The sequence below is a fragment of the Edaphobacter sp. FHG110511_03 genome, from assembly GCF_059115365.1.
In genome coordinates this window covers 115,344-173,014 of record NZ_JBZYWL010000004.1, presented here as the reverse complement: position 1 = coordinate 173,014, position 57,671 = coordinate 115,344, and the positions used below count along the sequence as shown (strand labels likewise).

Below are 57,671 nucleotides of genomic sequence, written 5' to 3'. Positions count from 1 at the left end.
CAGCGCATCCTCGATCAGACCCACACATAGTTCAGGTTCAGCCGAAGCTCAAACCCACCCATCTATCCCCGAGCCTTCGCCCGTCGCATTACATCGTCCATCGCGCTCACCGCAACTTCCAGCACATGCCTTCCACTCTGCGTCCAGCTCTGCGCCTCCAGCACCGGCATTCGCAGCGTTACCTTCGTTCCCCGTCCTGGCCTGCTGTTCGTCTCCACGCTTGCCGTGCTGCCGTACTGAACCTCCATGCGCTCGCGCACATTCTTCATTCCGATCCCGGCTCCCTGATGCACCATCGACTCCGCCCCCGAAACCTCGTTGCGCTCGATCGACATCCCTACCCCGTCGTCCTCTACTTCGATCACCATCATTCCGTCATCGTCGATGCGACTCCGCACCGTGACCGTCCCTCCGCTGATCCGCGGCTCCAGGCCATGCTTGATGCTGTTCTCGATCAGCGGCTGCAGCAGCATACCCGGCACCACCACATCCAGCGTCTCCGGAGCGATCTCCTTCACCACCCTCAGCTTCGCGCCAAACCGCACCACCTCGATATCCAGGTAATCATCCGTAAACGCCAGCTCTTCGTGGAACGGGACAAAGGCATCGCGATCCTTCAGCAGCACGCGCAGAATATTCGCGAGCTTCACGATCATCTCCCGCGCCAGCTCCGGCTGCGACCGCACCAGTGAAGTAATCGAGTTCAAAGTATTGAACAGAAAATGCGGATTGATCTGCCGTTGCAACGCATCCAGCCGCGCCTCCAGCAACAGCCTTCCCTGCTCCTCCAGCTTCCTCTCCACCCGGATCGCATTCCAGATCTTCAGCGGAATCCCCACCACAATCGGTGCATTCGCGCAGATCAGCAGCTCCACCCACCACTCTCCCGAGTGCAGGCTGAAATATCGTCGCGGGTTGAACCACGAGAGCAGGCTCGCGCAGAACTGCATCCCTGCAATCACCACCAGCAGCAACACCTGCCGGTCCAGGTGCGGACGCTTCAGGTTTCTCCTGATCCAGCGATAGATGCTGAGGTCGATCATCGGCGAGAACGACCACACGTCCTCGGGATCGGCGAATCTCGCAAACGTTCCTGCCACCGCCGCCACAATCAGGTTCACCGGCAGCGCCCAGTACTCGTGATGCATCAGCGCCGGAATCGCCAGCGCCGTCCCTCCTGCCATCGCCGTCACCGGCCCCAGCAGGATTCCCAGAAGAAAGGTAGTCTCGAACGAAAGATCTGCCGCAAGAAAGTTTGGTACCTTTACCCGGACCAGAACGCCCAGCACCAGCGGAGCGCAGATCATCGCCGCAAGCTCAGCCTTCTGAAGCGGTGTCTTCCGTGGAGCCAGCAGCGCATCCTTGAACTTCTTCGATCGCGCCAGCGAGCTCGACATCGCCGCCGCCACGCCCAGCTCCACCAGCAGCGTAATCAGAATCAGGGACTGTGAAATATGCACCACGTCCTTACTTTACGCCGCCTTGGGACGGGCAAAGTCGTCAGAAGACTAAGGTGACTATTCGAGCGAAGCTCGAACCGTCTTCCAATATGCATCGCTGCCCCACCCACAGGAATCTAATTGAAGTGAGCGCCAAAACGTATAATCCAAAAGAGATGCCTTTTACTGCCGTAAACAAGGTCGCCAACGCTGACTTTCCTACCCGATGGGGATCCTTCCGGATCCTCGGCTTTGAAGGTATTATCGACAACCCCGAGTCCTGTAACGACGCCCTGCCCGCCCCGACGCGCCGCGTCGAAGGGGCCGTCGCACTCGTCATGGGCGACATCCACACTGCTCCCCCCATTGTCCGCATCCATTCCCAATGCCTCACCGGGGATGTCTTCCACTCCCTGCGCTGCGACTGCCGTCAGCAGCTTGAGCTTGCCCTGGCCATGATCGCCGACGCCGGCTCCGGAATCCTGCTTTACGAGCAGCAGGAAGGCCGTGGAATCGGTCTGATGGCCAAGCTACGCGCCTATGAGCTGCAGGATCAGGGCCTCGACACCATCGAAGCCAATCTAGAGCTCGGCTACAAGGCCGACTGCCGCGAATACGAGCTTCCCGCCGAAGTCCTCAAGCTCCTCAAAGTTCCGGCCGTCCGCCTCATTACCAACAACCCCGCCAAGGTCGAGGCTCTCGAGCTCGCAGGCATCCAGGTTGTCGAGCGCATCTCCGCCGAAGTTCCCCCCGAACCCACCAACCAGCGCTATCTGCAGACCAAACGCGAAAAGATGGGCCACCTCGTAGGCTAGCGCCTCGCACACCGATTCAGGCGTCGTCCTGGGCACGTCATCCTGGGTACATCGTCCTGGGCACGTCATCCTGGGTACATCGTCCTGGGACGTCATTCCGAGCGAAGCCGAGGAATCCCTGTATTCCGCTTGCGCCGCCACCCATGCCCCCAGAGGCACCCGTCTCAAACCTCCGACGACCAACCCCTCGAACCTTCCGCAAAACCTGTCAACCTCCGTTAGGGGCTAAACTACTCCCCATCAGGCAGATCCATCTGCCGATCAGTTTCACCCTTTTCGCTAAACTGGTAGAAAGAAAAAAACTGGGCTCCTTAGCAACCACGCTCCTCCCCTTTACGCGTCTAAGTTGGCAGGTCCGGGCCTAAATCGTGAAGAATGAAGACTTTGACACATTTAGTATGGGGGGGAGGGGGGCCGCCACTTCCATCCGCCTCATCTAAATTCGCATCGCAACGGAAAGCACCTTTAATCAGCAGTCAGCAGGAGGAAAGCTCATGGCCGCCCGTCACCGAACTCTTCTGATCATCCTCGGAAGCCTTCTCGCCCTCATTGTGATCGCCGTGGTCGCGATACCGCTCTTCCTCAACGCCGACACCTTCCGCACCCGCATCGAAAGCGAGCTCACCACTGCGCTTGGTCGCAAAGTCACCTTCGGCAAGCTCGACCTCTCCGTCTGGTCCGGCAGCCTCGTCGCCGAGAACAACACCGTCGCCGACGATCCCGCCTTCAGCAGCCAGCCCTTCCTCCAGGCCGCCTCGGTCAAAATCGACGTCGAGATGATTCCCCTCATCCTCAGCCGTCAGGTCCGCATCACCGGCTTCGCCATCGACTCCCCGAAGATCAACCTCATCCGTCACGCCAACGGCACCTGGAACTACTCCACAATCGGCGCAGCATCTTCAAAGGCCCCCTCCGCTGGCGATGGTTCCAGCTCCATGACCGGCGTTACCGTCGGCCATGTCAACGTCACCAACGGACAGCTCACCGTCTCCACCGAATCCGCCCCCGGAGCCCCTGCGACTCCCAAGCGGACCTATGACCAGGTCAATTTGCAGGCGAAGAACTTCGCCTTCTCCAAGGCCTTTCCCTTTACTGTCTCGGCTCATCTTCCGGGCGATGGAACCGTCGCCCTCAACGGCAACGCGGGGCCCATCAACGCTGCCGATGCCTCGCTTACTCCCTTCGGAGCCAAACTGACGGTCAAGCATATCGATCCCGTCGCCGCAGGCTTCCTCGAGCCCGCTGCCGGAATCACCGGCACCATCAATGCCATCGACGTCGAAGCCACCTGGAACGGCAAGCAGCTTCACGTAGCCAACCTCACCGTTGATACCCCCAACCTCAACGTCGTCCGCAAAGGAACCCCCAAGGCTGCGCCCACTCCGCAGAAGGCTCCCGACAGTAACGACATGCTCAGTACTCTCACTGCGGATCATCTTCAGGTGAAGAACGGCACCCTCTCGCTCAGTACCGCGGGCCAATCCAAGCCAGCCGTCTACCAACAGCTCAACGCGGAGGTCACCAACCTCTCGCCCACTGCGTCCTCGCCCTTCAAACTCACCGCCCAGGTTCCCGGTGGAGGCTCTCTGACCGCAGACGGAAACGCCGGTCCCATCAACTACGACGACGCCGACTCCACGCCTCTCAATACCCACGCTGTCCTCAACCATATCGATCTTGCTTCGAGTGGCCTGGTTGCGCCCGAGACCGGAATTAAAGGCATCGCCAACGTCGATCTCAAGGCCACCTCCGACGGCAAGGCCCTTAACGCGAATATCTCGGCCAACGCCCAGAACCTGCAACTGGCACGCAACGGCTCCCCCTCTACCCTGCCCGTCAATCTTCAGATGGCGCTCGTGCAGAACATGCAGGCTCTCACCGGACAGATCTCAAGCGCAACCGTCACCATCGGCCGCGTCGCAATCAATATCAACGGGACCTACCAAACCAGCGGGCCTACCACGGCGATTAACCTCAAGGTCAACGGCCAGTCTCTCTCGATCGATGAGCTCCAGGCCTTTCTTCCCGCTGTCGGAGTGCACCTGCCCACGGGCTCACGCCTGCAGGGAGGAACCCTCACCGCGAACCTCAACGTCACGGGGTCCACCGCCAATCCCATCATCAACGGCCCAATCAGTCTCAATAACACCAACCTCGCTGGGTTCGATCTCGGCTCCAAGCTCTCCAGCATCACCGCACTCACCGGAGGCAAGCCCAATACCGGCTCCGGCACCGCCGTCCGCTCCCTCAGCACCAACATCCGCGTCGACGGCGGCAACGTCCGCACCGACAACCTCGCCCTCGATGTTCCCGCTCTCGGAACCGCAACTGGGGCAGGAACTGTTGCCGCATCCGGAGCGCTTAACTACAACGTCATCCTCAAGCTCACGGGTCTCCTGGGTGGAGGCAAAGCAGGCAGCAGCGCTGCCGGAATCGGCGGCATCGCCGGCTCACTCATGGGCATGATCCCCAACAGCGGAGCCGCGGGCGCAATTGGCGGCGTCGCGACCAGCGCACTCCGCAACGGCGTCCCCGTCGCCATCGGAGGCACCACCTCGAACCCGACCTTCACTCCGAATCTCAGCGGAGCCATGAAGAGCGGAGCCTCCGCCTTTACAGGAGGGGCGAAGAACGCTCCCGCGCAGAAGCCGGCCGACCCTCTTGGCGATGTCCTCGGCGGCCTTCTCAACAAGAAGCGCTGAAGAAGCACTCGTCTGGCGGCACAGCTTCAGCCGCGCCGCCAGACTTTGATATGGGAATGGGCTTCGGCCTCTGGATTTACTTCCTGCTTTTCTTGTTGATCAGCTATTTTCTCGCGTGGCCATTACGACCTTCGCAGTCGTGATGGCCTGTCCCACATGGCGCTGCGTATGATCCGCGCAATGCACCAGCAAACCGCCCACGGTGGTGGGGAGCTTCTTTCTTCCCACCGAGCGTGGTTGCTCATAACTCTTATCGGAGAACGCGAGAACCCGTGTGGTCGAAACCTCGATCGCCTCCGCGAACTCCATCAGAGTCGCTTCACGATCGACAAACTCGTCTTCTGTCTTCAACAGCTTCAGCTGCCGCTCCGTGAGCTGCTGGCCGTCCGCATAGGTCAGCAGCCGATCGAGCGAGCGAGCGATGTGCCGCAGCTGAAATCCCACGGAAGGAAGCCCAAACGGACGAGCCTCCATCTCTTCGCCATTCAAGCGATCGCACCATAGCGCAAGATCCTCAGCCGCAAGTTCAAGCGCATGCAGCACTCCGCGTCGAACCGCATCCACCTCGCCCCGCGTGCCCCTCAACCACGGCTCAACCCTCTCATCCGTCATCAGGCCACCTCCATCCTCTCCACGCGGAAGTCGAAGCAGCCCGCCTCGCCATCCCGCACCAACACATACTGCACCGAAACATCTTCAAAGATCTTGGCGATCTCTGCCTCCTGATCGCCTGCTGCCGCACGCCGTTCCGTCAACAGCCTCTGCTCTCCATCGTATCCATCGAGCACCACTGGATAAGGTACAAGCTCGCTCGGATAGCCTGCTTCCTCGTCGAACCGCTCGCACAGATCCGAATGAATAAACACCGGTCCAGGGGCTGGCACTGGAGCCAGCCCGTAAAACGGATTGCAGGTAAACAGCGTCCTGCTCTCTTCTCCGATGCGGAACGGACGCAGACAGTGCCTGCAAGGCCCGTGCCCCTTCGCTACTTCCGTATGAGCCGGATGCCCATAGCCGGGCGAGCTCTTCGTCTCCAACATCTTCTTCGCGGTCTCGGTCGGCAATGCAATCACTCGAATCTCAGTCATCTCACACTCTCCTCATCAGGTCTGTTGACCCTGAGAAAAGTCTGAACCTTGCTGGCTGCAGCTACACTCCGATCTGTTCACCCAAACTCAAAGGCCCTTGCTCTTACGGAACTCGCGGACCACTTCTGCGACATCCCTGTGCTGACCATCCACGGCATCGTTCATCCCGCGAACCTCATCGGCGGTCAACTTTCCCGCCAGCCTGTCCATTGCGGTCTGGATCTTTGGATGCCGCCTCAGAGAGTCCTCCCGGATCAATGGGACTGCTTCATAGGGCGGGAAGTAATGCTTATCGTCCTCGAGCGCAACCAGTCTCAGTGCCCGGATCGGTCCATCAGTCGAATTTCCGGCAACCATATCGACCTGATCTGCCGAGAGCGCCCGGTAGAGCAGTCCCAGATCCATCGTCCGCGGATCGTCGTTGAACTTCAGCCCATAGGCGGCTTCCAGCCCATGCAGGCCATCGGGCCGCTCCTGAAACTCGTACCCTACACCGAGCCGCATCTCTCGTGCGTGTGGCACGGCATCCGAGATGGTCGTGAGGTTCATCCGCTTCGCCTCGTCTCCGCGCACTACCATGGCGAAGGTGTTCTCGAAGCCCAACCCCGGCTCGACGCGAATCTGATAGCGCTGCTCGTACAGACGCCGCACTGTCTCAAAGACCTGGGTTCGCTCGCGCTGCCCAATCGGCGGCAGAGGCTGCTTGAGGATCGCGGTCAGCGCCGTCCCCGTGTACTCCACGTAGCCGTCGATTCGTCCGCTCACCAGCGCCTGCTGGCAGAGGTAGCTTCCGGCCAGGTAAAAGCGCCGTTCCACCGGCTGGCCGGTGACGGCCTCGATCTCCTGCGCCAGCAGCTCGCCCAGCACAACCTGTTCGGTAAAGTTCTTCGCCCCAATGGTCACTCGCGAAGATCGCGGTGGAGCACATGCAACGCACCACAGCAGCAGGCAGATTGCGGCGCCGCTCACAAAAAGACCCGGCCGCAAGATACGCGATTCGACTCCCCGCCTGGCGGATCCGCTCCTCATGACCGCCGCACCGCCAGTCTCTTTTCCACCCATCCCAGCATTGCGTCTGCGATAAGCGCCAGCAGGGCGGCTGGAATCGCCCCGGCCAGTACCAAGCCGTTATCCACGCTCGCCACCCCGCGGAAGATCAACTCGCCGAGACCTCCTGCCCCAATCGCCGCCGCGATCGTCGCCACACCCACACAGATCACTGTCGCGGTACGCACACCTGCCAGAATCACGCTCGCCGCCAACGGCAGTTCAACTTTCCTGAGCCGCTGCCAACCTGTCATCCCCATGGCGTTGGCGACATCGGTCAACTGCACATCGACGCTGCCGATTCCCGCGTACGTGTTGCGCAGGATTGGCAGCAGAGCGTAGCCGGTGAGCGCCACAATCGCTAGACGAGCCGCATTTTCTCCCAGCCAGGGCACCGGTAATAGTAGGCCGAAGAGCGCGAGGCTCGGCACAGTCTGCACCACATTCGCAAACCCGATAACGGGATTCGCCCAGCGACGTTTTCGAGTCAGCAGAATCCCAAGCGGCAGCCCGATCGCGACCGCAAACAGCATGGCGCTCAACGTTAGCCACAGATGCTCGAAGGTCAACCGCCCGATCTCCCACCCATGCTGCCTGATGAATTGCATCATGTTCTCACCATGCGATGTACGGCAGAAACATAATGTTTTACATGAGAGTTATCGGAGCCCTCCACATCAGCTGGAGGCAGATCGGCAACGACGACTCCGTCTGCCAGTATGAGAACGCGGTCGGCCAGGTAAAGCGCCTCGTCCAGATCATGCGTTACCAGCAGAACGGTCTTGCTCATCCGGCTCAACAGCGCCTTGAGCATCGTTTGCATCTCTGCCCGGGTCAGCGGGTCCAGCGCCCCAAACGGTTCGTCCATGAGGAGCACAGGGGGATTGAGCGCGAGGGCCCGTGCCAACCCCACTCTCTGACGCTGGCCACCGGAAAGCTGCCAGGGAAACCGTTCATGCAGTGAATCGAAGTCCAGACCTACCTGCAGGATTACCTCTTGCGCACGTGTCGCTATCTCAGTCTTCGACTTTCCCGCAAGCTCAAGACCAAGCCCGGCGTTGCGTTCCACCGTCATGTGGGGAAAGAGACCGGTTTCCTGGATCACGTAGCCGATGCCGCGCCTCAGGGCTGCCAGTTCGTCGGTGCCGTGAATCGCATTTACCGTCTGGCCGTTCACCGTGACTTGGCCCGAGGTCGGCCTAACCAGACCATTCACGGTCCGCAGCAAGGTGGTCTTGCCCGATCCACTGCGCCCCAGCAGCGCCGTCGTGGTGCCGGCGGCGAGCGAGAGGGAGATCTCACGCAAAACAAGAGGCCCACCTGCCGGCGTATAGCTCACCTTCGCGAACTCAACGCCAGCCGTGGGCATGTGGTCTACTTTACCGCGCCTTGCAGATTACTGCGCGGCGTCGGGGTCCGACTCGGCACTGGCCGGCGAACCAACCGCGGCAGGCTCGCTGCCGTTTCCGGGTTGCCCTTTCACCCGAACGATGGTGATCTTGTCGAAGCCTTCTTTGAAGTTCGGCGGCTTCAGACGCTCCGCCATCTTCTGCATTACCTCGTCTGAGACGGAGCGATCGCGTTTGCTGTTCCGCTCCATGCACACAGCCAGGGGAACGTCGAAGAAGACGGCCTGAACCTCATAGCCGAAGCTCTTCGCCATCCGGATCCACTGCCTGCGCTCATGCGGCGACAGGTTGGTCGCGTCGACGTAGTTCCAAGGCATCTTGGCGATCAAACGCGCGCGCAGGAGACTTCTCAGGGTGGAGAATACAAGGCCCTGATAGCGCTGTTCCGTAATGTCGTCGAACAGGATCGTCCGAAGCAGATCGCTCGACAGGGGTGTGACTCCGCGGCGTTTGTACCAGGTCGTCTTGCCCGATCCCGGGAGGCCGATCGTCAGCACGACGTATCCCTTCGGAGACTTTGCAGCAGGCTGCTCGGCTGGCGCTACCGCAACCGAATCCGGCTGGGTCTCCACGACGAGCTTCTGTTCCTGCTCTGCGGGGGAAAACGGCGGTGCCGGCTCATCGGGGACCTGGATCTCAGGCTCCGCCGCCAAGGGCCGTGGCTTTGGCTCGCGGGCTTCGACCGAAGTCTGATCCGGGTAAGAGGGCCGGAGGGGTGCCGGTTGATTTGCGGGCAGTTCCTGCCCGCTCTTGCCCGTGGACTCCGAATCATTCGGTCCACGTCTTGGGCGTCGTCTCATCTTTTCGCTTATCCATTCGCGCAGATCGCGCATACGTCGCTTGTAACACACGGCTAAACCCGCTCGCAAATCAGGGAACCCATGACGGCAACGCTTTCTCGATTTTTCTCGATATCAGTACATCGTCCATTCATCCTGCGCAGCTACCTTGCCCGGTACGAGGTGATGTATGCAAACAGAGACCGCGGAACTCGATCAGCTTCAGAATGCCTTCAAGGAAGCCGTCGAGGCTTGGATTACGACGATCCGTCAGGAGGAAGCCCTGGCTTCCTCAGAGCACTCCGTCGCTGACATCGATCAATGGGAGTCCGCTGCTGATCTTCAACAGCAGGCAGGCGAAAAGGTGAGCGCCGCAAAGCGTCTTTACGAGGACGCATTGCGGGAGAAGTTCTTCAGCTTCTAGGGCTTCGACCTTTGCGGCGGCCCGTACACCGGTGGTAGCATCCGGTGTTGATGATGTACGGGCCATTTTGGCCGTTCTACAATAGATAAAACGAATAACTACTCAGCACCACACGACAGGAGCAACGGTAAACATGGCTGTAAAGGTAGGTATCAACGGCTTCGGCCGCATCGGACGCAACGTCTTCCGCAGCGCTCTCGGAAACCCTGAAATCGAATTTGTCGCCGTCAATGACCTGACCACGCCGGCCACACTCGCGCACCTGCTGAAGTACGATTCGATCCTTGGCAACCTGCACCACGACATCAAGCATGGACCGGACTTCATCTCGGTCGATGGCAAGCAGATCAAGGTCTTCGCCGAGCGCGATCCGGCCAAGCTCGACTGGGCCTCAGTTGGAGCCCAGGTGGTTGTTGAGTCCACCGGCTTCTTCACGGACGCGGAGAAGGCCAAGGCCCATCTCGGTTCGACCGTGAAGAAGGTCATCATCTCCGCTCCGGCCAGCAACGAGGACATCACCATCGTGCTGGGCGTCAACGAAGGCAAATACGACGCCTCCAAGCACAACGTCATCTCGAACGCGAGCTGCACCACCAACTGCCTTGCCCCCATCGTGAAGGTGCTGCACGAGAACTTCGGCATCGTAAACGGCCTGATGAACACGATCCACAGCTACACCAACGATCAGGTCGTTCTGGATGCTCCGCATAAGGATCTTCGCCGAGCCCGCGCCGCCGCACTCTCCATGATCCCCACCAGCACCGGTGCCGCAAAGGCCCTCAAGCTCGTCATCCCCGAGATGGCCGGCAAGCTCGACGGCTTCTCCATTCGCGTCCCAACCCCGACGGTCTCGGTAGTTGATCTTACGTTCGTCTCCGAGAAGCCGATCACGGCTGAGAGCGTCAACGCCGCCATCAAGGCTGCCGCCGAAGGCCCGTTGAAAGGCATTCTCGGCTATACCGAGGAAGAGCTCGTCTCGAGCGACTTCCGTGGCAATCCCCTCTCCTCGATCTTCGATTCAAAGCTGACCAAGGTTATCGGGAATACCGGTAAGGTTATCGGCTGGTACGACAACGAGTGGGGTTATTCCAACCGCGTCAAGGACCTCATCCTCTTCCTCGTGAAGAAGGGCCTGTAATACAGCAACCAGAACCATCACTCCGGGAAAACGACCCGGGCTTTCGTGCCCGGGTCGTTCCGGAATCGCAACAGACAGTACTTCGCAACTTCTCTGTACCCCGTTATGGCTTCAAGCGATCTACGTTTCGACCTTTCCTTCTTTCGTTTGCTTAGGGACAGCTACCATCGTCTTACCGGGCTTTCTCTTACACCGGAGAAACTCGACGAATCCCAGGCATCCGAATGGCTCTACAAGAGCGCTCCCTTCGGTGTTCTTGCCCACAACACTGCGACGGATCCCGTCTTCGTCTACGGCAACCAGACCGCGCAATCTCTGTTTGGATACAGTTGGGACGAGCTGACGGCTCTGCCATCGCGTCTTTCCGCCGAAGCTCCCGAACGTGGCGAACGACAGCGTTTTCTCGAACAGGTCCAACATGACGGTTTCGTCTCGGGATACTCCGGCATTCGCATCACAAAAGACGGGCGACGCTTCCGCATAGAGAATGCAACCGTCTGGCAGCTGATCGACGATCACGGAACACATCATGGACAAGCGGCGATGCTTCCGACGGATGCGATGAAAAGCGTTCTGTAGAGCAGGAGATTGTTAACATCCAATCCCCTGCCCCTCCGCTTATATCGCTTCTAGGTACGAAAAAGGCCGGTGCTTTCCACTCCGCAGAAAGTAAACGCAGATGATGATGCTCGCCACAGCGGCATAAGCGCACCACACCGATGTAAACGCATAGCGCTTCACCGCCATCGTAATCAGCAGAATCCCAAGGTTTGCTCCGCCGAAGATCACCATGTCTCTCACCTTTGAGAAAAACAGGGATCCGCATGTAGCGATTACATAAAGGACGGCAAGAACCGTATTGTTCGTTCCGTCATTGATGTAGACGATGCTGTTGCCCTGAACGAAGATTCGCAATGGGTATGCCACCAGCCCCCAGAGCATATAGAGCGTTGTTCCTGTGCCGATAGCTAGAAACGGCAGCATCCGCCTTCGACTCTTCAGGTCCGGCTCAAACAGCAATACGCTGAGCGGCAGCAGAAATGGCAACAGACCCTGGGCGTATAGCACGAACGCCGCACCCATTTTGTGAGTCACCTCAGGGGACAAAACACCGTCCAGCCCGAGCCAGACAAACCCCTCGATGAACTGATGGATTGCAAACAAGGTCGGCAGCGATGCGAACAACAGCTCTCGTTTATGCTTCACCCGGGTGAATGTGGCCACTCCGATTGCACCCAACACAGCACTTCCAACAAAGTTCGCTGCCGCCGAAAAACACACTGATCTCTCCTCCTGGTGCCAATCCTGTCTCCGACCGCAGCAACAGCAGAAGCAGGCTTCGTTGGAATACTTTCTTGACCTTCCAATCCTCCCACACCCCGGAAACATCATGCCGGGAAAAGCCCCTAAACTCGGTTGGGATTTTCCAGGATGGGCACTGGGCGGATGCACGCCTATTGCTCCCAAGTGTATGAAAACTCGATGTAACAGCCCGTAACATAACTGATGGAAACGTGCCAAAAGCCCCTCTCGCATGTCAGCATCTTTCACCATGAGATCTTTGAGTTGCGTGGCCTCTGCTCTATTCCTCGCCTTTATTGCCGTTTCAGCTTCTGCCGCTGCACCCGCATCGTCAGACCTTGTCGTTTACGGAGGTACAGCTTCAGGCGTAATGACCGCCTATTCGGGTGCGCGTGAGGGATTGCACGTCATCCTGCTGGAGCCGGGCACCCATCTCGGCGGTATGGTTACAGGAGGCCTTTCGGCCACCGACCTCGGCCACTTTCAGATCATCGGCGGCTATGCCCATGATTTCTATCTGGAGGCGGCCTCTCATTACGGCGTCCGCGATCTGTTGAGAAGGTCGAACTGGCTCTCGGAGCCGCACCTCGACGAGGCGATCTTCGCTGAATGGTTAAAGAAGGCAGGCGTCGAAGTTCACTTCAAGGAACGACTGCGCGAATCAAACGGAGTGGTGAAAGCCGGTACACACATCACCGGCCTTACGACGGAAGATGGAAAGACCTGGCGAGCGAAGGTCTTCGCCGACTGCTCCTATGAAGGAGATTTGATGGCGCAGGCGAAGGTTGCTTACACCGTCGGGCGCGAGTCGACCACGGTGTATGGCGAGAACCTCGCAGGCGTACGCGTAGAGACGCCAAAACACCAGTTTCTGTGGAAGATCTCGCCTTACGACGATCAGCATCACCTGATGCCCTATGTTGACCCCGGTCCCATGGGAGCTGACGGCGAAGGCGACAAGAAGGTCCAAGCCTATAATTTCCGACTTATCCTCACCAACGATCCAGCCAACCGCCTTCCCTGGACGAAGCCAGCTGGCTACGATGCCTCTTTGTTCGCCCTGCTCGCCCGTTATTTGCAGCAATTTCAAGAGCACATGAACCGTCCGCCTGTGCTGCACGATGTGATGAATCCGGTAGCCATCCCTGCCCACAAAGCGGATTTCAATAACAATGGGCCTTTTTCGACCGACTATATCGGGAAGAGCTGGACGTACCCTGACGCCACGTATGCCATACGCAAACGGGTATGGGAGGAGCACCTGCTCTATACGCAATCCTTTTTATGGTTTCTATCGCAGGATTCCAAGGTACCCACCTCCCTACGCGCCGAGGTCAATACCTGGGGCCGGGCCAAAGACGAGTTCGCGGACACTGATCACTGGCCCAACCAACTTTATATCCGTGAGGGCCGACGCATGGTCGGCGAATACGTAATGCACCAGGCGGACCTGCAGACCGATCGTACCAAGCCGGACTCCATCGGGATGGGCTCCTACAACAGCGACTCGCACAACATCCAACGCGTTGCCATGCCCGATGGTTCGGTTCGTAACGAAGGCGACGTGCAAGTTTCGGTGCAGCCCTATGAGATCTCTTTCCGAGCCATTCTCCCCAAAACTTCAGAGACCGACAATCTGCTTGTTCCGGTATGCCTCTCCGCCTCCCACGTTGCCTATTCCTCGGTTCGCATGGAGCCGCAGTACATGATCATCGGACAGGCTGCCGGGGTAGCGGCCGCTATGGCGATCAAAACCCACGAGCCAGTCCAGAAGATCGATGTGGCAAAGCTGCAGAAACTCCTGCGCGACCACGGCGCCATTCTGCACGTGGATCAGGAGGAAAAGGCTGAACAAAGGTAGCTGAAAGACTAAGCCTCTTTCTGCAAAATCAAGGGAAAGATGGATGCGTAGCCACACAGAGCCGGACGGGACATTAGTGATGATCTAATAATTGCCGACCGAAATCCAAAAGACACGAACTTGGCGGTGCGAAAAAAGACGAAGCCTCTCGGAGTGGTTCGTGCCCCCGGGAGGATCTTCTCCCGTTCCGCATTTCAGAATGACGGCACACCTTCCCCAGCCATAAAATATTCCCCCATGCCGTACTCTCTGTTTCGATATGCCTGCTAACTTACGGATTTAATGAAGTTATAAGGCCGCTCGGCGTCTTCATTCCGCGTTTTGAAACAATCCAAGTTGCGGCACAGCTGAATGTTGCGGCACAGCTGAATGTTGATGACGCTTATACAAGAGCCTTGACAGCTCTCCAGCCCCTCAATAGCGTGACCACTCGAGCTCGCCAGTTTGAGTTTTTCTCGGCGAAAGAAGATTGATCAACGCTGAGAGGGAGTCCGATGATCCACCGGAGCAAGCTATGGTTTCTAACCATCGTCATGATGATGTTCAGTGAACTTCTGTATGCACAGAACACCTCAGGAACAATCACAGGTCGCGTTACCGACACGACTGGCGCGACTATCAGCGGGGCGCGGGTCTCGATTATCAACATCGGCAGCGGCGACAAGCGCGATATCACTACCGATGCTTCAGGCAACTTCACCGCCACGCTGCTGTTGCCTGGCTCCTACAACGTCACGGCCGAAAAAGAAGGCTTCAAGACACAGGTGCGGACCGGCATTACGCTGCAGGTCGACCAGACCGTTCGTGTGGATTCGTCACTTGAGGTTGGCAGTACCAGTGAGCGCGTAGAAGTCACGGCAAACGCGTTGAGCTTGGACACCGACTCCTCGACGATCGGGACTGTCGTCGATCGGCGCCAGGTAAGCGAGCTTCCTCTCAACGGACGCAGCTTCGTCAATCTCCTCTTCCTCGAGCCGGGCGCCGTGCAAACCGGTGGCGAACAGTCCTCGTTCCGCTATGGCGTCGGCGACGCCATCAGCATTGGCGGCGGCGTCAGCGCATCGAACAGCTTTACGCTCGACGGAACCACCATAACGGACACCAGCTACGTCACACCCGCCTTCACGATCTCCGTCGAGGCCATCCAGGAGTTCAAGGCGCAGACAAAGAACTACACTGCAGAGTTTGGATTCGGCGCCAACCAAGTCAACCTCAGCACCCGCTCCGGGACCAACCAGTTCCACGGAAGCGTCTTCGAGTTCATCCGCAACACCGCCGTCGACGCGCGCGATTGGTTCAACAAAATTCCGCAGTCCCGCGCGCCTCTAAGACAGAATCAGTTCGGGTACTCTCTGGGTGGCCCAATCTTCATTCCCAAGATCTATAACGACCGAGACAAGACGTTCTTCTTCGCCAATTATGAAGGTCAGCGCATCAGTTCTGAGAGGGTGCAAACCGGTTTCATGCCAACGACTGATCAGCTTAACGGCATCTTCCAGACTTCAACCTTGAGTTCCAACCCCAATAACCCCACCATCGTCGACCCCTATACGGGAGCGCCGTTCCCAAGAAACTCGGCTGGAGCCTTCGTCATCCCAGCAAGCAGAATCTCGCGCCTCGGCAAGCTGGCTGCAAGCAAGCTTTTCGCCGCACCCAATGTCGCCGGAGTTACGGCATACAACTACACGACGAACGCACCTTTTACCGTCAACGCAAACCAGCAGACCTATCGCATCGACCAGCTACTCAGCGCCAAAGACTCCTTCTTCGTACGCACAACGATGGCCGACGTCTACGTGCTCAATCCTGCGCTGACCCCCGCCAATGCGACGCAGCAGAACCAGGTCACCCGCAACTACCAGTTCACCGAGACACACATCTTCACACCAAATCTGCTCAACCAATTTCGAATCGGGTATCTCGAAGCCCAGGTGCTTCGTCTGGGAACACTTATCCCTGCCGACGACGCCACGACTCTCGGCTTCAACAATATCTTCCTTATGAATACGGCCAACTATCCTGTCATCGGCCTCGGCGCGGGACTCGCCCCTAATGCCCCTGGAAGCGCAACCCAAAATCTCAGTGGCGCCGGTGGTCCAGCGAACCTGCCTACCGGAAGCCTTCAGCCCGCATGGGATATCTCCGATTCTGTCTCTTATACCCACGGCAAACACACTCTCGGATTCGGCTTCGGGTGGAGAAACGTCGTCCTCGACCGTCAGAGCACAGTCAATCCCCAGGGCAACTTCTCCTTCAACGGCACTCTCAGTCATAACCAGATCGCCGACCTCTTGCTTGGCACGGCGTTCACGGCTCAGGCGGCTCAACCTACCCCTGTATCCAACGTCAGCACCGGCAACTCCGTGCATCTCCACTTCAAAGCCTGGGCTCCCTACGTCACCGATGATTGGAAGATCAGCTCGAAGCTCACTTTGAATCTCGGCCTACGCTACGACTTCTCAACCATTCCCTACGAGGAGCAGGATCACCTTGCATGGTTCAATCCTGCCGGCAACGGCAGCCTCTTTCAGGCAAACCAAGCCATCACTCAGCAGTACGGGGGCAGCCTCTACATCTACGATGGCCGCCGCGGTCCGGGGCCAGCACAGAAGAACGTTCTTGCCCCACGCATTGGCTTCTCTTTCCGTCTCTTCGATAATGCAGGTATGGTCGTTCGCGGTGGATACGGCATGTTCTATGACTCGTTCCAGACCAACGAGTGGGTCTCCTCAACGGCCCTCTATCCATATGCTCCCATTCAGGCCTATCAATCCTCCGCCGGCACAGGCGTCATCTACAACACGGACAATCTCTTCCCGCCGCTCACACTTGGTCCCGTCACCACCGCAACCTTTGCCAACTCGCTTGTTCAGGTCGCAGCCCCCCGGAAACTTAACCCTTACGCACAGGACTGGTCTTTCGGCATCGAGCAGCAACTTGGGCCGAAGACAATTGCTACCGCGGAATATGTCGGCAACAAGGGGACTCATCTCAATATCCGCACCAATGCCAACCAGCCGACTCAGTGCATCCTCGCCAACGGTTGCGATCCGAACAACGCTGCGAACGGACTGAAGGTGAATCAGGTGGCACGCCGCCCCTACAAAAACTTCGGCCAGATGATCATCGAGGACTGGAGCGGATACTCCAACTACAACGCCCTCAACCTCAAACTGCAACGCAGCGCGAAAGATGTCACGGCCACCATCGGCTATTCGTGGTCGAAGATGATGGACATCAAATCGGCCGCTGCCGCCGTCACCGGAGACGCGGGCGGCCCATTCGGATTTCAGAACTATCGCTGCCCAAGCTGTGACTATGCTCGTTCGTCCTACGATGTAGGACAGAGGATCGTCGCCGCCGTTCTCTACAATCTTCCCTTCGGCGAAGGACAGCACTTCGGAGGCGGCACCGGCGACTTCACCCGAAGAGTCATCGGCGGGTGGCAGGTTAATCTCCTGGGATCGGCGCAGAAAGGATTCCCATTCTCTGTCGCCGGCACGGATACCAACAACGTAAACGAGGCCACATCGCTGCGCGCAGACCTCCTCGGAAATGCTCAACCCAGCGGCTTCGTCCAGAACATCGACCATTGGTTCGATCCGGCGGCCTTCCGCAACCCTGCTTCTGGAAACTACGGAACAAGCTCAAGAAATCTCCTGCGCGGACCCGGCATCGGAACACTCGACGCCTCCGTCTTCAAGACCACACGCTTTGAATGGCTTGAATTGCAGCTTCGCTTCGAATCGTTCAACGTCCTCAACCACCCCGCCTTCTCAACGCCAAACACATCGGTCACCAGCACAGCCCTGGGGACCATCTCATCGACAAATGGCAAAGTTCCCGCCCGCCAGAACCAGGCGGCCATCCGCATCATTTTCTAATCACATCGCAGTTGCGGGCCTGTCATCTAGAAGCTCGCGTTATAAGGTATCTTTCATCGGCGTGTCATTTCCGGGAATGGTTGGGTTGAGCCATGTTCCACTTACAAAAAGGAGATCCTGTGCCTCAGACTCTTGCCCTGATTCATACCAGCCCCACCCTCACCCCTCTCTTCTCCGATCTTTGCGCCCGGCAAATGCCTCACGTCAAACTCTTCCATATGGTTGACGAAAGCCTTATCAAAGAGACCGTAAGAGCCGGCGCGCTTGAAAAGCGAACCATCCGCAGGCTCGTGGGAATGATCGAATCAGCCTCTGGCGCAGGCGCCGATGCCGTTATGGTCACATGCTCCTCCATCGGCGAAGGCGTCACACTCGCTCAGCAGCTATTCGATTTCCCCATCATCCGCATCGATGATGCCATGGCCGAGGCAGCGGTACAGTCTGGCAGCAGAATCGGTGTCATCGCGACGCTCAAGACGACAATGCTTCCAACCGCTGCGCAACTGCGCAGCAAAGCCAACGCCATCGGCAAATCAATCGAATTGGTCGAATCCCTTTGCGACGGGGCATTTGAGGCTGTCCTGGCAGGCGATACTGCCACTCACGACCGCATCGTCGGCTCCGCACTGATTAACGATATGGCCCATGTCGACGCCATTGTGCTCGCCCAAGCCTCCATGGCGAGAATCGTCAACGCAATGCCACCTGAAACCATCAAGGTTCCCGTCTTCGCCAGCCCGGATCTCTGCGTACGTCGCGCGCACGATATCCTTCAGCAACTGTCTGGAGCAAAGGCTTGAAGAAGCGCCACGGCGTCCTTGCTCTTCTCTGCTGCGTCTCTGTCATCACCTTTCTCGATCGGCTTGCCATTCCGGTAGCCGAGCCTGGCATTCGTGCCGAGCTACATCTCTCGCCCGATCAGTGGGGATGGGTTCTCAGCGCGTACATCCTCGCAAACGCGCTCTTTGAGATCCCCTCCGGGGCCTTCGGAGATCGCCGGGGCCAGCGTCTCGAGCTTACTCGGATCACTGCATGGTGGTCGGCCTTTACCGCGCTCACCGGATGGTGCAGAACCTTCTGGCAGATCGGTCTATCGCGATTTTTCTTCGGCATGGGCGCCGCTGGAGCCTATCCTAACGCGGCTGGCGTCATCGCGCGGTGGTTTCCGAAAGCCGAACACGCTCGCGCGCAAGGCATGGTCTGGGGAGCCAGCAGGCTTGGCGGCGCACTCGCTCCACTCATCCTCGTTCCTTTGTCCGCGCGATTCGGTTGGCGGGCCAGCTTCTGGATGCTGGGATCAGTCGGCATCGTCTGGGCAATCACATGGTGGTCCTGGTTCCGCAACTATCCCGAGGAGATGCACGACATAACGTCTGGAGAATTGGCCGAGATCGGCCATTCTACTGATCTCGAATCACACGTTGCCGTGCCTTGGCGCCAGATGCTCCGCCTTTCCAATCTCTGGCTCATCGTGCTCGCCTATCTTCTGTATGCCTTCGGAAGCTGGTTCTATTTTGGCTGGTTCACGACCTGGTTGGTTCGGGGAGCAGGATTCTCCGTTTCGCAGATGAGTCTCTTCGCATCCTTCCCCTTCGTCATGGGAATGATCGGCAACCTCGTCGGCGGCCTGCTCAGCGAGCGCGCTGTCCTGCGCTATGGGCGAAAGAAATCCTATCGATGGATCACCTTCTGCTGTCTGCTTGTTACCGCATCCTCCCTGTTCGCCATGTCTCTTGTCAAAGACCACGTCGCCATCGTAGTACTCGCCACGCTGGGCTTCGGTGTAATGGATCTTATGCTGCCGGCGGCATGGGCCATGTGCATGAGCCTCGGGGGCCACTTCGGCGGAACTGCCACTGCAATGATGAATACCGGTGGCAATCTTGGAGGCTGGATCTGCACTGTAGCCTTCGGCTATATCGTCAAGATCACCGGCAACTACGATCTTCCCCTCAGGGTCATCGCAGTTGCCGTCATCCTCGCCGCTCTGCTGTTCGCCATGGTCGATTGCACAAAGGGACTGCAGGACGATGCACGTCTCTCCAGAAACGCTTGATCTATTCAACCTCGATCAAAGATCTCGAACCACCTCAAAGAAATCTCTCGACCCTACCTGCCCTCCCTTCAGCACCAGCTCCAGCCCGTCGATGTCTGGATCGTCCGTGTGGATGCGGCACAGCGGCGCCCCCGGTTGCGTCGGCCGAATCGCCGTCAATGCATAGCATCCCAGTTGCTGAACCGCATGCGAAGATGTATCCCCACCGCATAGAACTACTCTGCGCTGTCCTGTCTCCTTAAGAATCTTTTTCAACAGGACACCCAGCGCATAGCCCAGCTCATTCCCTGCGGAGGAGCGGTCTTGCGGACCCAGCGCCGTGTACAGCACCGTGCTCACACCATCGGCCAATGCCTTCGACACCCCCTGCGATATCTTCTCCACCAGTTCCCCGGCGGTCTCCGAGTTGCAGAGCTTCGGCGCATCCACTGCGATGCTGCGAAACCCGTGTTCCGCCGCGTACTGAACCTGAGCCATCGTTACTAAGGAACACGACCCGCTGACCACGAGAAGTGGTCCTCTTTCATTCGGGCCATCTTTTTTCGAAACTTTCGCCGCAGCATTGCTCGCCTTCCTCCGCGCCGATAGTACGGCGGCGGTCACCCCCGAGCTTCCCACCACGAACAGCGGAGACCTGCCCGCCTCCTTCATCAGAAGCTCACCGGATCGCCCCATGTCATCGTCGTCTATTCCATCAAACAACACCGCTCCCGCTCCCCCCTCGACAAGCGAGTCGAGCCGTTCCTCCGCGCGATGCTCTCGCAGTGCAGGCAAGTCCAACAGGTCGATCCTGATCCCGGTCTGCGCCGCAAGATGTCTGCGCAGATCCGCCTCCCGCATCGGCGTTGCAGGATGCAGCGACATCGAGTGCCGGTCGATTCTCTTTACTTCACCATCGGAATCGCGTGCAAACAGATTGCCGAAGACAACGTAACGCCTCAGATGAGGAGCTACAACGATAATCGGTACGAACCGCGGGCTAAAGACCCTGTCACCGATCTCCATCGCTCGTCCAATACTTCCTCGGACCGCGCTGCTGTCAAACGTCGAGCAGACCTTGTAGTGATTCACCTGCGCGTTCATGCTCTTCAAGAACCCAAAGATCGCCGGCAGATTCTGATCCATCCATTCTGGAGAACGTGATCGACTATCCCCCGCGATTCCCAGCGCATCAACTCCCCTGAATCGCGCAAGCTCAGCGTCTGTCGGCATCCTTAGGAACAACACCGCGCTTACGCCATAAAGCGCAAGCTGCTCCAGCACATCTGTCGAGCCGGTGAAGTCGTCGCCATAAAATGTATAGAACATGGGTCGAATCTAGCTACCAAACATCTCAAGCGCGGCCTTCAGCTCAGGTCTGTTCCTTGCGTGCTCAACCAGAGGAATCTCCTTCATCGCCGCCTCCCATGCCTGCTGGAGACTCAGTACTCCTGCCGCCACGCCCATCGTGTGACCCATGATGCCGCCGCCGCATGCAAAGATCAGATCGTTAGAACCCAGTGCCTTGTAGGTGTCAGCCGCTTGTCTCGCCGATTGCCCTGACGAAAATACCGGCATCACCTCGCAACCTGCATAGCCGTTTCCAAACATTGGCGTCAGACACTCGCGCGCCGACGCGAGCACGGACTCGTCGGTCTCACAAAATTTGTTGCGCAGGCCATTGACGTGAAGATGGTCTACCCCCGCCAGGCGCCAAAGCTTCTGAAATGCAACAAAGCTCATCCCGATCGCGGGGCTTCTGCCTAAAAGGCCCCAGCCGTTGCGATGGCCGTGGATGACCACTTTCGAATGAGCCCGCACCATCTTCATCGCTGGCAGGCCGATCGAGTTGATGCTCACCATCGCGCATATGCCCTCACATGCCGCAATATGCTCCAGCCTCTCCAGCATCTCGTCCACATCACCCGTGATGTTTGCCGCATACATCACGCGTCTGCCGGTCTGGGCGCAATATCGATTCAGCACCTGTTGCACCGCGTCCACGCGGTCACGGAAAGGGCATCCCGGCCCGTCAGACTGCAGCTCGTCATCTTTAATGAAATCGATCCCTGCCTCCGCCAGAATCCTCACCTGCTCGGCAGTTACGGCTGGTGTCTGGCCGATGCTCGGCTTGATGATCGTTCCGATCAACGGCCTGTCGTATACGCCGGTGACCCTGCGCGTGCCTCCCACTCCAAACTGCGGCCCTTGGTAGACCGAAAGAAACGCAGGCGGAAGCACCAGATCCATCAGCCTTATGCCGGAAAATGGTTTCAGCTCCCACAGGTTTCCAGCCACCGTCGCCAGAAGGTTCGGCAGGCTCGGGCCAATATTATGCAAGGGCCACGACAACACGAGCTCCGCCGTGCGCCGCACTCCGTCCCAGTTCTTTGGCGTTCCCGCACCGGGAAGACCTGGAATCGCACTCACTCCCGTCTCTCGAATCTGCTCCACGCGTGCCGCATAAGCGACGCGCAGCTCATCCGTCTCGCCCGGCACGCGAAGAAAAGTTCCCGTAGACTGCTCGCCGGCCATCGTGGCGGCGGCCTGCATCAATGGATACGCCGTCTCGATCCAGTAACGCGCATAAATGCGCTCGGCAGAATAATCGATTGCATCTTCGTTCATCGAGATCCCGTCCTTACGCCTTCGAAAAATATGTAGTGTATGTCTCGTTCTGAGTCCGGAAGAAGGGCACAAACACAACCTGCCGTCCTGCATAGTTCTCGGTAAACGTTGCATCTCCTGAGCCCTTTAGGCTCGCGGGCAAAGCCGCTGTGTTGCGGCTTACGTCAGCGGAAAGATTCAGTGCCACATACTGTACGGGCCCGCGCATCAGCGCCACGGTTTCCGGATGCATGTCATCGATCGCCTCTGTCCGAAATGCCTGCGGGACATTGAACTCGACCGTATCCCCCGAAGACCACACTCTGCGAACCGTCGCGTAGGTTCCGGGGCGGCCCAATGCGCTTGACTTTCCGTTTACCTTGAACGGAATCCTATTCGCAACCCACGAAGGCACACGAACGTTCAGAGTGAACTCTGTCGGCTTCGACGCCTTGAATCGCAACAGCACACGGTCTCCGGTGGGATACTCCGTCTCCTGCCGCAGCGTAAGAGTAGCGTCCCCCTGTTGCCATGAAACCTGCGATCCGGTGAACAGGTTTACGTCCAGCCCCCGATCCGTCTGCATGTAGATATTCAACGGATAATCGGCTACTGTCTGCGCCAGAGTCCCCGAACAGCAGGGCCATTTACGCTGGTAATAAACCTTGTTCGCAGCCGCAGAATACGTTGAATAATACGGGTACCCTCCATTCGAGTCAGGCAGCTTCACCGCCAGGATCGTGTTGTAGAGCACCCGCTCCAGATAGTCCGCATACTGCACTCGCTTCTCCGCATCCGGGGTTATCCGCATAAGATATCGCGCCAGCTTTGTTGCTGCATACGCTCCGCACGGCGTCTCAAAGTGGTCCACTGTCGAGGACAGCGCAGCATATAGCTGCCCTTTATGCGGTTCAATGAACGTCTCGTCCGGACCCCACCCGCCCGAAGAAAACTGCTGCTGAGTCGTCAGTAGCCGGAACGCCTGCTCCAGTGCCGCCCGATATTTGCTATCGCCCAACGTCAGATATGCCTTACCTCCCGAACTCAGCGCAATCGCATGCGAATACGCATGCTGGCCCGGTAGAGGATTGCCACCGCGTGCCAGCGGGTCGAAAAACTCCTGGTCCAGCAAATAGCGGACAGCCAGTTCCTTGAACGCTGCATTGCCCGTCACTTCCTCCGCGGCAAACAGATTCTCCGGCATCACGAAGGTCTCATCGTAGGGAGGGTTCTTCTTTCCGATGCGATCCCGTCCCTTTGGCGGCAATAGCGGTCGGGCGCCCTCAAATACGCGATTCAGCAGTACCGTCGACTCTTCGACTTTGCTCAATCTGGAGGCGTCGATTAGACCCACGAAGTGCTTATCCAACGTGTAGCACACCCATAGGTTCGTTTCCGGACGCAGAACCGACACGTTCTTCTGGCCCAATGTCGCTCCAAAGCCGGTCACCAGCTCGTGCACTTTCTCGTGGCACGCGTTGTCTCCTGTGCTCGCACCCATCCGAGACAACCCCGAGATGTACTGCCCCAGCGTGTGACCCGGCACGAATCCGTCCAAGTCATACCATCCGCCCATGTCCGCACCAGGCGCGGAAAATCCAGCGCGCTGGCGATACACCTTCAGTAACCGATCGTTATCCAGCGCAAGATAGTGGGAGCGTAGTTTGTCGTATTGTCGTTTGAAAGCTCCATCGCACAACTCCACCGCGGCATACGGCAACTCGCGCACGGCCTCCTGCCCCGCTCCTGTCGTTGACGTCCATCCCGACGACGACGCAGCCGTAGCCGCCTTCAGGAACGTTCTACGCGATAGTTGTTGAAATCCTTCGATCATTCCGCGATGAGTCTAACGATTCTCTTGCAAGCTCGCCTATAGCGAGATTGTTCTGACCTAAAAATATTCCGCATACCGGAATCATTTGTTGCACCACTAAAGACGCCCGCTTGATAGCTTTGGTTTATCCAGCGGATAAATCAGGTCCACATTCCGCGGCGTGATGATCTGGTGCTTCACAAATATCGTTGGCAGGATCGACTTCTTTTGCAGAAGCTGCAACGCCAGCGGCACTAGTTCGTCTCCGTAGCGTTCAGGAAAATACGCCACTGTCCCCACCAGGCGTGTGTTTGGCTTGCGCAGTTCGTTGCGGGCGTCGAGAATCGCGTTTTGGCCTACGACTGCGCATCTCTCGCTCGCTCCTGCCTCCTCGAAGGCCCGCACCGCAGCCAGCGCACACACGTCGTTCACTGCGCCGACCAAGGTTCGCTTCTTCGCCTTCGACCGCCGCAGATACTGCCGCAGCACTTCCAAAACCTGCTCGAAATCCCCCCTGCCGTTCAGATGCACCATTGGCACCGATGCCAGATGCGGGAGCTCAGCACGAAGACCATCCACCATACCGGTGGTGCGAAGCTCCAACAGTGATCCTGCGATCGGCAACTCCAGCAGCAAAAGCTGATCCACCTCGCCGCCCCAGTGATCACGTGCCCATCTGCCCAAGGCCCTTCCCCCGATCAGACCAGCCTTATAGTTGTTCGCACCAAAGTAGATCGCCCCCGGATGCGGAATCTCGATCGCAATCACTGGCGTATTCGACTCCAGAAACTTCGACGAGATAATCGGCGCTACGCGCTCGTATGTCTGATACTCCAGGATCAAGTCCACCCGTTCCCGGATCAGCTGATCCGCATTCCGCAGCGCCTCGCGGGCCGAATAACGATTGTTCACCAGGACCAGCTCGATATGCTCGCGTGCTGCTGCCTTCTCGATTCCCTGCACTACAGTGCGGCAGAACTCCGAGTCGCCCTGTGCTGCGAACCCAATGCGAAATGGCCTAGCCGTTACCGGACCGAAGCGATTTCTATAAACGGCTGAGCTCGAACGCTCCAGCAGGCCACCGTGAATCAACGTCTTCAGCAACCGAAACGTCGTTGTCTTCGGCAGCTGCGACCGCTCGACCACAGCTGCGAGCGGCAGCTCTTCTCCCACGTAACGAAAACTCTTCAGCACCTCGCACGCTCGTAGAACAGTCAGCGATTCATTACGGTCACCGCGACGCGCCGGCTGTTCCTCCCCCTTCGACGCACCCTGATGATGTTGATGCTTCTTTGCCATCGCCCGCCCGTCCCCCGATTCGTGGCACATCATATATTCCGCATTACGGAACTCGCAAGGACGTCATTCACACTTTTGCTCCTCGCAAATCCCCGACTTCGCGAAACTTCAACAATCGAAGGGGGGCTGGCCTTGGCTGTCTCATACTCTCTAACCTTTGGGAAATTCGTAAACTCAATCACTTCGCTGTTTTTATGATCATCCACTACACAGAAGAGCTATGCAGCATTTTTATGCATGCTCGACATATTTTGATTACAGCCTCCGTTTCTTTAACGTACGATCTCTTTCACGATGCAGGCAACGACGACTTTATCTGGTGAAGAGCTCGCCCTTCGCGCGAACAAAACTCGTATCACCGCGAATCATTCGCAGCTCGGCCACACAGGTGGGGACCTCTTCTCAGCCGATATCCTTACCTGCTTGTATCTCGGCGGCATCCTCAATCTAGAACCCGAAAATTCCGCGTGGCCCCAGCGCGACCGCTTCATCATGTCCAAAGGACATTGCTCCGGCGCCTTCTACGCCACGCTGTCTGCTCGCGGCTTCTTCCCTGCCTCGCACCTCAAAACCTTCATGGATCCGCTGTCTATGTTCAATGGACATCCCGATCGCAACAAGTTGCCCGGCGTCGAAGCCAACACTGGTCCGCTGGGCCACGGTCTTCCCATCGCAGTGGGCGCAGCACTCGCCGCCAAAATGAGAAAGGAACAATGGCGAGTCTTCGTGCTCACAGGCGACGGCGAGTTGCAGGAGGGCTCCAACTGGGGGGCGGCCATGACCGCACATCACTACGCACTCGATAATCTCATCGTCATCGTCGATCGTAATCGCATCCAGCAGGGCGATTTCACCGAGAACACCATCCGCATGGACCCTCTACCGGAAAAATTTAAGGCCTTCGGTTTCGCCGTCCACGAGCTTGATGGACATAACCATCTTGAACTACTCGAGGCCTTCGCCTCTGTTCCCCTCGAGCGCGGGAGGGCCACATGCTTCATCGCCGACACAATCAAAGGTAAGGGCGTCAGCTTTGCCGAGAACAAACCGGCATGGCATCATGGCGTCCCAACCCGCGAACAGCTCGCGCTTGCTGCCGCAGAGCTCAAGGTAGACCTGCCATGGTAGACACAACCGCTATGGAGCGAAAGATCTCATCCAACATACAAACCGCGAGGCTCTTCGACTGCCGCGATGCTTACTCCTCCGCGCTTGAGGCCATAGCCGGTGCAGATGTCCGAGTCTGCGCTGTCGTCAATGACTCCGTCTCTTCCACCAAGCTCAAGAACTTCAGCGCAAAATTTCCAGATCGCTTTGTCAACGTGGGGATCGCCGAACAAAACATGGTCGGCGTCGGTGCCGCCCTCGCCAACGGTGGCATGGTCCCCTATGTCTGCGGTGCCTCCTGCTTCCTTACCGCCCGCGCCATGGAGCAAGTCAAGGTCGATCTTGGCTACTCGAAGTGGAATGTCAAGCTCTGCGGCATGTCCTCAGGTATGGCTTACGGCCAGCTCGGCGCACAACCCACCACTCCATCGAAGATCTCGCATGGACGCGCGTGATTCCCAACCTCACCGTCATTGTTCCTGCCGACGCCCAGGAGACCGCGCAGGTCATGTATTACTCTCTCGAACACCAAGGCCCAATGTTTCTCCGCATCAGTCGTATGCCCGTACCCGGTGTTCATTCACCATCTGATACCTTCACCCTCGGCAAGGCATCGGTCCTTCATGAAGGAGATGACGTGACCATCATTACGAATGGTGTTCTCGTCTCGCGCGCAGTCGACGCAGCTGCCGTTCTGGAGGAGCATGGGATGCACGCGCGCGTTCTCAACATGAGCAGCATCAAACCTATCGATTCCGATGCCATCCTACACGCTGCCCGTACCACACGTGGCATCGTTACAGCCGAAGAAGGACTCATCGCCGGTGGACTCGGTGGCGCCGTCGCCGAGATTCTCGCGCTCCACCATCCTGCCCCGATGCGAATTCTCGGGTCCCCGATGTCTTCGCGCCCACCGGTTCGGCCAAATTCCTGCTTGAACACTTCCATCTCACCACGCAGGGTATCGCGTCTGCTGCTCTCGATCTAATGGGAAGAAACTCTAACCGCTATGCCTGGCTTCATCCTCGCCATCGATCAGGGAACCACCAACACCAAGGCGCTGCTCGTCAATCAGCATGGCCGGCCCGTCTTCCGCGCATCCAGTCCCATCCAGCTCTACACTCCTTCGCTGGGGCGCATCGAACAGGACCTCCTCGAGATCTGGCAGTCTGTCCTCAACGTCATCGACAGTTGCGTCGCACACGCCGGCCGTCTCCCATCGAAGCTGTCGCCATTACCAATCAGCGTGAGACCGCCGCAGCATGGGACCGCACCACCGGCGTGCCTATCGTCAACGCCATCAGCTGGCAGTGCCGTCGTTCAAGCGATATTTGCGCAGCGCTTGCGACGCAATCCGACTTCATCAACCAAACAACCGGGCTTCCCCTCGATCCCTTGCTCTCGGCAACCAAATGGTCCTGGCTCCTGCAGCACGACGTTGATCTCAAACTCCGAGCCTCCGCCGGTGAGATCTGTTTCGGCACCATCGACAACTGGCTCCTCTACAAACTCACCAGCGGCGCCGTGTATGCCACCGATCACTCCAACGCCTCGCGCACCGCGCTTCTTAACCTCCAGTCGCTCGACTGGGACCCCCTGCTCAACAGCGGCAACGTGTTCTCCGCAAGCGAACGCGCTTCGCTCGCCACCAAGGGTGCTGTCGGCGATATCTGCCTGCAGTATTTCAACTCCGACGGCGAGCTTATCCCTACACTGCTCGCCGACCGCGTCATTGGCATCAAGCTCCAGCAGCTCAAGCGCATTAAGCATGTCATCGGGATTGCTGGAGGCAGGCGCAAGGTCGATGCCATTCGCGGTGCCCTCACCGGCCGCTGGATCAATGTCCTAGTCACCGACCGCGCCACCGCCAGGGCCGTCCTCGATCGCAAATCCAGGCCGTAATCCCCATCCCCAGAGAAGGATGACGATGTCCGAAAACCGCGAGTTTCTCGAATGCTTCCATGAGAGACTGCACTCATGGAATTACCCGATAAAGCGACGTGCTATAAGGCTCTCGAGAGCCGCGACCCTCGTTTCGACGGCTTAATATATGTTGGCGTCAAGTCGACGGGGATTTACTGTCGTCCGGTTTGCCCGGCTCGTACAGCGAAGTACGCGAATTGCACTTTTTACGGCTCTGCCGCTGCTGCCCAGGAAGGGGGGTATCGGCCATGTCTTCGTTGCCGGCCCGAAACGGCGCCTGATTTTGCCTCGTGGCGTGGGACTTCCAACACCGTCTCCCGCGCGCTTGTGCTTATAGCTGAGGGCGCTCTCGATGGCGAGGGAAAGAGTGTAGATTCTCTTGCGGGTCGCCTGGGTGTAGGCGAGCGGCAGCTACGAAGATTGTTCCTTCAGCACCTTGGGGCTTCGCCAATTGTTGTCGCACAGACACGGCGGGTTCTTTTCGCGAAACATCTTCTTCACGAGACGCGTATGCCCATGACCGAAGTGGCGCTCGCAGCTGGGTTCAATAGCTTGCGACGGTTCAATGAAGTCTTTCAGAACCTGTTCCACCGCCCACCCAGCGCGTTGCGGCGCAAATCATCCGCAGGCCGCGAGAGCTCAGATGCGGGAATCGTCCTCCGCTTGCGGTATCGTCCCCCGTATGACTGGGAATCGATGCTTAGCTTCCTCGAAGCTCGCGCCATTCCGGGCGTAGAGGTAATAGAAAAAGGATGCTATCTCAGAACGGTTGAAATTGACGGCGCAATGGGGAGCATCGCAGTGACGCACTTGCCGCTGCAGCATAGCCTGAGCGTTACCATCCGCTTTCCCGCAGTGCAATCTTTGCCAGCGATCGTGAATCGCGTGCGGCGGCTCTTCGATCTTGGGGCGGACATCGAGACAATCGACGAGCATCTTTCCAACGATGTTCGACTCGCGCCTTGGGTAGCGCTTCGACCAGGTCTGCGCGCCCCCGGCGGCTGGGACGGCTTCGAGCTCGCGGTGCGCGCGGTCCTTGGCCAGCAGGTTAGCGTCGCAGCGGCACGCCGGCTTGCAGGGCAACTCGTTACGCTCCACGGGAAACGCCTGCCCGGGCATGCCGGCGGCCATCCGGGTCTTACGCACGTGTTCCCAACGGCGAAGCTCCTTGCTACCGTCGCATCCATTGGATTGGGAATGCCAGCGGCCAGGCTGAATGCTCTGAGTGCACTAGCCCAGGCCGCCGCACATGACCCCAATCTGTTTCGACCTTCTGGAACGTTGGAAGAGGCAATTGAAAAGCTACAGTCCGTACCTGGGATCGGGGAATGGACTGCGCAATATGTCGCTCTGCGAGCAGTGCGCGAGATGGACGCGTTCCCCGCGTCGGATGTTGGATTACTTCGCGGAGCGGCAAGAGTGGATGGCGCACCGGCGACGCCGAAGAGCCTTCTGCTTCGCTCCGAATCGTGGAAGCCGTGGCGCGCGTATGCGGCGCAACATCTGTGGGCCGCCAGTTCCGCTCAGAGTTTTGAGACCGACGCCGCTAGCAGTTGAGAAAACTTCATGCAAAATCGGATCGAAAAAGTCCTCTCCGATTGCGCGGATGAATCATGAAGTCCGGCTAGCAGCCTCCAAACTCGGAAGCTTCCAGTCAGGTCGAACGAAATGGCATGTGTAGCCATGAGGGATCCGCTGGAGGTAATCCTGATGTTCAGGCTCAGCCTCCCAAAAGGGACCTGCCTCCGACACCTCAGTGACAACCTTTGCCGGCCAAAGCCCCGATGCGTTCACTTCCTTAATCGTCTGCTCGGCAATGGCCTTCTGTTCCTCCGAAGTATAGAAGATAGCGGAACGATAGCTCTTCCCCACATCGTTGCCCTGACGATCGCGAGTCGTTGGATCGTGTATCTGAAAGAACACCTCCAGGATCTGTCTGAAGCTGATTTTCCCCGGATCGAAGATGATCTCAACAGCTTCCGCATGTGTGCCATGATTGCGGTAAGTCGCGTTGGGAACATCGCCACCGCTATACCCGACACGTGTGGAGAGGACTCCGGACCGATGGCGGAGCAACTCCTGCATGCCCCAGAAACACCCTCCGGCGAGGATCGCGCGTTCCGTCTTTGTTTGCGTCATGATTGCTCCTTGCCACGCTCTTTGAATAGGTCAGCATACGTGCCGTACCCTTCTCCTTCAAGTTCATCGAGGGGAATGAAACGGAGAGATGCCGAATTGATGCAATAGCGGAGGCCGCCTTGATCCGGTGGGCCATCTGGAAATACATGACCAAGATGGCTGTCGCCATGGTTGGATCGAACTTCGGTTCGCTCCATGCCGTGACTCGTATCTACGTTTTCGACAACGTTCTCCGTATCGATCGGTTTGGTGAAGCTGGGCCAACCGCAGTTGCTATCGAATTTATCGAGGGAGGTGAAGAGTGGCTCGCCAGAGACGATATCGACGTAGAGACCTGGTTCCTCGTGATCCCAGTATTCGTTTTCGAAAGGGCGTTCTGTGCCATTCCGCTGGGTCACCTGATACTGCTCCGGAGTGAGACGGGCTATAGCGTTCGGGTTCTTTTCGTATTCGGGCATAATCGCTCCCTCGAGAGCTGATGGCGCAGCTCACTTCTCTATTCTGACACTCGGCCCCGTAGAATGCTCTCGCCGAGAATCAGAGACCTTTTGGAAACTCGTATATACAGGCTTTCAACCTGGTTCGGCCATACACCACTACTCGCATCGTAAATAATCTTGGATCGGAATGGAGATTTGCTTCAGTGGAGTGGACAGATTCGTTTTAATGCACACACAGCCAACGGCTCACTGACGTAGCATTGATAAATTTCTCTGCAGAACCGCCAGGATCGTAATCGCTGTCGCGTCTACAATATAAAAACAACTGTTATGGCAAACGAAGACGCTCCAAACACCCCTCCCGACATCATCAACACCCCCGAGGCCATCGACGATTCCACTCAATCGTTTGGCACGCTCCTATCAGAGTTTGAAAAGACTCATGCAGGTCGATCGAAATCAGAGAACGCCCAGAAAGAGGGCGTCGTGGTGTCGATCTCGTCAGACGCTGTATTCCTGGATATCGGCTTCAAAATCGAGGGCGTTCTCTCTCGAGAAGTGTTTGAGAACAATGCCGAAGGCGTTAGGGTTGGGGACAGGTTTCCAGTCTCGGTCAAGGGACGCAACGAGGAGGGATACTATGCCCTCTCGCGTCTGAAGATCGCACAACCAACGGACTGGTCATCCCTGGAAGAGGCCTATGCACAAAAAGCTACGGTCGTGGGAACTGTCACTGGCATCGTCAAGGGCGGTCTTACGGTCGATGTCGGCGTCCGTGCCTTTATGCCTGCATCTCGCAGTGGGACACGCGATGCAGCCGAGTTGCAGAAGCTTGTTGGTCAGGAGATTACCTGCCGCATCGTCAAACTCGATACCGCCGAAGAGGATGTCGTCGTTGACCGCCGCGCCATCCTCGAGGAACAGACCCGTCAACTTGAACAGAAACGTTATTCGGAGATGAACGAGGGAGACATCGTCAGTGGCCAGATCCGAAGCCTTACCAGCTATGGCGCCTTTGTCGACCTTGGCGGAGTGGATGGGTTGCTGCATATCAGTGATATCGCCTGGAGCCGAGTCAATAATCCCGAAGAAGTTCTCACCATCGGTCAGCAGCTACAGGTCAAAATTCTGAAGCTTGATGCCGATAGCAGGCGTATTTCGCTTGGACTCAAGCAGTTGCAACCGGAACCCTGGGACTCTGCTGCGGATAGGTATCAATTGGGTCAGCGCGTTAGCGGTACCGTGAAACGCCTTACGGACTTCGGTGCGTTCATCGAAGTTGAGCCAGGCATTGAGGGGCTGATTCACGTCTCCGAGATGTCGTGGGTCAACAAAGTGAGACGGCCTGCAGATCTTCTCAAGCTTGATGACACGGTTGAGGCCGTCATCCTCTCAATCGCCCCGGCCGAGCACCGTCTTTCCCTGGGGCTCAAGCAGGCACTTGGGGATCCATGGGAAGCCGTCCCGCAAAAATTTCCCGCAGGCTCTGTTGTCGAGGGCCCGATCGCGCGACTTACAAAGTTCGGCGTCTTTATGCAACTGACGGAAGGCATTGAGGGCCTGGTTCACATCAGCGAGATTAGCGCCGACAAACGCATCAACCATCCGCAGGATGTGCTGAAGACCGGGCAAATCGTCAAGGCCCAGGTGCTCGCTATCGATATCGAGAAACGTCAGATCAAGCTGAGCATGAAGCAGCTGATTCCTACTGATCTGGACGAGTATCTCAAGGAACATGTAGTCGGTGACCTCGTATCGGGCCGTCTCATCGAGCAGACAGGGAACAGCGCCATCGTGGAACTTGGCGAAGGCATTCGCGCTAGTTGTGCGCTAACCGCAAAGACCGAGCCGGATGCCCCAAGTCAAAGCGAAGCCAAGCTCGATCTCTCTGCTTTGAGCTCCATGCTGAACGCTCGATGGAAGGGCGAGACGAAAGCTTCGAACGCGCAGGCCGACCCACTTCGCGTTGGTCAGATGCGCAACTTCAAGATCATTACGATTGATCGCGACAACAAACGAATCGACCTGGAACTGACGTAGAAGGAGATACCGATGAGGGTTACGTTCCCTTGAGCCCATACAAAATTGCGGAGAATTGAAGAAGCTCAACTAGAACGACCAGAAATATCGCAGCAAAGTACACGCAGGCACGCAAACTCTGGTGCTCCAAGACAAGACTTGCATGCAGAAATCGGTATTCTCAGGTCGCCCTGTATCTACCAATATGTATTTAGGAAAAATCTGGCTGTCATGCAATCGGTTGCATGAAATGATCTACCTTATGCACCAAGTGAGAGTCAATCGATGGGCCTACTAGGGTGGTTGGTCCTTGGAGCCTATTTCGTCCTAATGATTGGGGTCGGTTCTTGGGCTCGTAAAAAAGTTAAGAACGTAAGCGACTTCTTCACAGCCGGCGGCTCGATGCCGTGGTGGCTCGCCGGCATCTCCCACCACATGTCCGGATATAGCTCGGCGGTCTTTGTGGGATATGCAGCACTAGCCTATACATCAGGCATCACTGTGTACTTCTGGTGGGCTTCTTCGATCGCGCTTTCACTGCTGCTGGGACTGAATGTTTTTCCGGGGAAGTGGGCACGCATGAGGCAGCGTCTCAACGTGATCTCGCCGCTCGAATACTTGAAGACCCGCTACAACCTTCCCACGCAGCAATTGTTGGGGTGGAGTGGCGCATTTTTGAAGATCTTCGACGTGGGCGCGAAATGGAGCGCATCTGCAATTCTGCTGCACGCATTCGCAGGTGTACCGTTCCTGTGGGGAGTTCTGCTAACGGGCGGTGTGACCGTAATTTACTCCGTGATGGGAGGACTTTGGGCGGATGCGCTCACCGACCTGAGTCAGTTTGTGATCCAACTGGTAGCAGGTATTTCCATGTTAGTAGCGGTCCTGATCAAGCTGGGTGGCGTGAACTCTCTCTGGCGCATGTGGAAGCTTCTGCCACCGGACCATCTGAAGCCATTTCATGGAGACTACACGGTCTTATTCGCAGCAACGTATTTTTTTGTAAACATGCTTTCATACAATGGTGGGAGCTGGAGCCTCGCGCAGAGGTTTCTTGCCTCGGCTACTCCGGCAGACGCTCGCCGGTCGTCACTGCTTTCCGCACTTCTTTATCTGCTCTGGCCGCTGGTTTTATTTTTTCCGATGTGGGCAGCCCCACTTATCTTTCCCCATCTGCAAGATCCTTCGGAATCCTATGCGCTTCTTGCCAAAGAATTGCTTCCCTCTGGCTTGATTGGTTTGGTCCTGGCAGGGTTGTTTGCGCACACGATGGCTATGACCTCATCTGATGCCAACGCAGTTTCAGCAGTAATTGTTCGGGATATTCTTCCAGCCCTTCGCGGCGGACGAGCAAAGTTGCTGGACTCGCGGCAGCTTCTGCTGGGCCGCATTGTGACGTTCTTTTTCTTGCTATTCAGCATGGTGCTTGCACTGTTTGCGTCGCACTTTGGCGGAGTCATCGGGATTGTAATTCTCTGGTATGGAGCATTGAGCGGGCCTATTGCAATCCCGATCCTGCTCGGGCTGCTGCTTCCCTTCCGGAGAAGCGGATCTGCCGCGGCGATCGGATGCTGGATTGCTGGCGCAGTGACGTTCGGCACTTTCAAGCTGTCCCCTCTGCAGGACTGGCTTGCTCTAAATCCACGCTTTACTAATGCGTTCACTGTGGGAGCACCCATGTTTGCTGCGTTTGTCACTTACATAGTGATCGGCTTCATCTCGCCTGCACCACGTGCCGCTCCTACAGCATTACTTATGACCCTCGATTCCGATATCGAGGAAACTGCAACACTTCGATAGGAAACCTTACAGGAAAACTTGATTTCATGAGCATCACAGCAGAGACACCGAAAACTCCGATGGACATCCATATTGCTAGCACACGCAAGGACCTGGGCCAAAAGGCGGCGGCAGATATTGCTGACGCAGTTCGCGCCGAGCTTCAGAAGAAACCAAGCCTTCGCATTGTTTTTGCGGCAGCCCCCAGCCAAAGCGAGATGTTGTCCGCTCTGATCGGTGAATCAGGTATCGACTGGACTCGTATCACAGCGTTTCATATGGATGAGTACATTGGACTGCCAATCAGCGCTCCTCAACGGTTCGGCAACTGGCTGCGTAAGGCTTTTTTCAATCATGTTCCTCTCGCTGGCTATTATTTAATTGAACCGGGAGATGACCCAGAAGCTACGTGCAGGGAGTATGCGCTCAAACTTATTGAGGCTCCCATTGACTTTGTTCTTCTCGGCGTTGGCGCAAATGGGCACCTGGCGTTCAACGATCCCCCTGCAGACCTGGAGGATCCGCTTGCAGTGAAGGTGGTCGAACTGGACGAAGTTTGCAGACAGCAACAGGTAGATGATGATTGCTTCGCGACGCTGGACGATGTGCCTCGTACGGCAATCTCACTGACGGTGCCCGCGCTGCTGAGTGGGCGAAGGCTTTTCTGCTGCGTCCCTGGGACGAATAAGAGCGCAGCGGTTCGAGCTATGATTAAAGATCCCATCAGCGGTGAGTGTCCGGCAACCTCACTGCGAACACATCCGCACTGCACTGTGTATCTAGATAATGATTCGAGTGCCAGACTTGACCGATTCCCGGGAGGGAATGCGCTTTGAGCGAAAGACAGATCCTTGGTCGTGATCCCCGTACTGGCCAATGCATTAGGGTCCTGGTCGAAGACGGACTGATCATCTCGATTGAGGAAAGCGAAGAGGCAACTGATCTTTGGATATCGCCGGGACTAGTTGATCTGCAGGTAAATGGGTACGCGGGGCTTGATTTTAATGATGAAGGCATCGTTCCGAAGACCGTTATAGAGCTGGTACGGGCGATGCTCAGGACCGGGGTTACCTGCTTCGCGCCAACCGTGATTACTGCATCAGAGCCCATGATTCTGCGCAGTCTTCGGGCAATCGCCGAGGCACGTGCGAGCGACATGCTGGCTTCCACCTGCATACCGTTTGTGCACATGGAAGGGCCCCATATATCCCCGATTGATGGATACCGTGGGGCTCATCCTCTAGAGTTTGTGCGTCCTCCTTCTCTTGGAGAGTTTGATCGATGGCAAGAAGCCTGTGGCGGACTGGTTGGGCTTGTTACTCTTTCGCCGCACTTCGATCGATCGGATGAGTACATCGCCGCTCTTGCAGCTCGCAATGTTCATGTCTCGATTGGGCATACACATGCTTCGCCTGAGCAAATTCGGAGCGCGGTCGACGCCGGTGCACGGTTATCGACGCATCTCGGAAACGGGGTCGCTACGCAGATTGCTCGGCACCCAAACCCTATCTGGAGTCAGCTCGCGAATGATCAGCTAGCCGCATCCTTTATTGCAGATGGACACCATTTACCTGCCGAGACGTTCAAGGCGATGGTACGGGCAAAGGGCCTGGATCGATCCCTGCTGATCTCCGACACTGTCTCCCTTGCCGGTATGCCTGCTGGAACATACACGGTACCAGTTGGAGGTAGGGTGGAACTTAGCGCTGACGGACGGCTCTCGATGGAAAGAATGTCTACCCTGGCAGGCGCTACGATTCCGCTTGTGCAATGTATTGGAAAGGCTGTGAACATGACCGGGTTGTCGCTTGCTGAAGTACTCACAATGGCTACCGTGAATCCTGGCCGCTTTGTCGACGGACGTGGTTTACTGCAGACGGGCATGCGAGCGGACCTCATTCGCTTCCAATGGGCCGGTGAAGTAGCCATTCAAGAGATATGGCTGGCCGGCGAACTAATTCCTAACGCGGGAACTGCTCCATATCTGGTCTAACTTCAAGTTTTGTAGTTCCTACTTTAGACCACTTTCAAGGGGTATCGATGGGTTTCCTGGATCGGCGTAGCTTCATCCAACTTGCTGGCGCCAGTTTGTCGAGCACAGCTTTTTCGTCATCAGCGCAACCGAGCAGGGTTCCAGACTCTGCAACTCCACGGCTCGGACTGGTCGTACAAGTGAAGAAAGGCGGAACGTCCGAAGAAACCATCAAACATGTCCATGACTTGGGATTTCCAACCTGTCAGATTTTCTTCAATGAGTTGAGTATGCGCGAAGCTGCTCCTCTAACGGCTGCAATGAAGAAGTATGATGTACAGGTTTCTGCGCTAAGTGAGCATAATCCTGGACCTAGGATCTTCGACTTTGACCAGGGCCCGTCCACAATCGGCATCGTTCCGCCAACGTTTCGCAGGGAGCGGATTGACGCCCTGAAGCTTGCCGCAGATTTCGCCAGGACTTGCGATATTTCCGCTATCCATAGTCACCTCGGCTTCATTCCAGAGGATCCAAATGATCCCCTCTATACAGTGGCAATTAATTCCATCAAAGAAGTTGCACGCCACTGCAAGGAGCAGGGGGTAATGCTTCTTTGCGAGACAGGCGAAGAGACTCCCATCACGATGCTGCGGATGATCCAGGATGTTGGCGTAGGGAATGTTTTCGTGAATCTCGATACGGCGAATCTGATTCTTTACGGCAAAGGTAATCCGTTGGATGCGATGGATGTCTTCGGGCATCTGGTGCGCGGAACCCACATGAAGGATGGACGGTTCCCGACGAATCCGCACACTCTCGGTGACGAGGTGGCGATTGGAACAGGGAAGGTTGACTTCCCTGCCCTCTTCAGAAAGCTGAAGGAAGTGAACTATACACGGACCATCGCGATCGAACGAGAGATCTCTGGCCCACAGCAGATCGCTGACATCATGCAGTCAAAGACCTTCCTGCAAAACCTCATCGACAGAACATTTCGCAATCCTAACGAAAACATATCGTCCGCCCCTTAGAAAGCACTGCAAAACAAACCGAATCCTTCGCTTTTTCAACTGATTTAAGCGATCTTAGACTGAAAATGTATGCCACTAACCAAGCCGTTGCCTGCCCCCACTATTAGTGATGTAGCGAAGGCAGCTGAAGTCTCTACGGCAACCGTATCCCGGGCATTCAGCCGACCCGAAAATGCTTCGCGAAGAGACGGTGGCACAGGTGCGTGACTTGGCTACCCAGTTGGGCTACCTGCCTAATCCAATGGCACGTGCTCTCAGTACCGGGAAACAAGGCAATATAGCTATCGTCGTTCCCGATATAGCAAACCCGTTCTTCCCACCTCTGCTTCGTGCCGCGCAAACAACTGCAGACTCAGCGGGGTTCAGCGTGTTTCTTGGAGACTCTGATGAAGACCCTTCGAGAGAGCTGCGGCTGGTGAATAAGCTACTGATGCAGGTGGAGGGATTTATTCTTGCCTCGTCACGAATGCAGAATGAGCAGATCCTGGCGCTGGGACAGCGACAGCCGGTAGTGCTGATCAACCGTGATACGGCTGGATTACCACGTGTCTTGATCGATCCTGTCGCGGGAATCGATGCCGCAGTGACGCATCTTGCGAACTTCGGGCATAAAAGCCTGGTATACGTCAGCGGACCTGCGGTGTCATGGTCGGATCAGCAGCGACATCGGGCGGTGGAGCAGGCTTCGACGCGCCACAGGATCCGTATTCAGAGCGTCCACGCAAGGCATCCAAGCTTTGACGCCGGCAGAGAGATTACGGGAAGGATTCTTGAGTTGGACGCTACCGCGGCCATCGCGTTCGATGACTTTGTCGCTCACGGATTGCTCGCTGGTCTTGCGGAGAAAAAGATTATTGTTCCACGCGATTTCAGCGTGATTGGAAGCGATGACGTGCTTGGTGCATCGACTTATCCAGCCCTTACCGGCGTTTCAGCACGTTGTGACGAGGCGGGACGCATGGCGGCCGACCTGTTGATTGGTGTGCTACAAACGGGTAAACATGGTGACGTCCGGTGCCTCTTGGAAACGTGGCTGGTGACGCGTGGCACCACGGGTCCCGCTCCTCACCGTCGTACGCCAAAGGTTACTAAGTCCGGCCGTATCCGATCCTCCTCAACTGCGACTACGACCTGAGTTTTCTCCTAAGCCGTAACCAGCTTCGGCAACTGAGATTTCGTCTCCGATCCGACCACTCAATAAAAACGCGGGGCTGTATCCAGTTACTCCCGTTGAGAGCAAATTACCAGTTCTCGTTGAGGTCGAGTACACCCGCCTGCATAGTTCGCCACCGAATTAGAAAACAGGGAGACTTGCGAACCGCTAAGGGTGGGTGCGGTAGGAAAGGATGTGGAAGGGGCCGGCGTTGCCGTTGACGCTATTGGATTCGACGAGAACCTCGAAATGTGGCAGGGTGCCGTCTGGACGTTTGACCTGATTAAGAAATGGAAGGAGGGCGTCGTCGTTCAAGAGAAAATCGGTGATCGCCTCGGTACCTGCCATGGAGTTGCCTTCGATGACTAGGGCGTTGCCGTTCCGGTCGAGGTTGGAGATGAATGCCAGGACACCGAGGACGTGTTGCTTGGGGTCTGAGTCGGAGGCGAAATAGCGGTCGGGCTCTCCGGGCTGAGGCTGGCGGTTGATGAAGCTATAGATGTGATGGACGCCGTCGTTGGAGCCGTAGAAGTTCATCTGGGGCTCGTAGAGCTCGAGCCAGGGATTCGCGCCGCGGGCTCCAGAGAGGATGATGTTGCCCTGCTTGAGTTCTTCCACGCTCAGATCTCGAGAATACTTCAGGATGAGGCGATCAGAAGAGGCAAAGGGAAGCTGCTGAATGCGGCGAAAAAGGTTGAGGTCGACGAAGGAGGTGTAGCGACGATTGGCGATGTTGCGAATCTCGTCGGCCCGATCGCGTGGGAGGCCTTGGAGCTCCTGATTGAAGTCGTGACCGAGGTACTCGGCCAACGTGGTGTCCTTCTTGGTCATCCAGTGCAGAAGCACCAGGCCATTGTCGGCAGCAACAAAGGTCGTCGGACGAGAGGGCTGGAAGATTCGGCTCCAGAGAGGATGGAGTGGCAGCGAAACGGAACGCTGGGCGCGATAATGCAAGGACCATAGAACAAGTGAGAGGCCCACGACGATGAGTCCCAGGAGACAGAAGGGGAGAAAAAGAGGGTTTGTATTCCACTTGGTCCGCGAGGGGACCTCAGCGGTTATAAATGGCATCTCTGTGATGAGCTGAGGAGCGGGAGGAACTTTAGAGATGGGGACCACCATCGGGGCTGTGCGATCGAAGCGCACGATGTACTCACCTTTTGGGACGGTCACACGAAAGGTGTCCATGGGGAAGTCCGAGGCATACTGCTCAAGTCTCTGGCGGAGGCGCACCATGTGTGAGCGAACGATGGTATCGACACCGGGATTGAATTCATCACCGCGTTTAAAGACCTCGACGGCAATGTTCTGTTCGTTGAGAAGCGCGGTGTGTTTAAGCAGCGTCTGTTCCGCCAGATAGAGCAAGAGCTGCGATAGGCGCGAAGACTTGGAAAAGCGTGAGGAATTGACGATCCGCAAGACCGCCTGCCAACGCTCATCTCCCATTAAAGAAGATGATGTGTGCGAAGAGAGTTTTGGCAAAAGCGCTGACACTTTTTTAATTATGAAGAATACTCATGAAATTTCGGTAAACCGTAATTCGAGACAGGTATGAAGTTGATTTGCTTTCAATGACTTCCATCCTTGTCACATTGTGAAATCACATTGTGACGGTGAAATGAGACTGTCTTGAAGGTTATTGGCTCTCTAGCGTTGAGAGCAGTAGGAGCGAGTTGGCCGGCAATTCTGCCGTGCGATCGCTCGAATTGGAGAGCCAGCGTGAATCGCAAACTTTATCTTCTCTTTATCGTCGTCTTTCTGGCGTTTTCCAGAGTCTCTTTCGGCCAGGCAAACGCTGTGGACGCTGCAGTCAATGGCTATGTGCTCGATCCCTCGAGGAGTTCAATTGGCGGATCGCACATTACTCTTATCAACGTCGGCACAGGGATTTCACAGGAGACTACAACCGATGCCAACGGCTACTATCGGTTTCCCCTGGTGCATGTAGGCACGTACCGTCTGGAGGCTACAGCGGACGGCTTCCAGAAGACGACGCAGGAAGGGATTCTACTCAACGTGGGCCAGGAGGCTCGGATCGACATCTCTCTCGCAGTGGGGAATGCCTCGGAGACGGTGCAGGTGGATGCGGGCGCGAGCTTGATGGATACGGGTACCTCAACCATCGGAGCAGTGCTCGATCAGCATGAGATCGAGAATCTTCCGATCGCGTCGCGCAACCTGTTCAATTATCTTCTGCTCTCGCCGGGGGTGATCGGCATTCCAACGAACACGTTCTCGACAACACAGTTCACCTTTGGCGGTACGGAGCGCTCGCAGTGGAACCTGGACGGACTGGACAATACGCAGCACGGTTCTAACCGGCAGATTCGACTGATTATTGTTACACCGGAGGCGGTGGCCCAGACCCAAACACTATCGAGTGGTTATTCAGCGGAGTTTGGCCGCGCGGCGGGAGGACAGATTAACGTGGTGCTCAAGTCGGGAACGAATCAGTTTCACGGCTCAGCGCTGGGCCAGTGGCGGCCACTGGATCTGCAGGCGATTCCGACGCTGGCGAAGGCGCAGCCCGACCGCAGCTGGTGGGACGTCGCCTTCACGCTGGGAGGTCCAATCATTAAGGACAAGCTCTTCTTCTTTGGGCAATATGAGAACAATCCCTATACTCTTCCCCAGGCGATTACGATCACTCCGACCAATGCCGCGGCCTTGGGGCTGGCGTCGGATCAGATTGGGACCGCCCCCTTTGGGGAAACCTATCGAACTCTTGTAGGAAAAGTGGATTTCAACCTGAATGCGAAGAACAGCGGCTACGTTCGCTATGCGCGTTTCACCAATCAACAGCCCAACAACGCAAGCGGACTGACGATCGCTGATCGTGGATCGCATTACACCGATCACCAGAACGGCGGCGGCCTGCAGCTGGCAACCGTGATCTCCGACCATCTGCTGAACGAGGTACGCTTCGGCATGATTCAGCGCGATACGGGGAACTTTCCTCTGGTGAATGGATCGACTTACGGCAACGCGCTGATCAACATCAGCAGTGTAGCTAATATCGGATTCAGCCCATTGACCACGACGACCACGACCGAGCGCAGCACAAGTGTGGTCGACAACGTCACCTGGACGAGTGGCCGCCACACCATCAAATTCGGCGGCGAGTACGATCATGAGCTCTTTGCCAATCTTTCCGGAACAGCTCCCACCTTCAGCTTCAACGGTCTGGCCGCGGACGATGCGACCAAACGTCCGGCGGTGAGCTCGGTCGATCAATTCCTCAATACGGTTGCAGGCAAGGTTGACCCTGCAACAGGCATACCCTATACCTACAGCACTCTGACGACGTATGGCGGAAATCCGGCGATCCGAATTGCCTTCAACTTTCTGAACTTCTTCGCGCAGGACGAGATTCGCTTCAGCCAGAACCTGAGCATCAACGTTGGCGCACGTTACGAGGCAATCCTGTTTCCGACCTTCGATGCGCAGGCTCCGTATCCTCTGTCTCGTAGCGTTCCCAACGATTACACCGATATTGCTCCGCGCATCGGTCTGACCTGGTCTCCCTTCGGATCATCGAAGACGGTAGTGCATGCGGCGTATGGAATGTACTACGATGTTCCTGGGCTTGGTACTTTCTACAACGCCGCTCAAGTGAACGGTCATCGTCTGCTGAACTATCTGGTGACGGGCGGACAGGCGGGAGCTCCGGTCTTTCCGAATGTGCCGGACCTAAGTGGATCGACCTCCCCGGTCAAGCCAAGCATCACGGCCTTCAACCCGGATTTTCACAACGCATATCAGCATCAGGCTAACCTGCAGGTCCAGCAGGATCTGGGGCACAACTATCAGCTGACGGTGGGGTATCAATTTGCCAGCCTGCGGCACGGTCTCTACTACACCGACACTAATTTGACTCCTAAAGGGACGACTCTCGCTGATGGGCGCCCGGTCTTTTTAGGAACGAGTAACAGGCCCAATACAAACTTCGGTGCGATCAATCTGATCCGCAGCGGAGCGAATACGAGCTTCAATGGAGGCTTCGTCAGCCTTCAGAAGCGGCTTTCGCACGGCCTCGAGTTTACGGTGAACTATATGTATTCGCATGCTCTGTCCGACAACATTGGTGAGGGCGGCAGCACCAGCGATCCGACCAACCTTCGCCGCGATTACGGCAATGCGGACAACGACACGCGGCATAACCTGGTCATCCAGGGGATCTATCAGACATCCTTCGCTGCGCGCTCGCTACGCTGGGCGAATGGCTTTGAGTTTTCTTCGATGACCTTCCTCAACTCTGGCTATCCAATCAATCCGATTGCTGGCACGGACTTGAATCAGGATGGCGTGACCAACGACCGCTTGCCCTTTGTAGCCCGCAACAGCCTTCGCGGCAGCGGACTGTCGCAAGAGGACGCGCAGATCAAGCGGTACTTCAACTTCGGCGAGCGGTTCCATCTGGCCGCCTTCGCTCAGGCAGAGAATCTGCTGAACACCAACAACCTGAACTGCAATACCACGAGCGGGTGCACGGGCTCGGTTATCAACGCACAGAATGCGAGCAACTTTCTCACGCAGACCTCGGCTCGCACCTCGCGTAACACACAGTTCGGACTGAGTCTGAAGTTCTAAGACTCGTAACCTTGGCCGACGCAGAGGACCAGCGGTCCTCTGCGTGTAGTTCCTTATCTTCTGGGAGTTTTGCACATGCGGCTTCGCTTCATCGCGTCTTCGATTGTGACGGCAACCTTTATGTTCGGTCCGGCTGGATTGTTGGCTCAGGTTGCCCAAACGCCGCTTCATGTTAAACATGCGATTCAGGATAAAAACTTCTACCTGTTGTCAGTGATCGAGAACGCCCCTAAAGTATCGGCTGCACTTTTGACCGATAGAGAGTTACAGGAGATCGGCGCGGAGCGGAGAGAATATCTCAATCTCGCACTGCGATCCTGCAAAGGAAACGCAGTCTGCACGATGAGGAGTCTTCTTTGGACGGAGGAGGAGATTCGCAACGTCTCCTTTGCTCTTGAACGGCTTTATCGCGAGAACGCAGTGTTGCGAGAGATGGTTGACCATGATCTTCGCCCCAGTGGGGCATATGTTCTTTATCAAAACAAGAGTGGAGATGAGCTTCTGGCTGCTGCCTGGGAGATCTGCGCTCGTGGGACGAATAACGTGATCGCGGTCTACGGGCAGGGTGCGCTTCCTCGCTACCCTTTAATCGATTCCATCTCCTTTGATGTGAGCTCGCAGGAGTTTCAGCAGAAGATAACGGCTCTGGCGCAGAGGCTGGGAGCAGAGCCTGCGGACTCGGAGCTCTTCTTCTCCTCCTCACTCAAGGCTGCGCTTAAGTTGTTGGCGATGAACCGCCGCGATGAGGCAGGACGAGAAGAGCCGATGGAAACGGTAGGGAACGTCGCTGCAATCAAGACAATTCCCCGTGTCGACTGGAGTAGGTATCCATACTCGGCGATTGTGGTTCCGGGGGCAGGACCGAGCGATCCGAATACGGCTCTTTCCGAGTCCGGCCGTGCTCGTACAAAGCTTGCGGCGGAGGCCTATCATGCGGGTAAGGCTCCGTTCATCTTGGTCTCTGGGGGCTACGTACATCCTTCGCAGACGCGTTTCGCGGAAGCGCTTGAGATGAGGAGGGCTCTGCTGGCGGACTATCACGTTCCTGAGGCGGCGATCCTGATCGATCCCCATGCACGGCATACGACAACGAATCTGCGAAACGCGGTACGGGAAATCTATCGCTACAGCATTCCCATGGAGAAAGCGGTGCTTGTGATTAGCGATAAAGGACAGATCGACGGGATTGCAAACCAGGCCTTTGCGTATCGATGTCTGAAGGAGATGGGATATCTGCCTTACAAGATCACCGATCGTCCGTCGGAGACAAGCGTGGTCTTTCTTCCAAAGATCGAGTCACTTCAGCAGGATCCACTTGATCCTCTTGATCCGTAAAGAGATTTGGGAGATATAGCTTTTCGAGAACAGATTGGAGATGAAGATGAATCGTAAATCATCGACCGCAGCACTATTAATCGCCATGCTGTTCTTTCCGCAGGCGGCTTATCCCTGGGGCGCTCGCGCCCACTCGGTAATTGATCGCACCGCGGTGGATCTGCTGCCGGAGGATGGACCGGTCTTTCTGAAGAAGTACGTGGACTATATCGCAGGATCGGCGAGCATCCCCGATACATGGCGTGGGGCATCGGAGCCATTCTCGAAGATCGAAGAAGATCCTAACCACGGATGGTTTCGTGAACAGTTTGCTTTTATGAAGGTAATTCCTCGCTCAAGGTATGAGTTTGTGCTGGAACTGTACCGTGAGAATCTTCGAATTCGAAAGAGCGATCCTGAAGACGCAAAGCGAATGAACGTGCGCTGGACTGGCACGTTGCCTTACGCTGCAGCCGAGGTCTACGGACACCTCGTGGCGGATATGGGTCTGCTAAGGCGAGAGCGAGCCGCGGGCAGAGATACAACGTTCCTAGAGCAAAACTGCGCTTTTTATGTTGCGTGGATGGGGCACTACATCGGCGATGGGGCGCAGCCGCTGCACGATACGATTCATCACGATGGATGGCAGGGGCCGGATCCGAAGGGATATACGCGCGATACCAAAATTCATGGGCGTTTCGAGTCAGCCTATGTGGATGCAATTGGCCTCACAGAACAAGACATCGCTCCCCGTATAGGCACGCCCGGACATCTTCAAGGGGACGTGTTCGAGCTGATCCTTGCTCATCTCGATGAGTCGGGAGGTAAAGTCGAGGGTATTTATCAGATGTATAAGCGAGGCGCCTTCAATGATGCGCATGATCAGGATGCGAGGGAGATGGTCTATAGTCAGACCGCGGCTGCAGCCAGGATGCTTCGCGATCTGGTGTACCGCGCATGGCTTGAGAGCGCTCTGTCTACAACGCTTGAGAAGCCAGGTCCAATTGACCCGAATCATCCGCATTACAATCCGGAGACGGGTTCGGCTCCCGCTAGCGTATCGCCAGATGTGGTGCACCGGTAGGCGATGCCGACTGGCTTGCGCTAAGAACAACTGTCAGTGAAATCTACTGTGAAAAGCGAAGGCCGTTGAGAGGTTTGCGCCCTTCAGGGCTGCCACCGCCTTTCGCCAGAGGCTTAAAGTTCCAGATTGTCAACCATCTCAGAGTTGGGCCGTTCGCTCTACACAACGGTGCTTTTGGGGAGTAATAGTGCAAGCGCGGTGTTCAGTATCCATGTATGTCTTCGCTTTGTTCCAGCTTTTGAGGTAAAAGATTGGTACGTACGATCAGGCGGGAGACGCCGTCTTTGTCTATGATTCGTTCAAGATGAGGAACCTGACGCATGAATAAAGCGGATGGTCACGAGACAGCAAACCGCCTCTCTGCAATTGTCGCGAACTCTCTGGACACTCAGGCGAAGACGCAAGATTTGGCGCGCCAAGCGTATCAAAGCCGCACTCAGTTCCACAGATTGTTCCGAACAGTGATCGAAGACACTCCGGGAGCCATGCGACGACGGCTCTTGTTGGAAAGAGCGGCATATCAACTGGCACATACCGGACTGTCGGTCACGGATGTCGCCCTGGACGCCAATTACGGTTCGTTGGAGGCGTTCACTCGTGCTTTTCGAAAAGCTTTTCGGACCTCTCCCAGCCTTTACCGGCGCATACGTGATCCGCATTTTCATCTGCCGGCGTCCAACAAAATTCACTTTCTTGCACCTGGTTCCCCAACAAAAGGAGGGGATATGGATTTATTCGATCGCTTTGCAGGCAACGACTCCTGGCATACGCGGCGTTTGCTGGAGTACGCCAATACTTTGACAGAGGAGCAATTGGATCGGCCGCTGCCCACCGTCATAGAGCTGCTGCCCTGGCGGGAGTCGAATAAGACTCTGAGGCAGTTGTTGGAAAACATCATCTTCACGAAAGAAGTCTGGACCGCCGCGCTCTCCGGAGTCGATATGGATGTGAACGGCCCACCTAAATCGCAACGCTCCCCGCAAGCTATGCTGCAAAGGCTCGAAAAGACCGATGCTGAACTACATCGTATTTTAAGGGACGTCCGAAATCGCTCCGCATGGGATGACACGTTCGTTGATGCTCTCTGCGAACCAGCTGAGACCTTCACGTTCGGTGGCGTCTTTGCCCATATCATGACATTCAACGCACATCGTCGATTGATGGCCTTAGACGCTCTACGCCAACTCGGCGTCCAAACCGAAGGTTTCGGCGATCCTATGGAATATGAGGAAAGCGTGGCGCCTTGGAACCGGCAGGTCGCTCTCAAAACTCCCTAAGAGCCACGACGCTCCTCAAGTTCCTCCTAAGCAACTGCTCTCGGGAAGGTAAGGGACCAGGTCATCACAAATCTCAAAGATCTGGGAGTTTAGGCTCTACGAGGACGGAACTGCTGCTGCGATTCAACGGCGCACGTCGAGCGGGATCCGGCCATCGCGCCTTTGCTCATATAACCAAAGCCACTCCCATGATTCGCACCATCAAAATCGTCCGAGTCGGAAAGTAGACTTGCTTGAAACATCGTATTGCGACATAATATACATGTACGGAAAGATCAAAGTTATCGATGAAATCGGATGAGCACGAATTCGACCACATACTTTCCGAGTTGGCATCTTTCCGCTATCTCCTTCGTAAATTCCTACGTTTCAGCGAGAGCGCTGCGCGTGAGGTAGATATCACACCGCAACAACATCAACTCATGCTTGGCATCGCCGGTTTTACCGGCAGCGGCAAGGCCACCGTGTCTGAGCTGGCAGAGTTTTTGCAGGAGCGACATCACTCCGTAGTGGGTTTGATCGACCGGGCTGTTCTCAGCGGCTTGGTTCGCCGTGAGAGCGACTCGTCCGATCGTCGTATCGTCGTCGTCTCTCTCACATCGCGGGGCCGCGGCATCTTGAAAAAGCTTTCGGTTAAGCATCGCGACGAACTGAATCGATTGCACGAAGAACTACTCAGGTTTGCGACAAGAGGCAAACTGAAGTCGGTTTCTGAGTCCTCAACAACGCATACATCTGATAAGGAAAGTCATCGTACTGTGACTCATTTATGAAAGAACATCAAGGCTGGAGAAGTTATCTTCGGCATCCATTACTTCGCAAATACGCTCCATTGGTCCACGAGGACCTCACTGCTGTCTATGCTCGCGACCTCCAGAAATGGCTCATCATTGCACCCATCATCGGAGTCACTACCGGGCTTGCGATTACCGCAATTGCGGTTGTCATCCTGCAGAAGATGTGGCCTCCCGTTCTGCACTACTACCTCGCCCATCATTGGGCCATCGTTCCAGGGCTTGTTCTGGCATTTCTGTTGGCCGGCCTCATCATGCAGTTCCTCACGCCCGATCCCGATGAGCATTCCACCGAAGAAGTCATCCGGTCGTATCACGAGCATCAGGGCCACATGAATCTGCGCCCTTTTGGAGCCAAAATCCTGGCCGCTGCCGCAACTGTGGGTCTTGGAGGCAGTGCTGCTCTTGAAGGTCCGAGCATCTATGGCGGCGGCGCCATCGGCTCGTGGATCTGGGCGCGGTTCCGTTCCTTCCGCGGCTTTCATCTCGACGCCCGTGATCGACGCATCATGCTCATCTGCGGCGCTGCAGCGGGCATGTCCGCCGTCTTTCGCGCTCCACTCACAGGCATCGTGTTCGCGCTTGAAATGCCGTACAAGGATGATCTCGCGCATGAAGCTCTCTTACCCTCGCTTATTGCGTCCGTCGTCTCCTTCATGACGCTTAGTTCTTTTCTCGGCAGTGATCCGCTCTTTGACTTCGCATCTGCCACATCCTTCACTCGCAAAGATCTGCTCTGGAGCGCGCTGCTTGGCCTTATCATTGGCCTGTTAGCGATGGCATTCGTCATCACCTTCCGCCGCGTTCGCACCTTCTGCGTCGATCTGGCATGGCCGCACTGGGCTAAGATGTCTGCCGGCGGTCTTCTCACCGGCTTGTGCGGTCTTCTCTTCCTGCAGTTCTACAACGGCGGTCTGGTGCCCCTCGGCCCGAACTACGAAGCCGTGGACATCATCCTCGCCAGTCCCCACAGCAGCCTTGAGTTGGTGACCTTTGGCGTCTTCAAGCTGGCAGCCACCATCTTTACCTTGGGCGTTGGCGGCGTCAGCGCCATGTTCGTACCTCTCTTCCTCTCTGGGGGCGCCTTCGGTCTGGCCTTCTCACAGTCGATCGTGCACAGCACGATACCTGCGCTCTATGCGGCGGTCGGCATGGCCTGCTTTATCTCCGCAGGCTACAAGACTCCACTCGCCGCCGTCGTCTTCGTTGCAGAGGCAACAGGTGGACATGCCTTCATCATTCCTGCACTTATCGGGTCGGCAGTCGCCTACGCGGTATCCGGCGATGCTTCGGCCTCTGGGGATCAGCGCCTGCATGAGGCGGTGCGCGTCACCGAGCTGCAGGATCTTCCAGTCAGCCAGATCATGCAGACCGAAATGATCTCAACTTCCGCCGCTATGACTCTGCGGGAGTTCACCGCCATGCTTTCCCCGCATACACGACATGAGATATTCCCGGTTATCGACGACGGCAAAATCGTCGGCACCTGCAGCCTCTGGTCGCTCAGTCAGGTCCCACCAGAAAAATGGGGAACCACGCGTGTGCGCGACATCATGCAGCGCCGGGTTCAGAAAGTTCCTCCGGACACAAACGCGACGGAGGCGCTTCGATTGTTGCTCGCGCAAGACTGCGAGCCTATGCTCCTGGCGGTTCAGGCCAGAGATAAAGTTGTTGGTGTCGTAACCAAGACAAACATATTGCAAGCATTGAAACTGCGAAGCGAGAGTATGGCGGAGACGGCAGAAACCTCGCTTGTCTCTACTGGCGTTGAGGTCCTCTGATACTAAGTTGACCTTCAGCTGAGCCGGGTGTCTGCCTCGATGAGTGCTTCTTTGCGAGCAAGAGGAAATCTCCATGGCGGATACTCCGGTTTCAAATGCAACAAAACTGAACTCAGGGGACTTCACAAAACATCAGTTCGGCGTTGCTCTAGAGCCGCAGGTCATCAAAATATGCTGCATCGCGGTCATGGTGGGCATCATCGGCGGTCTTGTCGCCCAGGGCCTGCTAGAGCTCATCTATTTCTTCACTAACCTTATTTTTTACGGCAGGCTATCTTTCGCGGTTAGCAATCCGGCCAACAATCATCTCGGCCTCCTGGTCATTCTCATTCCGCCAATCGGTGGCCTGATCGTCGGCCTCCTCATCTACTTTCTTGAGCCCACGCTTAAGGGCCACGGCATACCTGAAGCGATGGAGGCCGTACTCTTCGGTCACAGCCGCATGCGCCTTCGTGTCGCCATCCTGAAACCCCTGGCCACAGCCTTCGCCATCGGCACAGGTGGTCCCTTCGGCGCGGAAGGTCCCATCATTCAGACCGGTGGTGCCATCGGCTCTCTCCTAGGCCAGGCCCTCGGACTCACACCCTATTATCGTCGTGTCTTGTTGGCTTGCGGTGCTGCCGCCGGCATGGCGGCCACATTCACTGCTCCACTAGCTGGCATCCTTGTCGCCGTTGAATTGCTGCTCTTTGAGCTGCGCGCACGCTCCTTCATCCCTGTGGCGCTAGCTTCTGCGGCAGCTACTGGCGTACGAATCTACTTTGCCGGTTGGAACCCGCTGTTTCCGACGCCGGCATTCAAGCTCACAGGCGTCAGCGAGCTGTGGCTTTTCGCGCTCATGGGAATCCTGATGGGTCTGGTAGGTCTGTGCATGATCCGCACCCTCGACTGGCTCGAAGACTTCTTCGATAAACTTCCCTTCAAATACGCGACCGTCTGGTCTCCGGCAATAGGCGCGCTCATCCTGGGCGTCATCGGATATTTTGTTCCGCAGGTCTTCGGCACGAGTTACGACACTATCCGAGAAATGCTCAACGATCACCTTAGCGTGGCCAGCCTCATCAGTATTGCTGTGGCCAAATTCTGGGCGCTCGTCATCTCACTCGGCTCAGGCACAACCGGCGGCGTCTTTGCGCCCTCCCTCGTTGTCGGCGGAGGACTCGGTTCTGCTTACGCCACAGTTTGCCAGCATTTTTTTCCGCGTCTCGTCAGCGACCCGGCCTTCTATTCGCTCGTAGCCATGGCCGCTGTCTTTGGCGGCATTGCGCGCGCGCCTTTCACCAGCATCGTCTTCCTCTTCGAACTCAGCCACAATCCCAACTCTCTCCTGCCCCTTGTCGTCTCCGTCATGATCGCCGACGGATTCGTCCGTCTCTGCAGCCGCGATTCCATCATGACCATCAAACTCGTCAAGCGCGGCCTTATCATCAGCCAGGACTACTCCGTCCCGGTGCTGATGCGCGCGAGTATCGATCAAGTGATGAAAAGAGAATTCAATATCGTTCACAGCGATGAGACATTACGATCCGTCATCGAAAAGTACAAGCCGAGTGAGATCGGTTTCGTTCCCGTCGTCAACGCGGATAAAACGCTGCTGGGCATCGTGGAAGCACATGACCTTATGCGTATCGAGCCGCCCGATCATCACTTCACGATGCAGGAGCTCGCACGTCAGGACTACGTGCTCGCCTACCCTGGCGAATCCGTCGATCAGGTACATCGCTCCATGATGCTCAAAGATGTTGAGAACGCCGTGGTGGTTCAATCCCGGCAAACGATGAACGTCGTCGGCATCGTTCGAGCCAATGACATTCTGCAGCTTCGCCGCTGGCTGCTCGAAGAAGAGACAGGGGATTTGCGCCGCACCACTCTCGAACAACCCGCGCGCAACCTCGAGTAGCAGGATCGCAAATCCGTCGTACTATTGTCTCGTATCTGAGGAGATGATCTAACCAAATCGCTCTATTTCCTGCTGAACGCCTATCGCGCGCTCTATATAGCTACCCTTTGTTTCCTGGTTTCAGCACAAATGGGATCTGGATTCCCTCTCCTCTTGCGCTGCGAGGCAAGTCTGACAATCGAGACGGTAAACTGATTTAGATACCTCCGTTTCATAAGGGATCAAGCTTCCCAAGTGATTTGTATCGAACAGCCGATGGCGAACAATACCACGAGATTGACTACAACACGCCAATTGATTCTCCGCGACTCCATTACTTTCCTGAGTCTGACGGCGATCACCGCCGTGCTGTTCGTTGTCACTCTATTTTTGTTTCGTTCTTTCCAGGAACACCGTGCGGAGCTCGCAAAACGCTGGTCGGATCGTGGCAGAGCAGCCTTGCGGACGAATAGACCCGATCAGGCGATCACATTCTACCGAACTGCGTTGTCCTACGCACCGGGAGAACGGAGCTATGAGTTGATGCTGGCTGAGGCTCTGGCGCAGGCGGGCAGGACCGAGGAGGCCTATAACTACTTCATAGGGTTACGAGAGGAGCGCCCAGGAGATGGCTTCATCAATCTGCAACTCGCTCGTCTTACCTCAAGAAAGCATGACGTACAAGGCTCGATCAATTTCTATCGTGCTTCTATCTATGGAGATTGGGAAGGAGATGGGGCCAAACGGCGGCGCGAGGTTCGACTTGAACTGGCACGTTATCTCATCGAGCAACGACAGCTCGAACCGGCGAAAGCCGAACTGCTAGTAACCGCAGGGAACGCTCCCGAGGATCCGGAACTCGACGTGACGCTCGCTAATCTGCTGGAACAGGCTGCCGCCTCGTCAGAGGCGATGGACTTTTTTCAGAAGGCTCTTGCACGCCAACCTCACGATCAAATCGTACTGAGTGAGGCTGGCAGACTTGCATATCGCCGCGGCGACTATACGATGGCCTTCGCATTGCTCGAACGAGCAGTGCGAGAGCAACCCGGAAATGAAGAAAACGCCGTACTGCTGATGCAGATCCGACGCATTCTACAGCTTGTACCCAGCGAAGCGTTGTCAGCGCAAGAGAGAGTGGATCGTATTCTCACTGATCGAGCAATCGCCAAGACCCGTTGGAATACATGTACTGCTCCGAGCGACGGATCGCAATCGTTAGCCGCCCGTTGGGCGGGCCCAGATGCCACGACGAGCCGCTCCGAACTTCTCCATGATTCCGACAAACAAAAAACGGCAATGCAGTTGATCTACGATACCGAGGTCCAAACTAGCCAACGTTGTGCGGCTCCCACTGGAGACGATGCACTGCTTCTTTTGCTGGCGCAAGGGTCCGCAACGAAAGGGGACGGCCATTAGCGCAACATCACAGCTACCGAGACCACCAATCGCTTCGGACTCAGAGCCATCTATCCCGGGACGCGAGGAGCGGATCTTGCTCTTGCTGTCCATCTTTATTGGCATCATCTCCGGGTTACTGGTTGTATCTTTCCGCATGGCGATAGCCTGGGTGAATGTGCTGTTGCTCGGCTCTTCGCCGGGGCCCCGGCAACTGAGGCTGCTGATTGCGCCGACCGTCGTCGGGCTTATCGTTGCAATACTGACCCGCTTCGTCTTTCCAGAGGTGCGGGGCAGTGGCATCAACCAGACTAAAGCCGCGATGTATATCCACAACGGATATATCTCGTTCCGTACAGTCTGTGGTAAATTTCTCCTCTCTGCCTTAGCGATCGGTGGCGGTCATTCCCTCGGCCCAGAAGATCCTTCGTTACAGATCGGCGCTGGCGTGGCTTCACTCATCAGCAGGAGACTCCAGCTCTCCAAAGCACGCCTTCGTATCTTTGCGCCGGTGGGTGCGGCAGCAGGCCTCGCTGCCGCGTTCAATGCACCCATCTCGGCAATTTTGTTCGTCATCGAGGAGGTAATTGGGCAATGGAGCGCAGGTGTACTGGGGTCAATAGTGCTGGCGACAATTTCGAGTGTAGTCGTTGCACGGTGGTTTTGGGGGGCGGAGCCCATGTTCCGCGTGCCTACCGTTACTCTGCGTGATCCACGCGAGTTGCTGGCTTACGCAGTTTTGGGAATCTTCGGAGGAATTGCCTCGCTCGCCTTCTCCAAGTCGCTGGAATATCTTCGACCCAAGTTGAAGAGTGCAGCGACATCATCGCAGATGTTACAGCCCGCGGCGGCGGGATTCCTCGTAGGCTGCATTGGCTACTTTGGCCTGCCTCAGGTCATGGGTGCTGGCTACGATGTCATCGATCAGGCGATGCACGCGCAGTTTGCATGGAAGATGCTACTGGTGCTCGCCATTTTCAAAATTATCGCGACAACTTTGTCATTTTCCAGCGGAACACCCGGAGGTATGTTCGCTCCGACGTTATTCATTGGAGCAATGCTGGGAGCGTCCGTCGGTTCGTTTGAGAAGCTCTTCTTCCCGCATCTTACTGGTTCAGTTGGCTCCTATGCCCTAGTCGGGATGGGAGTTCTTTTCGCAGCTTTTCTGAGAGCGCCGTTCACCTCGGTCTTTATGGTGATGGAGGTTAGTGGGAATTATTCAATCGTAGTGCCGGTGATCCTTGCGAATACCATCGCTTATTTGATCTCGCGGTCCCTTCAGCCAGTCCCTATCTTCGAGGTTTTGACCCATGAGGATGGCCTTTATTTACCCTCCATGGAAGAGCAACGCGAAGAGCGGGATCTTCATTTGGAAGATGCTCTGCAACCAATCGTTGTCCCGATCATTCAAGGCTCGGAAGTGATATCAGAAGCGATGCGCTCGTTGACGAAATATGGGGAGATTCAGGATTTATCTCCAATCTTGGTCCATTGTCGCGATGGCCTTTGGTATACCGCGACCAAACAGGAGCTGGATACGTTGTCGGCCGAGATGTCGATGCACCAGGTCGCCTTCAATACCGCTCGCCTCGATGAGAAGCTCGGAGCGGAACGAACTCCTTTACTCTTTCCCGATTTGCCCTTATCGAGTGCCCTCCCACATTTTCAGCGCTGGCCCCTGCTTCCTGTAATCAATCGAGCTCTTCGTGGAACACTCGAAGGAGCCGTTTCACTTGAGGATGTACTCGAACGCTACCAACAGCGTTGATACATTCCTTGGCGCCTACGCCTTTTTGTGGCACCCGTCTGATTCAATTGTTTGCGCATATCCAGAACACTCGCAATCAAAGACGATCGTCAGGCTGCTTGGCCCAGTCCGGCTGTTGCCCGCCAGAACGCGAGCCGTAGCGCCGGGGGAAGTAGTGACACAAGTGACCTTCTTCTGCAGGGGCAGTGCATGTCTGTTGAACCTCCAGAGAAAACGCCGCGATCTCGTGCTCAAGCTGAGCTTGCAATTGTTGGACGATCTCCAGATGCTTCCTCTCCACATCATCGGCCTCGAACGGATCGCGATCGAGATCGTAACGTTCGGGCTTCGGAAGCTGGCAATTTGCGCTCGCTGATCCCACCCAAAGGCCTAATACATTCGCGCAGACTTGTCTTCCGCCCAAACTTCCCCTTGCAGTCGCGTGGTAGACCATACATTTATCGGCACTAATCCGGTAAGATTTGCCACAGCATCAATTGTCCCAGACGGTACCTGATTCCAAGGAGCTGACGCAGCCATATGAGAATGACACGGCGCGAGTTCAATGCACTAAGCGCAGGCACGCTTCTCTCATCTCTTACATCTGTCGAGAATGTTGCAGCGGTAGCTATGGACGCAAGTGATTCTTCAGTCTCTCTCCCGTGGTACAGGACAATCAAGCGCATTGGCCAGACGAATTTCAACGAGCATGATGGTGATTCGCAGAATGTAGAGCAGTGGGCAAACTTCTGGACGTCGGCGAAGGTGCAGGCCGTAGCTCTATCCGTTTCGGGACCGGCCGCGTTTTATCCGTCGAAGGTTCCATACTTCCACCACAGCATCTATCTGAAAGGCCGCGACCTCTTTGGCGAGTGCGTAAGCGCTGCTAAGAAGCGCGGACTCTATGTGTACGGCCGCATGAGTCCTGACATTCAGTGGACCGATCCGAAGTTGCTGGAGGCAAATCCACTATGGTTTCGCAGAAACGAAGATGGCAGCCTGCAGCAGCCAGCGCCTGATATCGCGTACACGTGCATCTTCAGCGATCACTATGCGAAGCAACAACCGGCGATCATTCGCGAGCTGAACGCGAACTATGACATCGATGGCGTCTACATGAACGGCTGGCCGACGATGCAGGTGTGCTACTGCGAAAACTGCAACAGGATCGGTGATCCGCACTCGCAGCGATACCGTGCAGCACTGATGGATAAGGCGTTTGAGCTGATTCAGCTCTACAAAGCGACGGTGTTGGAAAAAAGTCCAAACAACTTCTACTCCTGCAATCTCGGCGGAGGTCTGAAAGAGTCTGGGCTGGACCAGTGGCGGCTGACCCGAGAGGCCAGCTGGTACACCGCAGACAACCAATCGCGTTCGGGAGTCGTGGCTCCGGTATGGCAGGACACGCAGCAAGTAAAGTTTGCGCGCGCATTGATGGGAGATCGCTCAGTCGCTGCGGTGAGCGCAAGCTATGGACGCTCCGGCAGAATCTCATGGCGTCAGACGACGGACACTTCGGCTGAGCCTTCGTTTCGCATGGCGCAGACTGCGGCCGCGGGAGGCATCATCTGGTATCACTGGCTGGGATTGGAGCAGGGATTTAAGGAAGATCGCCGCTGGCAAGCCCCGGGCCGCGACTTCCTCTCGTGGCATTCGAAGAACGATGGACACTTTCACAATAAAAGGTCACTCGCGAGCGTCGGTGTCGTGGTGTCTCCACGTTCGGTGAATCTGTACAAGGCTCCTTATACGGAGGATCGCACAGATCACCTGGAGGGTATCTATGCCGCGTTGGTAGAGGCCCGGATCCCGTTTGATTATGTCCACGAGCTGGACCTTGACCACGAACGCATTTCGCAATACTCAGTATTGATCCTCCCCAACATGGCGCTGATGTCAGATGCTCAGGCGGCAGCAATTCGCCAGTATGCCGAGCGCGGAGGTGCGGTGCTGGCCACGTTTCAGACGGGACTGTTCGACGAGACGGGGAAGGCCAGAAAAGATTTTGTTCTGGGAGCGCTGTTCGGCATCAGCAAAGCGGCCGAACCAACGCGGGCGAATGAGAAGGCTCATGAATCGATGGGTGGAATTCACCTCCAATACATCAGAGAGCGCGGTGCGCTAACGGAAGGTTTTGAGGAGACGACTTGGATTGCGGGTCCGGAGTGGCGACAGCCGATCGTGCCACATCGCGACGCGGCGATGACCTTTATTAAGCCGTATCCTGTGTATCCGCCTGAGGCTGTGTACCAGCGCGAACCGCCGAGTGACATTCCTGCGATGGTGTCGCGTGAGGTTGGCGCCTCAAGGCTGGTATATATGGCGGGCGATGTGGACAGCTCATTCTGGCGACTGGATCATATGGATCTTGGCAGACAGATAAGCAACGCGGTGAATTGGCTCCTGAAGGGAAACAACTCAGTAGACGTGGAGGGCGATGGCTTGATGGAAGTGATCGCCTGGGAGACGCAGCGGGGGGTCGCGGTGCACCTGCTTAACTACAACGGCGCAAATGCCTTTCGCGGCCACATGCGAAAACCAGTTGCACTTACCGCCCAGATTGTACGAGTGACGCTCCCTGCAGAGAAGAAGATTCGCCAGG

General features: G+C 56.6%; 48 protein-coding genes and 1 pseudogene (2 of these 49 cut by a window edge). 33 read left to right on the top strand and 16 right to left on the bottom strand.

Annotation, left to right across the window (positions count from 1 at the left end; all coding sequences use genetic code 11):
* Window positions 1-30, top strand: partial view of an N-acetyl-alpha-D-glucosaminyl L-malate synthase BshA gene (gene bshA / locus AC5S26_RS17745; RefSeq protein ID WP_494186260.1) — the final stretch only. The gene continues 1,128 nt to the left of window position 1, outside the view; 30 of the gene's 1,158 nt are visible here — the last part of the coding sequence; its start codon lies off the left edge, out of view; its stop codon occupies window positions 28-30.
* Window positions 31-62: 32 nt separating this feature from the next.
* Here the strand turns inward: bshA and AC5S26_RS17740 are convergent, their stop codons facing one another.
* Entirely contained in the window at window positions 63-1,397 is a 1,335-nt protein-coding gene (locus tag AC5S26_RS17740) for a sensor histidine kinase (protein WP_494186661.1), read from the bottom strand.
* A gap of 218 nt (window positions 1,398-1,615) precedes the next feature.
* Here AC5S26_RS17740 and ribA point away from each other — a divergent pair, with 218 nt between their 5' ends.
* Window positions 1,616-2,254, top strand: coding sequence for a GTP cyclohydrolase II (gene ribA / locus AC5S26_RS17735; protein WP_494186660.1), 639 nt, complete (start codon window positions 1,616-1,618; stop codon window positions 2,252-2,254).
* 494 nt (window positions 2,255-2,748) lie between these two features.
* Complete coding sequence (locus tag AC5S26_RS17730; protein ID WP_494186259.1) at window positions 2,749-4,956, top strand: DUF748 domain-containing protein; 2,208 nt, start codon at window positions 2,749-2,751, stop codon at window positions 4,954-4,956.
* Window positions 4,957-5,055: 99 nt separating this feature from the next.
* Here the strand turns inward: AC5S26_RS17730 and AC5S26_RS17725 are convergent, their stop codons facing one another.
* The 6 genes from AC5S26_RS17725 to AC5S26_RS17700 form a co-directional block, all read right to left on the bottom strand.
* Entirely contained in the window at window positions 5,056-5,568 is a 513-nt protein-coding gene (locus AC5S26_RS17725) for a DinB family protein (protein WP_494186258.1), read from the bottom strand.
* The gene (locus AC5S26_RS17720) at window positions 5,568-6,044 is read right to left on the bottom strand and encodes a DUF1203 domain-containing protein (protein WP_494186257.1); all 477 of its coding nucleotides are present in this window, start codon (window positions 6,042-6,044) and stop codon (window positions 5,568-5,570) included. The genes AC5S26_RS17725 and AC5S26_RS17720 overlap by 1 nt, the downstream gene beginning before the upstream one ends.
* An 87-nt stretch (window positions 6,045-6,131) precedes the next feature.
* Window positions 6,132-7,031, bottom strand: a complete 900-nt coding sequence (locus AC5S26_RS17715; protein ID WP_494186256.1) for a glycine betaine ABC transporter substrate-binding protein — start codon at window positions 7,029-7,031, stop codon at window positions 6,132-6,134.
* 38 nt (window positions 7,032-7,069) lie between these two features.
* On the bottom strand, window positions 7,070-7,702 hold the full coding sequence (locus AC5S26_RS17710) for an ABC transporter permease (RefSeq protein ID WP_494186255.1): 633 nt from the start codon (window positions 7,700-7,702) through the stop codon (window positions 7,070-7,072).
* On the bottom strand, window positions 7,699-8,460 hold the full coding sequence (locus AC5S26_RS17705; protein ID WP_494186254.1) for an ATP-binding cassette domain-containing protein: 762 nt from the start codon (window positions 8,458-8,460) through the stop codon (window positions 7,699-7,701). The genes AC5S26_RS17710 and AC5S26_RS17705 overlap by 4 nt, the downstream gene beginning before the upstream one ends.
* Window positions 8,461-8,487: 27 nt before the next feature.
* Window positions 8,488-9,300 (bottom strand): AAA family ATPase, encoded by an 813-nt coding sequence (locus AC5S26_RS17700; RefSeq protein ID WP_494186253.1) that lies wholly within the window; start codon window positions 9,298-9,300, stop codon window positions 8,488-8,490.
* Window positions 9,301-9,469: 169 nt separating this feature from the next.
* Between AC5S26_RS17700 and AC5S26_RS17695 the strand changes: the two genes are divergently transcribed.
* The 3 genes from AC5S26_RS17695 to AC5S26_RS17685 all read left to right on the top strand — a co-directional run bounded on the left by AC5S26_RS17695 (window position 9,470) and on the right by AC5S26_RS17685 (window position 11,420).
* Window positions 9,470-9,703 carry a hypothetical protein gene (locus tag AC5S26_RS17695; protein ID WP_494186252.1) on the top strand — a complete coding sequence of 78 codons (234 nt, stop codon included), beginning with the start codon at window positions 9,470-9,472 and terminating at the stop codon, window positions 9,701-9,703.
* Window positions 9,704-9,836: 133 nt separating this feature from the next.
* Window positions 9,837-10,841, top strand: a complete 1,005-nt coding sequence (gene gap / locus AC5S26_RS17690) for a type I glyceraldehyde-3-phosphate dehydrogenase (RefSeq protein WP_494186251.1) — start codon at window positions 9,837-9,839, stop codon at window positions 10,839-10,841.
* Between the two features lie 105 nt (window positions 10,842-10,946).
* Window positions 10,947-11,420, top strand: coding sequence for an MEKHLA domain-containing protein (locus tag AC5S26_RS17685; protein ID WP_494186250.1), 474 nt, complete (start codon window positions 10,947-10,949; stop codon window positions 11,418-11,420).
* 39 nt (window positions 11,421-11,459) lie between these two features.
* Here AC5S26_RS17685 and AC5S26_RS17680 read toward each other — a convergent pair whose 3' ends face one another.
* The gene (locus AC5S26_RS17680) at window positions 11,460-12,122 is read right to left on the bottom strand and encodes a DUF6629 family protein (protein ID WP_494186249.1); all 663 of its coding nucleotides are present in this window, start codon (window positions 12,120-12,122) and stop codon (window positions 11,460-11,462) included.
* Window positions 12,123-12,411: 289 nt separating this feature from the next.
* Between AC5S26_RS17680 and AC5S26_RS17675 the strand changes: the two genes are divergently transcribed.
* From AC5S26_RS17675 to AC5S26_RS17660, 4 genes are all read left to right on the top strand, one after another.
* Window positions 12,412-14,004 carry an FAD-dependent oxidoreductase gene (locus AC5S26_RS17675; RefSeq protein WP_494186248.1) on the top strand — a complete coding sequence of 531 codons (1,593 nt, stop codon included), beginning with the start codon at window positions 12,412-12,414 and terminating at the stop codon, window positions 14,002-14,004.
* 494 nt (window positions 14,005-14,498) lie between these two features.
* Complete coding sequence (locus AC5S26_RS17670; RefSeq protein ID WP_494186247.1) at window positions 14,499-17,888, top strand: carboxypeptidase-like regulatory domain-containing protein; 3,390 nt, start codon at window positions 14,499-14,501, stop codon at window positions 17,886-17,888.
* Window positions 17,889-18,007: 119 nt separating this feature from the next.
* Complete coding sequence (locus tag AC5S26_RS17665; RefSeq protein ID WP_494186246.1) at window positions 18,008-18,688, top strand: aspartate/glutamate racemase family protein; 681 nt, start codon at window positions 18,008-18,010, stop codon at window positions 18,686-18,688.
* Window positions 18,685-19,944: an MFS transporter gene (locus AC5S26_RS17660; RefSeq protein ID WP_494186245.1), complete on the top strand. Its 1,260-nt coding sequence runs from the start codon at window positions 18,685-18,687 to the stop codon at window positions 19,942-19,944. Before AC5S26_RS17665 ends, AC5S26_RS17660 begins: the two co-directional genes overlap by 4 nt.
* A gap of 15 nt (window positions 19,945-19,959) precedes the next feature.
* On the opposite strand, the gene AC5S26_RS17655 is transcribed toward AC5S26_RS17660, so the two are convergent.
* The 4 genes from AC5S26_RS17655 to AC5S26_RS17640 form a co-directional block, all read right to left on the bottom strand.
* Window positions 19,960-21,252, bottom strand: coding sequence for a four-carbon acid sugar kinase family protein (locus AC5S26_RS17655; protein ID WP_494186244.1), 1,293 nt, complete (start codon window positions 21,250-21,252; stop codon window positions 19,960-19,962).
* Window positions 21,253-21,261: 9 nt separating this feature from the next.
* Window positions 21,262-22,551 (bottom strand): ribulose-bisphosphate carboxylase large subunit family protein, encoded by a 1,290-nt coding sequence (locus tag AC5S26_RS17650; protein WP_494186243.1) that lies wholly within the window; start codon window positions 22,549-22,551, stop codon window positions 21,262-21,264.
* A gap of 13 nt (window positions 22,552-22,564) precedes the next feature.
* A complete protein-coding gene (locus AC5S26_RS17645; protein ID WP_494186242.1) occupies window positions 22,565-24,364 on the bottom strand; it encodes a beta-L-arabinofuranosidase domain-containing protein in 1,800 nt (599 codons plus the stop codon).
* Window positions 24,365-24,460: 96 nt separating this feature from the next.
* Window positions 24,461-25,642 carry a substrate-binding domain-containing protein gene (locus tag AC5S26_RS17640; RefSeq protein ID WP_494186241.1) on the bottom strand — a complete coding sequence of 394 codons (1,182 nt, stop codon included), beginning with the start codon at window positions 25,640-25,642 and terminating at the stop codon, window positions 24,461-24,463.
* A 294-nt stretch (window positions 25,643-25,936) separates the two neighbouring features.
* Here AC5S26_RS17640 and AC5S26_RS17635 point away from each other — a divergent pair, with 294 nt between their 5' ends.
* From AC5S26_RS17635 to AC5S26_RS17610, 6 genes and pseudogenes are all read left to right on the top strand, one after another.
* Window positions 25,937-26,770, top strand: coding sequence for a transketolase (locus AC5S26_RS17635; protein WP_494186240.1), 834 nt, complete (start codon window positions 25,937-25,939; stop codon window positions 26,768-26,770).
* Complete coding sequence (locus tag AC5S26_RS17630; protein ID WP_494186239.1) at window positions 26,764-27,204, top strand: transketolase family protein; 441 nt, start codon at window positions 26,764-26,766, stop codon at window positions 27,202-27,204. The genes AC5S26_RS17635 and AC5S26_RS17630 overlap by 7 nt, the downstream gene beginning before the upstream one ends.
* Entirely contained in the window at window positions 27,201-27,737 is a 537-nt protein-coding gene (locus AC5S26_RS17625) for a transketolase C-terminal domain-containing protein (protein ID WP_494186238.1), read from the top strand. Before AC5S26_RS17630 ends, AC5S26_RS17625 begins: the two co-directional genes overlap by 4 nt.
* Before the next feature lie 21 nt (window positions 27,738-27,758).
* Window positions 27,759-28,288, top strand: a pseudogene (locus AC5S26_RS17620) (FGGY family carbohydrate kinase); the annotation flags it as partial.
* The gene (locus tag AC5S26_RS17615) at window positions 28,274-28,651 is read left to right on the top strand and encodes a sugar-binding domain-containing protein (RefSeq protein ID WP_494186659.1); all 378 of its coding nucleotides are present in this window, start codon (window positions 28,274-28,276) and stop codon (window positions 28,649-28,651) included. The pseudogene AC5S26_RS17620 and the gene AC5S26_RS17615, both read left to right, overlap by 15 nt.
* A gap of 75 nt (window positions 28,652-28,726) precedes the next feature.
* Entirely contained in the window at window positions 28,727-30,229 is a 1,503-nt protein-coding gene (locus tag AC5S26_RS17610; protein WP_494186237.1) for a DNA-3-methyladenine glycosylase 2 family protein, read from the top strand.
* Between the two features lie 54 nt (window positions 30,230-30,283).
* Here AC5S26_RS17610 and msrA read toward each other — a convergent pair whose 3' ends face one another.
* Both msrA and msrB read right to left on the bottom strand, forming a co-directional pair.
* Window positions 30,284-30,811 carry a peptide-methionine (S)-S-oxide reductase MsrA gene (gene msrA, locus AC5S26_RS17605; protein ID WP_494186236.1) on the bottom strand — a complete coding sequence of 176 codons (528 nt, stop codon included), beginning with the start codon at window positions 30,809-30,811 and terminating at the stop codon, window positions 30,284-30,286.
* Window positions 30,808-31,269, bottom strand: a complete 462-nt coding sequence (gene msrB, locus AC5S26_RS17600) for a peptide-methionine (R)-S-oxide reductase MsrB (protein WP_494186235.1) — start codon at window positions 31,267-31,269, stop codon at window positions 30,808-30,810. Before msrB ends, msrA begins: the two co-directional genes overlap by 4 nt.
* 312 nt (window positions 31,270-31,581) lie before the next feature.
* On the opposite strand from msrB, the gene AC5S26_RS17595 reads away from it, so the two are divergent.
* The 7 genes from AC5S26_RS17595 to AC5S26_RS17565 all read left to right on the top strand — a co-directional run bounded on the left by AC5S26_RS17595 (window position 31,582) and on the right by AC5S26_RS17565 (window position 39,187).
* The gene (locus tag AC5S26_RS17595) at window positions 31,582-33,291 is read left to right on the top strand and encodes a 30S ribosomal protein S1 (RefSeq protein WP_494186234.1); all 1,710 of its coding nucleotides are present in this window, start codon (window positions 31,582-31,584) and stop codon (window positions 33,289-33,291) included.
* A 309-nt stretch (window positions 33,292-33,600) separates the two neighbouring features.
* Window positions 33,601-35,070, top strand: coding sequence for a sodium:solute symporter family protein (locus AC5S26_RS17590; protein ID WP_494186233.1), 1,470 nt, complete (start codon window positions 33,601-33,603; stop codon window positions 35,068-35,070).
* 26 nt (window positions 35,071-35,096) lie between these two features.
* On the top strand, window positions 35,097-35,885 hold the full coding sequence (locus AC5S26_RS17585; protein WP_494186232.1) for a glucosamine-6-phosphate deaminase: 789 nt from the start codon (window positions 35,097-35,099) through the stop codon (window positions 35,883-35,885).
* On the top strand, window positions 35,882-37,042 hold the full coding sequence (locus AC5S26_RS17580) for an N-acetylglucosamine-6-phosphate deacetylase (protein WP_494186231.1): 1,161 nt from the start codon (window positions 35,882-35,884) through the stop codon (window positions 37,040-37,042). Before AC5S26_RS17585 ends, AC5S26_RS17580 begins: the two co-directional genes overlap by 4 nt.
* A 47-nt stretch (window positions 37,043-37,089) precedes the next feature.
* Window positions 37,090-38,052: a sugar phosphate isomerase/epimerase family protein gene (locus AC5S26_RS17575; protein ID WP_494186230.1), complete on the top strand. Its 963-nt coding sequence runs from the start codon at window positions 37,090-37,092 to the stop codon at window positions 38,050-38,052.
* 69 nt (window positions 38,053-38,121) lie between these two features.
* The gene (locus AC5S26_RS17570) at window positions 38,122-38,259 is read left to right on the top strand and encodes a LacI family DNA-binding transcriptional regulator (RefSeq protein WP_494186229.1); all 138 of its coding nucleotides are present in this window, start codon (window positions 38,122-38,124) and stop codon (window positions 38,257-38,259) included.
* Window positions 38,225-39,187 (top strand): LacI family DNA-binding transcriptional regulator, encoded by a 963-nt coding sequence (locus AC5S26_RS17565; protein ID WP_494186228.1) that lies wholly within the window; start codon window positions 38,225-38,227, stop codon window positions 39,185-39,187. Before AC5S26_RS17570 ends, AC5S26_RS17565 begins: the two co-directional genes overlap by 35 nt.
* A 186-nt stretch (window positions 39,188-39,373) precedes the next feature.
* Here the strand turns inward: AC5S26_RS17565 and AC5S26_RS17560 are convergent, their stop codons facing one another.
* Window positions 39,374-40,624, bottom strand: a complete 1,251-nt coding sequence (locus tag AC5S26_RS17560; RefSeq protein ID WP_494186227.1) for a hypothetical protein — start codon at window positions 40,622-40,624, stop codon at window positions 39,374-39,376.
* Window positions 40,625-40,924: 300 nt separating this feature from the next.
* Here AC5S26_RS17560 and AC5S26_RS17555 point away from each other — a divergent pair, with 300 nt between their 5' ends.
* From AC5S26_RS17555 to AC5S26_RS17515, 9 genes are all read left to right on the top strand, one after another.
* Window positions 40,925-43,795, top strand: a complete 2,871-nt coding sequence (locus AC5S26_RS17555) for a TonB-dependent receptor (protein ID WP_494186226.1) — start codon at window positions 40,925-40,927, stop codon at window positions 43,793-43,795.
* 75 nt (window positions 43,796-43,870) lie between these two features.
* On the top strand, window positions 43,871-45,130 hold the full coding sequence (locus AC5S26_RS17550) for a YdcF family protein (protein ID WP_494186225.1): 1,260 nt from the start codon (window positions 43,871-43,873) through the stop codon (window positions 45,128-45,130).
* A gap of 46 nt (window positions 45,131-45,176) precedes the next feature.
* Window positions 45,177-46,193, top strand: coding sequence for a phospholipase C/P1 nuclease family protein (locus tag AC5S26_RS17545; RefSeq protein ID WP_494186224.1), 1,017 nt, complete (start codon window positions 45,177-45,179; stop codon window positions 46,191-46,193).
* A gap of 320 nt (window positions 46,194-46,513) precedes the next feature.
* Window positions 46,514-47,470 (top strand): helix-turn-helix domain-containing protein, encoded by a 957-nt coding sequence (locus AC5S26_RS17540; protein ID WP_494186223.1) that lies wholly within the window; start codon window positions 46,514-46,516, stop codon window positions 47,468-47,470.
* A 287-nt stretch (window positions 47,471-47,757) separates the two neighbouring features.
* Window positions 47,758-48,243 carry a MarR family winged helix-turn-helix transcriptional regulator gene (locus AC5S26_RS17535; protein WP_494186222.1) on the top strand — a complete coding sequence of 162 codons (486 nt, stop codon included), beginning with the start codon at window positions 47,758-47,760 and terminating at the stop codon, window positions 48,241-48,243.
* On the top strand, window positions 48,240-50,045 hold the full coding sequence (locus tag AC5S26_RS17530) for a chloride channel protein (RefSeq protein ID WP_494186221.1): 1,806 nt from the start codon (window positions 48,240-48,242) through the stop codon (window positions 50,043-50,045). The genes AC5S26_RS17535 and AC5S26_RS17530 overlap by 4 nt, the downstream gene beginning before the upstream one ends.
* A gap of 73 nt (window positions 50,046-50,118) precedes the next feature.
* A complete protein-coding gene (locus tag AC5S26_RS17525; RefSeq protein WP_494186220.1) occupies window positions 50,119-51,945 on the top strand; it encodes a chloride channel protein in 1,827 nt (608 codons plus the stop codon).
* 255 nt (window positions 51,946-52,200) lie between these two features.
* Complete coding sequence (locus AC5S26_RS17520) at window positions 52,201-53,343, top strand: tetratricopeptide repeat protein (protein ID WP_494186219.1); 1,143 nt, start codon at window positions 52,201-52,203, stop codon at window positions 53,341-53,343.
* 76 nt (window positions 53,344-53,419) lie between these two features.
* Window positions 53,420-55,090 (top strand): chloride channel protein, encoded by a 1,671-nt coding sequence (locus tag AC5S26_RS17515; protein ID WP_494186218.1) that lies wholly within the window; start codon window positions 53,420-53,422, stop codon window positions 55,088-55,090.
* Between the two features lie 76 nt (window positions 55,091-55,166).
* On the opposite strand, the gene AC5S26_RS17510 is transcribed toward AC5S26_RS17515, so the two are convergent.
* Complete coding sequence (locus tag AC5S26_RS17510) at window positions 55,167-55,451, bottom strand: hypothetical protein (RefSeq protein ID WP_494186217.1); 285 nt, start codon at window positions 55,449-55,451, stop codon at window positions 55,167-55,169.
* Window positions 55,452-55,609: 158 nt separating this feature from the next.
* Between AC5S26_RS17510 and AC5S26_RS17505 the strand changes: the two genes are divergently transcribed.
* A protein-coding gene (locus tag AC5S26_RS17505; RefSeq protein ID WP_494186216.1) for an alpha-amylase family protein crosses the window boundary here: on the top strand, window positions 55,610-57,671 show its 5' portion. The gene runs 110 nt beyond the window's last position; 2,062 of the gene's 2,172 nt are visible here — the first part of the coding sequence; it begins with the start codon at window positions 55,610-55,612; the stop codon falls past the right edge of the window.

Bases quoted from the DNA above. Each gene is read 5' to 3' on its own strand.
- AC5S26_RS17740 (WP_494186661.1), bottom strand. From the start codon at position 1,397: ATGTCGAGCTCGCTGGCGCGATCGAAGAAGTTCAAGGATGCGCTGCTG.
- ribA (WP_494186660.1), top strand. From the start codon at position 1,616: ATGCCTTTTACTGCCGTAAACAAGGTCGCCAACGCTGACTTTCCTACC.
- AC5S26_RS17730 (WP_494186259.1), top strand. From the start codon at position 2,749: ATGGCCGCCCGTCACCGAACTCTTCTGATCATCCTCGGAAGCCTTCTC.
- AC5S26_RS17725 (WP_494186258.1), bottom strand. From the start codon at position 5,568: ATGACGGATGAGAGGGTTGAGCCGTGGTTGAGGGGCACGCGGGGCGAG.
- AC5S26_RS17720 (WP_494186257.1), bottom strand. From the start codon at position 6,044: ATGACTGAGATTCGAGTGATTGCATTGCCGACCGAGACCGCGAAGAAG.
- AC5S26_RS17710 (WP_494186255.1), bottom strand. From the start codon at position 7,702: ATGATGCAATTCATCAGGCAGCATGGGTGGGAGATCGGGCGGTTGACC.
- AC5S26_RS17705 (WP_494186254.1), bottom strand. From the start codon at position 8,460: ATGCCCACGGCTGGCGTTGAGTTCGCGAAGGTGAGCTATACGCCGGCA.
- AC5S26_RS17700 (WP_494186253.1), bottom strand. From the start codon at position 9,300: ATGAGACGACGCCCAAGACGTGGACCGAATGATTCGGAGTCCACGGGC.
- AC5S26_RS17695 (WP_494186252.1), top strand. From the start codon at position 9,470: ATGCAAACAGAGACCGCGGAACTCGATCAGCTTCAGAATGCCTTCAAG.
- gap (WP_494186251.1), top strand. From the start codon at position 9,837: ATGGCTGTAAAGGTAGGTATCAACGGCTTCGGCCGCATCGGACGCAAC.
- AC5S26_RS17685 (WP_494186250.1), top strand. From the start codon at position 10,947: ATGGCTTCAAGCGATCTACGTTTCGACCTTTCCTTCTTTCGTTTGCTT.
- AC5S26_RS17670 (WP_494186247.1), top strand. From the start codon at position 14,499: ATGATCCACCGGAGCAAGCTATGGTTTCTAACCATCGTCATGATGATG.
- AC5S26_RS17655 (WP_494186244.1), bottom strand. From the start codon at position 21,252: ATGTTCTATACATTTTATGGCGACGACTTCACCGGCTCGACAGATGTG.
- AC5S26_RS17650 (WP_494186243.1), bottom strand. From the start codon at position 22,551: ATGAACGAAGATGCAATCGATTATTCTGCCGAGCGCATTTATGCGCGT.
- AC5S26_RS17645 (WP_494186242.1), bottom strand. From the start codon at position 24,364: ATGATCGAAGGATTTCAACAACTATCGCGTAGAACGTTCCTGAAGGCG.
- AC5S26_RS17640 (WP_494186241.1), bottom strand. From the start codon at position 25,642: ATGGCAAAGAAGCATCAACATCATCAGGGTGCGTCGAAGGGGGAGGAA.
- AC5S26_RS17635 (WP_494186240.1), top strand. From the start codon at position 25,937: ATGCAGGCAACGACGACTTTATCTGGTGAAGAGCTCGCCCTTCGCGCG.
- AC5S26_RS17630 (WP_494186239.1), top strand. From the start codon at position 26,764: ATGGTAGACACAACCGCTATGGAGCGAAAGATCTCATCCAACATACAA.
- AC5S26_RS17610 (WP_494186237.1), top strand. From the start codon at position 28,727: ATGGAATTACCCGATAAAGCGACGTGCTATAAGGCTCTCGAGAGCCGC.
- msrA (WP_494186236.1), bottom strand. From the start codon at position 30,811: ATGACGCAAACAAAGACGGAACGCGCGATCCTCGCCGGAGGGTGTTTC.
- msrB (WP_494186235.1), bottom strand. From the start codon at position 31,269: ATGCCCGAATACGAAAAGAACCCGAACGCTATAGCCCGTCTCACTCCG.
- AC5S26_RS17595 (WP_494186234.1), top strand. From the start codon at position 31,582: ATGGCAAACGAAGACGCTCCAAACACCCCTCCCGACATCATCAACACC.
- AC5S26_RS17590 (WP_494186233.1), top strand. From the start codon at position 33,601: ATGATTGGGGTCGGTTCTTGGGCTCGTAAAAAAGTTAAGAACGTAAGC.
- AC5S26_RS17585 (WP_494186232.1), top strand. From the start codon at position 35,097: ATGAGCATCACAGCAGAGACACCGAAAACTCCGATGGACATCCATATT.
- AC5S26_RS17575 (WP_494186230.1), top strand. From the start codon at position 37,090: ATGGGTTTCCTGGATCGGCGTAGCTTCATCCAACTTGCTGGCGCCAGT.
- AC5S26_RS17570 (WP_494186229.1), top strand. From the start codon at position 38,122: ATGCCACTAACCAAGCCGTTGCCTGCCCCCACTATTAGTGATGTAGCG.
- AC5S26_RS17565 (WP_494186228.1), top strand. From the start codon at position 38,225: ATGCTTCGCGAAGAGACGGTGGCACAGGTGCGTGACTTGGCTACCCAG.
- AC5S26_RS17550 (WP_494186225.1), top strand. From the start codon at position 43,871: ATGCGGCTTCGCTTCATCGCGTCTTCGATTGTGACGGCAACCTTTATG.
- AC5S26_RS17545 (WP_494186224.1), top strand. From the start codon at position 45,177: ATGAATCGTAAATCATCGACCGCAGCACTATTAATCGCCATGCTGTTC.
- AC5S26_RS17540 (WP_494186223.1), top strand. From the start codon at position 46,514: ATGAATAAAGCGGATGGTCACGAGACAGCAAACCGCCTCTCTGCAATT.
- AC5S26_RS17535 (WP_494186222.1), top strand. From the start codon at position 47,758: ATGAAATCGGATGAGCACGAATTCGACCACATACTTTCCGAGTTGGCA.
- AC5S26_RS17530 (WP_494186221.1), top strand. From the start codon at position 48,240: ATGAAAGAACATCAAGGCTGGAGAAGTTATCTTCGGCATCCATTACTT.
- AC5S26_RS17525 (WP_494186220.1), top strand. From the start codon at position 50,119: ATGGCGGATACTCCGGTTTCAAATGCAACAAAACTGAACTCAGGGGAC.
- AC5S26_RS17520 (WP_494186219.1), top strand. From the start codon at position 52,201: ATGGCGAACAATACCACGAGATTGACTACAACACGCCAATTGATTCTC.